This is a genomic window from Mycoplasma tracheobuteonis (assembly GCF_054456995.1).
This window is the reverse complement of the sequence record NZ_JBTKTG010000005.1, coordinates 1-57671: the sequence shown is the minus strand read 5'-3', so window position 1 is coordinate 57671 and position 57671 is coordinate 1. Positions and strand designations below refer to the sequence as shown.

Annotated in this window: 25 protein-coding genes and 4 tRNA genes (1 of these 29 running past the window's edge); 3 read left to right on the top strand and 26 right to left on the bottom strand. The window is 28.9% G+C overall.

What is annotated here, in order from left to right:
* From secA to ACX1M8_RS01680, 25 genes are all read right to left on the bottom strand, one after another.
* Positions 1-2344, bottom strand: partial view of a preprotein translocase subunit SecA gene (secA, locus tag ACX1M8_RS01800; RefSeq protein ID WP_458836676.1) — the 5' portion only. Its footprint begins 1229 nt before the window's first position; 2344 of the gene's 3573 nt are visible here — the first part of the coding sequence; it begins with the start codon at positions 2342-2344; its stop codon lies beyond the left edge, outside the window.
* 287 nt (positions 2345-2631) lie between these two features.
* Complete coding sequence (locus tag ACX1M8_RS01795) at positions 2632-3939, bottom strand: hypothetical protein (RefSeq protein WP_458836675.1); 1308 nt, start codon at positions 3937-3939, stop codon at positions 2632-2634.
* Positions 3929-6358: a S8 family serine peptidase gene (locus ACX1M8_RS01790; protein WP_458836674.1), complete on the bottom strand. Its 2430-nt coding sequence runs from the start codon at positions 6356-6358 to the stop codon at positions 3929-3931. Before ACX1M8_RS01790 ends, ACX1M8_RS01795 begins: the two co-directional genes overlap by 11 nt.
* A gap of 347 nt (positions 6359-6705) precedes the next feature.
* Complete coding sequence (gene hpt / locus ACX1M8_RS01785) at positions 6706-7290, bottom strand: hypoxanthine phosphoribosyltransferase (protein ID WP_458616363.1); 585 nt, start codon at positions 7288-7290, stop codon at positions 6706-6708.
* On the bottom strand, positions 7274-7936 hold the full coding sequence (locus tag ACX1M8_RS01780) for a deoxynucleoside kinase (protein WP_458836673.1): 663 nt from the start codon (positions 7934-7936) through the stop codon (positions 7274-7276). The genes hpt and ACX1M8_RS01780 overlap by 17 nt, the downstream gene beginning before the upstream one ends.
* 87 nt (positions 7937-8023) lie before the next feature.
* Complete coding sequence (locus ACX1M8_RS01775; protein ID WP_458616365.1) at positions 8024-8239, bottom strand: hypothetical protein; 216 nt, start codon at positions 8237-8239, stop codon at positions 8024-8026.
* Positions 8240-8764: 525 nt separating this feature from the next.
* Positions 8765-9262 (bottom strand): transcription elongation factor GreA, encoded by a 498-nt coding sequence (gene greA, locus ACX1M8_RS01770; RefSeq protein ID WP_458616366.1) that lies wholly within the window; start codon positions 9260-9262, stop codon positions 8765-8767.
* Between the two features lie 35 nt (positions 9263-9297).
* Positions 9298-9957, bottom strand: a complete 660-nt coding sequence (locus ACX1M8_RS01765; RefSeq protein ID WP_458836672.1) for a BC85_0335 family putative methyltransferase — start codon at positions 9955-9957, stop codon at positions 9298-9300.
* Positions 9957-10394, bottom strand: coding sequence for a Holliday junction resolvase RuvX (gene ruvX / locus ACX1M8_RS01760; protein ID WP_458616368.1), 438 nt, complete (start codon positions 10392-10394; stop codon positions 9957-9959). Before ruvX ends, ACX1M8_RS01765 begins: the two co-directional genes overlap by 1 nt.
* The gene (gene alaS / locus ACX1M8_RS01755; protein ID WP_458836671.1) at positions 10382-13006 is read right to left on the bottom strand and encodes an alanine--tRNA ligase; all 2625 of its coding nucleotides are present in this window, start codon (positions 13004-13006) and stop codon (positions 10382-10384) included. The genes ruvX and alaS overlap by 13 nt, the downstream gene beginning before the upstream one ends.
* Before the next feature lie 11 nt (positions 13007-13017).
* Positions 13018-14133 carry a tRNA 2-thiouridine(34) synthase MnmA gene (gene mnmA / locus ACX1M8_RS01750; RefSeq protein ID WP_458616370.1) on the bottom strand — a complete coding sequence of 372 codons (1116 nt, stop codon included), beginning with the start codon at positions 14131-14133 and terminating at the stop codon, positions 13018-13020.
* A gap of 168 nt (positions 14134-14301) precedes the next feature.
* Positions 14302-15444, bottom strand: coding sequence for a tRNA uracil 4-sulfurtransferase ThiI (gene thiI, locus ACX1M8_RS01745; protein ID WP_458836670.1), 1143 nt, complete (start codon positions 15442-15444; stop codon positions 14302-14304).
* A complete protein-coding gene (locus tag ACX1M8_RS01740; protein WP_458836669.1) occupies positions 15434-17026 on the bottom strand; it encodes a hypothetical protein in 1593 nt (530 codons plus the stop codon). The genes thiI and ACX1M8_RS01740 overlap by 11 nt, the downstream gene beginning before the upstream one ends.
* A gap of 115 nt (positions 17027-17141) precedes the next feature.
* Positions 17142-17215 (bottom strand) — tRNA-Gly (locus ACX1M8_RS01735).
* 82 nt (positions 17216-17297) lie between these two features.
* Positions 17298-17374 (bottom strand) — tRNA-Arg (locus tag ACX1M8_RS01730).
* Positions 17375-17379: 5 nt separating this feature from the next.
* Positions 17380-17454, bottom strand: a tRNA-Cys gene (locus ACX1M8_RS01725).
* 134 nt (positions 17455-17588) lie between these two features.
* A complete protein-coding gene (locus ACX1M8_RS01720) occupies positions 17589-18131 on the bottom strand; it encodes a hypothetical protein (protein ID WP_458836668.1) in 543 nt (180 codons plus the stop codon).
* 163 nt (positions 18132-18294) lie between these two features.
* On the bottom strand, positions 18295-20187 hold the full coding sequence (locus tag ACX1M8_RS01715) for an ABC transporter ATP-binding protein (RefSeq protein ID WP_458836667.1): 1893 nt from the start codon (positions 20185-20187) through the stop codon (positions 18295-18297).
* A 12-nt stretch (positions 20188-20199) separates the two neighbouring features.
* On the bottom strand, positions 20200-22047 hold the full coding sequence (locus tag ACX1M8_RS01710; protein ID WP_458836666.1) for an ABC transporter ATP-binding protein: 1848 nt from the start codon (positions 22045-22047) through the stop codon (positions 20200-20202).
* A 134-nt stretch (positions 22048-22181) separates the two neighbouring features.
* Positions 22182-22258: transfer RNA gene (locus ACX1M8_RS01705), tRNA-Arg, on the bottom strand.
* A 117-nt stretch (positions 22259-22375) separates the two neighbouring features.
* Entirely contained in the window at positions 22376-23764 is a 1389-nt protein-coding gene (gene gad, locus ACX1M8_RS01700; RefSeq protein WP_458836665.1) for a glutamate decarboxylase, read from the bottom strand.
* Between the two features lie 11 nt (positions 23765-23775).
* Positions 23776-24711, bottom strand: a complete 936-nt coding sequence (gene glsA, locus ACX1M8_RS01695) for a glutaminase A (protein WP_458836664.1) — start codon at positions 24709-24711, stop codon at positions 23776-23778.
* Between the two features lies 1 nt (position 24712).
* Positions 24713-26587: a glutamine/gamma-aminobutyrate antiporter GadC gene (gadC, locus tag ACX1M8_RS01690; RefSeq protein WP_458835450.1), complete on the bottom strand. Its 1875-nt coding sequence runs from the start codon at positions 26585-26587 to the stop codon at positions 24713-24715.
* A gap of 114 nt (positions 26588-26701) precedes the next feature.
* Positions 26702-27685, bottom strand: coding sequence for a LacI family DNA-binding transcriptional regulator (locus ACX1M8_RS01685; RefSeq protein ID WP_458616381.1), 984 nt, complete (start codon positions 27683-27685; stop codon positions 26702-26704).
* Between the two features lie 138 nt (positions 27686-27823).
* Positions 27824-29011 carry a phosphopentomutase gene (locus ACX1M8_RS01680; protein WP_416741663.1) on the bottom strand — a complete coding sequence of 396 codons (1188 nt, stop codon included), beginning with the start codon at positions 29009-29011 and terminating at the stop codon, positions 27824-27826.
* A 342-nt stretch (positions 29012-29353) separates the two neighbouring features.
* On the opposite strand from ACX1M8_RS01680, the gene ACX1M8_RS01675 reads away from it, so the two are divergent.
* The 3 genes from ACX1M8_RS01675 to ACX1M8_RS01665 all read left to right on the top strand — a co-directional run bounded on the left by ACX1M8_RS01675 (position 29354) and on the right by ACX1M8_RS01665 (position 50016).
* The gene (locus tag ACX1M8_RS01675) at positions 29354-35422 is read left to right on the top strand and encodes an MGA_1079 family surface serine endopeptidase (protein ID WP_458836663.1); all 6069 of its coding nucleotides are present in this window, start codon (positions 29354-29356) and stop codon (positions 35420-35422) included.
* A gap of 292 nt (positions 35423-35714) precedes the next feature.
* Entirely contained in the window at positions 35715-42635 is a 6921-nt protein-coding gene (locus tag ACX1M8_RS01670; protein ID WP_458836662.1) for a hypothetical protein, read from the top strand.
* A 370-nt stretch (positions 42636-43005) separates the two neighbouring features.
* Positions 43006-50016: a hypothetical protein gene (locus ACX1M8_RS01665; protein ID WP_458836661.1), complete on the top strand. Its 7011-nt coding sequence runs from the start codon at positions 43006-43008 to the stop codon at positions 50014-50016.
* 147 nt (positions 50017-50163) lie between these two features.
* Here ACX1M8_RS01665 and ACX1M8_RS01660 read toward each other — a convergent pair.
* The coding region (locus ACX1M8_RS01660; RefSeq protein ID WP_458836660.1) for a coiled-coil domain-containing protein at positions 50164-57671 on the bottom strand (7508 nt) is incomplete at its 5' end.

The following is a 57671-nucleotide window of genomic DNA, read 5'->3' as shown; positions in this document are numbered from 1 at the left end:
CTATTCTATTTGAGAAGATTCTAAGTAATACTCCATACGCTATATCATCTACCATCGCATCAAAGGCTTTAGTTCCTTCTTCAGTATAAATTTGATATGGGTTCTTTTGTGAATATTGTACTAAGTTAACATTTGAACGCAACTTGTCCATCTTATTAATATGAGCTTGTCATTTTTCATCTAATGTTTGTAGGATTGTTTCTTTTAACAATACTAAAATCTCGTCTTCACTAGCATTCTCAAAAGCATTTTCTTGTCATGTTTCATATACTGATAGCACTATGTTTGCGATATATTCAGGAAGATCGCTTTCATGTACTTTAGAAATTTCTCCTAAATCAAAATGGAACTTGATTAAACTTCCGATATTTTCGTTTAAGAATTTTACAAGTGCTGCATAGTTATAAGTATTATTATGTAATCTATATTCTCCTCTACGAACAATACTTCTAGCAGCTGAAGCAATCATTCTTTGCACAATAAAGACAATATCTCTACTATATAGAATTAAATCTCTTTGAGCATAAATTAAATCACGTTGTTGTCTAATAACATCATCATAGTTAAGAACTGACTTACGTGAGTCATAGTTGAATCCTTCGATTTTCTTTTGAGCATGATTAAATGCGAAACGAAGTTGTTTATTAGTTACTTCTTTACCTTTTGAATCTGCATAAGCTTCTTTAAAACTTTCATAGTTAGCGAATCTTTGCATTAATTGATCGTCAATTGAAACAAAGAATTTACTTGTCCCAACATCTCCTTGACGTCCTGAACGTCCTCTAAGCTGATTATCAATTCTTCTAGATTCAGCTTTGTCAGTCCCTAGCACATACAAACCACCACGTTCTAAAGCTTCTGCAGAAGGTTTAATGTCAGTTCCACGTCCAGCCATATTAGTTGCGATTGTTACTGAAGCAACTTCTCCTGCGTGAGAAATAATTTCAGCTTCAGAAGCATTTTGCTTAGCATTAAGCACTGTATGAGGAATGCCTTTATTTATTAGCATTTTATGCACAATTTCTGAGTCTTCTATTTGTGCAGTTCCGACTAAAACAGGTTGACCTTTTTTGTATAATTCAATAATTTTTTCAACAACAGCATTTCATTTATCTTCAGCAGTAGCAAAAATTGCATCAGGTTCATCAACTCTTGCAATAGGTTTATTTGTTGGAACAACATTTACTCTCATGTTGTAAATATCAATAAATTCTTGTTCTTCAGTTTTTCCAGTTCCAGTCATACCACAAAGCTTCTTAAACATTCTAAAGAAGTTTTGATATGTAATTGTTGCAAGCGTTTTAGTTTCTGGCTCAATTTCAACCATTTCTTTAGCTTGGATAGCTTGTTGAAGTCCTTCTGAATAACTACGTCCGTCCATTATACGACCTGTGAAAGCATCAACTAATTCGATTTTTCCCTCACGAACAATATACTCAACATCAATACGCATTATTTTGTGAGCTCTTAATGCATTTTGCACTAAATGAACTGTTTCAGAGTTTTCAATATTATAAAAATTAGGTGTGTGGTAAAACTTATTAGCTTTTTCAATCCCTGCATGTGTTAAAGTTACAGCTTTTGATTCTTCGTCAATTAAATAATCATTTTTATTTAATGTACGAACAAATTGGTCAGCTGCAAAATATAAAGTTGTATCTTCTGCATCCCCACCTGAAATAATTAAAGGTGTTTTCGCTTCGTCAATCAAAATAGAATCAACCTCATCGATTAAACAGAATTGCAATCCACGTTGAACTTTTTCACTGCCATCCTTCACCATATTATCTCTTAGATAGTCAAATCCGAGTTCTGAGTGTACTGAATAAGTAATATCAGCTGCATATGCTTTACGCTTATCATAAGGATTCATTTGTGCTTTATTAATTCCTACGCTTAATCCTAGGAAGTTAAATACTTGACCCATCTCCAAGGCATCCCGTTCTGATAGGTATTCGTTAACTGTCGAAACAATAGCTCCTTTTCCTAAAAGAGCATTTAGGTAAACTGGAGCAATTGATGTAATGGTTTTACCTTCACCAGTTTTCATTTCAGCAACAGATCCTAAATCTAGAAGTAATCCACCTAGAATTTGCACATCGTAAGGACGTTTGCCTAAAACTCTTTTAGTAGCTTCACGAGCTACGGCAAAAGCATCATTTCTTATATCATCCAAGGTGTAACCGTGTGCTAATAAATCCTTAAAAAACTGTGTTTTTTCTTTTAACTCTTCATCAGAGAATTTCGCAACAATAGATTCCAACTGATTGATCTTTTTAAGAGATTTTTCAGCGATTCTCATTTCTGTTGTTTTTAAATCGAAAAATTTATTTAAATTACTCATAATGTTTAAATTATACTGACTTTTTTACATAACAAGAGAATTAAACACATCGGCAGAGCAGAATTTTCTGCCTATTTTTAGGTGAATATTTATTTAAATAAAGATTTTTTGATATATTTTCTTGATTTTTATAAATTCAAATTGAGAACACTTATGCCATAGGTTTAAAAGTTATTATACAATTAAAATTTTTTAGCACTTTTCAATATGATAGTTTGAGAAAAAAAGCTAGCATAAATTTTTATGCCAACTTCTTTGCCTATGTCATAGTTTTAAATGTATTGAATTTATCTTAATATTTCTAAATCCTTTTCTAGATTTTTAATTAATGTATCTAATAACTCTTTGCTCATTAAAACTTGATTTTCTCTTTCTTTTGCCTCAAAGTCACGTTTATAATTTACATTAAATGTGGCAATTAAAGGTGTTTTTAAGGATAAAGAAGAATTTATTATTTTCAACTCACTAATTAAATAATTAATAATATTAATAATCGTGTTTTTAAAACCATAAGAAGTAATTAGTTTATCGAAGAACGCTTGGTTGTATTTTTTAATTTCGTTATCGAAATTTTGATCTTTATTTTTAGTGTTATTAGAAGTTATATAGTATGGTTTTGATATTAAAGCATAGTATCTTATTAGTGGGATTATCAATTTAATAAAGTTATCATCTATAAGATTGAGATTATTCTCATTTTTTATACCATTTATGATGAAGTTTTTTAATTCTAAACTTCTTTCTTGTAAAGGAATATATTTATACGAATCTTCTGGTGTTAATCTTGTTAGTAATTCTGTAGCAGGTATCTTAAAATAATATCCATCTTCTTTCAATATTCCATCTAGAGATTGATAGAAGGCTTCAGTTATATCTATATAATCTGGATTATTATCCAGCTTAAAAGTCTGCAATATTAAATAAGAAGCTTGTATGTTAATCATTAATTTATCAAATATCAATTTATCTAAATTTACATTGGGATTTTCAAATTCTTTTTGGAATTGTGTACCAAATTCACCTTTTAAATAATTAAGTCAATTATTTTCAAAGTTTCTCTTATTATTATATAGATCATCAAATCTTAATGACTTTTGTAATCAGAAGGCATCTCCGGTATTATCTTGTGAGTGTTTGAAATCTTTTACCAATTTATCATTAATCACGAATAATAGTTTATCTTTATTAAAGTTTTCTTTGCTAAGATTAAAGTTTTCTTCTTTATTAAATTCTAATATTGGTTCTTTTGTATTCAGGCTATTGTTTATGTTTTTAAGTTCATTTAATGAAGATGTCAAGATAGAAATATTCGGTTCGGATTTTTTTATCTCTATTGAAAACTTTTCTAGCTCATCATTAAATTTATTTACTTTTTCTATTGTTTTGCTTATTTCACTATTAGATTTTGCTAAATTAGTTTGATTTAATAGATGTTTATAAACATTTAGATTAAAATCATCTATTTGTTTTCCAGTATTAGTTATAAGCTCATTTATTTTATCATTCGAAGATGTAGTATTGTTGCATGATACAACAAGCGAAATTGGTAAAGCAATTGTTGTTAATGGAATAAATTTTACTATTTTATATTTCATGGTTTCTTCCTATAGCTAATGTTAAATCAAGATTTGATAATAATAATCTTAAAAATTCCGATCTCAACTCCTTGAATTTTAAATAATCTTTAGCGGACAATTCATTAAATTGATTTGGTAGACTAGAAGCTTTAAATTTAATAACTAAATCAAAATTGTATTCAGACTTCACATCAGTGAATATTGTATTCCTGTTGAGTAATATCATCTCGCTACTTGTATTTTTTCCATTAGAATGTAATGTTAATGGATTTCATTCATTATACCCATCACTATAATTTGTATCTAAATCTATTAGATCCATTATATCCTCAAATGCATTTTCAATCAATGATTCTTCGCTCGTTTTATATTTGTCTTGTGAAAATAATTGACTAATTTCATCCATTATTTTCTTAATCATCGGATTTTCTCATGATAAGGATAATCTATATGAAATACCATTTTCTACTTTGTCTTTTATTTTGACACTACCAATGTTTATTTCAATATCTTCATCAGCATTTACCGATGATTGGATTTCCTTAATTAGATTTTCATCAAATTTTAATTTAAATAGACTTTTTGAATTTTCACTACTAAAATTAAGCTTATATGTATTTGTACCATTTAAAAATAGTGTTTTTGAATTATCAAAATATTGAGATAAAATCTTAAAATCAGGTGTCCCGTAACCTAAAATGACATGCGAGTTTGCTTTATGCAATAAATAACCTTCAGCATCATTGGAATTCATTCAATCAGATTTAAAATTAAAATAATCATCATTTCAAGCTTTGTACTTTGAAGAAGACATCAATGCTGACTTAATCTCTGAAATTGTCAAATTTTTATTTTGATTGTTTAATTTCGTTTCTATGAGTGCTATTCCTCCAGCTATACTTGGAGCTGCATAGCTTGTTCCTACAATTCAGCTAAATAAACTAGCTACATATGGATTTTTAAAATATTCTGGATTAATTTTTAGCTCATCAAATTTCATTTCACCGTATGATGATACGAACGGATAATCATCTCTATCATAATCACCTTGTGTAGAAAATATAGAATGATTACCGAGTGTATCTGTTGAACCAACATAAATAGCATTTTTAGCGCTTTTGTTTATTTGGATTGAGTCTAGATTATAATAATTAATAGGATAATAATCTTGTAATGAATTTGATTTGTTTTCTTTATTTATTAATCTCAATAAAAATAAATCTTCTTCATCATTTCCTGCTGATATAACAAATTTCATTCCATAATTTCTTGAATATTCATCAATTAGTTTTGATTTGAAATCACCATAATATACTTTTTTCTCAGCATCATCTTTAATTAATGCTTGTAATTTTTGTCAAGAAAATTCGCTAAACTTTTGTTCATAAACTGATGCTCATAAATACTTTTTTAAAAATATTTGTTCAAATTTATTAAGAAATTTTTTTGCATATGTTTTGTATTCTTTTTTAACTAATTCTTTTTCACCTTCATTTTCTAGTAATCGTGTTAAATCTCCAGCTACATATTCTGAAATTTTTCTATCATAACCGAAAAAGTCACGTCACATTTGATTTACTATATTTAAATTCTTGCTTGATTTATTGTCTATATATGAAAAAATCATATTAAAATATATTTTTGTTATTAAATCATCCTCGTTTTCAAACTTGAGATCTAAGTCTTTCATAAATGAAATTTTATTTTCGTCGCTTTTATAAAAATCTCGAATTGTGTCGAATGATATTCTTCCTTGAAAATGTGTTTGTTTTCTATAAAATTTAAATAGTGATTCTGAAAATGAACTAAAATGAATAGATATAAACCTTCTAAAATAAGAACGATCACCAAGACTCATATTTATAATTTTTACATTATTTTGTCTAAATGATTCTAATATTTTATTAAAATGAGCTTCGTTTTCTCATTCTTTATCATTAATTTTAGCTGAATAAACATCAGATTTACTAGTAACACCATATTTTCCTGCTAATATATTAGCTATAGTCGTAGAATGTCTCTGACTCTTTCTTGCATTATGGTTATAATTTTTTAAATCAGTATAATTAAATTTTTCTTCAATTGGTTCGTAATAAAATTTATTATCACCATTTTTTTTGATGGTGTTTTTACTGGTAATTGTGTACAATTTTTCATCTTTATCTCTTATAAATAAAAATGGATCTACTGTATCTCCGTCAATAATTCCTACATTTACGCCTTTAATATTTTGAACTTCATTTTTTAAATAGTTAACATTTAAATTATTTCAATATTTTTCAAAAACATCTTGAGTATTGTTTACAAAATTTTTTTCAAAATATTCACCGGCATAATTTTTTGAGTCCTTATTAGTGTTTGCACTAATAGTTGGTATTGATATTGTTGATACTCCTATAATAGTACCTAAACTAAATAAAATTTTTTTATATTTCATTGATAATCCCTTTCATTTTTTGATATATAAAAATTATCTTATAATTACAATGAAATTATTTGAAATAAAAAAAGTTTCCACATTTTTTCTTTTGAGACAATGAAATAGTTATAAATGTGGAAATTTAGTAAATTATTCTAGGCAAAATACATACTAAATTACTAATTTAATTTACATCGACAACTAAATTAAATTTTAATTCACAATAAAAACATTATTTTTTAATCACAAATCAAAAAATACCCAGAATTTCGTCCAGGCATTTTATCTAAATTTATTTTTAAATCCAAAGTACTTTTTTAACTCATTTTTAAAGATTATAAAGCTCTAAATTCTAAACTTATTATTTATTCATTCTTTTCTATAAAACTTTCATCGAACACGCCAATGTAAGGCAAGTTTCTTAATTTTTCATCATAGTCAAGACCAAATCCTACTAAAAATTCATCAGGTACAATAAATCCATAATGATCAGCTTGAAAATCAACCTTACGATTATATGGTTTATCCATTAATGTAAGTACTTTTAAACTACGTGGATGTCTTTCTTTAAGCATTGAACATACTTTTTGTAAAGTTATACCACTATCAATAATATCTTCTACAATTAAGACATCTTTTCCTTCGATATCATTAGCTAAATCCATTATGATTTTTACACTTCCACTACTTGCATGTGAGCCTGCATATGTACTTACAGTCATGAAATCTAATTTATGATCTACTTCAACACTTTTGATTAACTGTGCTAAAAATGGAATAGACCCTTTAAGCAATCCTACAATAATTAAATCATTAGAATCTTTATATTCGTTATTAACTCATTGAGCACATTCTAAAATGTGCTTTTCAATATATGTTTGATCAAAAAGAACTTTTTTTACCATTGGGTGGATTTTTGTTTGTTTATTTTTATTAAAAAATGGAATCATGTTTTGCATACCCCTTGATTAGATTAATTGCTTGAGCAAAAACTTCATCTTCTGTTAAATTATTTGTATCAATAATTGCATACTTAATGTTGTAGTTATTAGCTATTTTTATAAAAGTTTCTTTGTATACCTTGTGTAACTCTTTGAAATAAGCTTTATTAGCTTCATAATTATCAATTTCAACTTTTCTTCCACGAGCAAAAAGTCTCTTTTCAAAATTTTCGTAGCTTACATCTAAAAAGATGGCAAATTCAGGTAACTCATTTTCGCTAACTAAAGCCTTAAATAAGGCATCGTAAGCTTTCATTACTTTAGGAGATAATTTTTTGAGGTTAACAAGTGCAAAAACATAATGTTCAGCACTAAATCGATCTAAAAATAAATAGTCTTTATTAGCATCAAGATTAAGCTTATTAAATTTAGCTATAGCTTTATCTACATTTGCTAAATGATTTTCAACGACATAAGCTTGAAAAGATAAATCCAAATTAGGTTTCTTTTCATAAAATCAATTAAGCATAGTTGTAAATACTTCATCATTTTCAGAGTATTCTTCTAATAATAAAGAAGTTGGATAATAACTTAATAATTTTGATGTTAACGTGCTTTTTCCACTACTAATCATTCCAGAGATACCCATTAACATATCACCCCCTAAATTGCTCAGCAATTTTTATTTGCTCTATTATAAAGGAAATTAATTAAGTAAATATAAAAAACTAAAAATACTTAATTAGTATTTTAATTCTTTTCACTTTTGTTCCAATGTAGTAGTTCTTATCCATTTTAAAAATGGAAATAAAGCTATAGAAATTGCTTCTAATGCAGCTCATTCCACAACCATATTGATTCAAATTAAGCTAAATCAAGCATAAGCATTTCCTATATTTAAATCAACATATTTAATTGTAATTATTACTGAAGTTGATACAAGCATAGTGTTTAACATAAAGATACTAAAGGCATAAAGAGCAACACTTCAAAAATTAAATTTTCACACTTTAAATAATAGGTAATATATACCACATAATAATATTCCTAAAATAACCCTAGGTACTAGGGAAATATAAACTAAATTAAATAAGGGGAATTGTAAGATAATTGAACCTAAAAAAGATCATAATCCGAAGTTAAAAGTTGTTCACAATATTCCAATATATCCTAGATGAATTGATGCGACTAATATTATTAATGGGATAGTGGTTATAGATACTATTCCTATTGTTATATATCCAGTGTAAGGCACAAATGTAAAAATAATTATAAGAGCTAGGTATAGTGCTAAAAATACAATTGTTTCTATATTTAACCTTTTATTATTGCTATTTTCCATTGAATTATTATATTTAAAAAATTTACAATTTCAACATTTAGTTTTATCGCTTGCAAACTATGATAAAAGTTGTTATTAAAGCTAAATTTTATGCAAACTTATAACTTTTAGCTCTTGGTGCTAAAGCAATAAAAAATTTAGCTATACGCTAAATTCTACATTTTCAATTTTAACATTGTATTTTGTTGCTGTGTCAACTTCAACAATATCACCAACTTTTTGACCTAGCATAGCTACTGCAAGAGGACTTTTGTTTGAAATTTTTCCATCAAATGGATCTGCATCGTGCACACCCATGATTGTAACTGATTTCTTTTCACCTGTAGCAAGAACTGTAAATTCTACTGTTGAACCAATTGTTACAACTTCTTGACTTTGAGCTTTTTCATTTCCTTCAATTAGAACTGCATTATCAAGAATTTGTTCTAATTCAGAAATACGACCTTCAATAGCTCCTTGTTTATCTCTAGCTGCATCATATTCAGCGTTTTCCGACAAGTCACCTTGGGCTCTAGCTTCTTTTAAGGCAGCTTGTACAGCTGGTCTTTCTACATTAATTAAATGTTCGTATTCTTTTTTGTATTTATCTAATGTTTCTTGTGATAAATATACTTTTCCTTGTTGTTCTGTATTTTGCATAACATCCTCTTTCTAATTTATTATATTTTACCCTATTATTTTTTAACTATAAATAGATATTTTGAACTAATATATGAGATTTCATAAGGTATATCAGTCATTTTTAAATAAGAAATCATTCTTTTAATTTCGCTTTTTGGATTGCTGAATGAAATGAGTACCATTCCTTTTTTAAGTTTCTTAATGAATGCATCATAAATATCATTTATATCGCCTTTAGCATTCATAACAATTAGACAATCTACTTCTTCATTATCATAAACTTTGATTTCGTTAGGGAAGTGATCTGGAAATTTTAATCTTAAGTCTTCTAATTTTGAATAATCTACTTCTTTTGCATATACATAAGTTTGAGCACTAACTTTTCCTGCAATAGCTGCTATAGGAAATAAATCTTTTTCATTAACAATTACAACATTCTTGTAATCATTTCTAAAAATAGTATTAATAATGCCTTCAATGTCAATATCATTAGCATTAGATTTTAAATAATCTTTAAGTTCATAAGGCAATTCACCAATATCATTTCTCAATGCTTGAATTTGAATCATGGCTTCATCTTGTGATTTTTTAAGTACTTTATTACGCATTTTTTTAGCTAGCACTTGCATAACTATGTAGAAAGCGATTCCAAGTACAGCTATAACAACTGCCGAAATGCCTAAACCTAGTTTAGCTTCATAGGACATATTCATTATTTACCTCACTTGTTTCTGTAGTATTCTAAATAATCTTGCAAAATGATTAAGGCAGCTAATTGATCTTTTTTAGCTTTACGTTTTTGTTGTGTTAATCCTGCAGCCATCATTGCTTCATTAGCTCTTTTTGTAGAGTATTGTTCATTAACCAGAAGCACAGGAAGATTAAATCTAGTTATTAATTTTTCTTTAAATTCTTCTACCATATAGGTACGTTCACTTTTATCACCACTTATTTTTAATGGATAACCAAGCACTATACCATCTATTTTATTTTTATATTGACTTAATCAGTATTCAACTCTGTTTAAAGCTTGCTCGAAGTCATTTTCAGGAAACATAAAGTTTTCTAGTCCACTAGCAATTATTTCACTTTCGTCTGTCACTGCAAATCCACAGCTTTTGATCCCTAAGTCTAATCCTAATTTTCTCATACTAATTCTTCTTGCATGTAGGCTAATAAGTCGTTTGTATCAGCAACTTTACCCATTGATAAAATAGCATTTCCTCCACCACGACCATTTAATTTTTTAAATAATTGTTGAGCAATTGCATTTGAATTATATGTTTTAGAAGCAACCACAAGCATTGGATTTGCATCTGAAGATGTAAGCACTACTAAAATATCACTATGTTTTTCTCTTAAAGTTGAAGCAACTGTTTTTATATTTGCTTTATCAACATCTTGATTTACATAAACTTTATGTCCTTTAATTTCGATTAATTCGATATTGTCATAGTCGAATTCAAAATTACTTGCAAGTTCTTTTTGAATTTTCTTATTGTCTTCTTTAAGTACTTCTAAAGTATTTTGTAAGTATTCAATTGCTTCTTCTTTATCTTCAGGAATATTTAATTCATAAGTGTAATCTTTATTTAATTTAACATTCTTTTCAAGCATTTTTTCTACTTCAGAAAGTCATTTATTCATTTCTTCTTCTAAGTACTCGTTTACTAATGCGTTTGAAGAAATAGCTCTAATTCTATAAACTCCAGCAGCTTTTTTATCAACATTTGTGATTTTGAAGTTTTCTAGTTTAGCAGTATTAGATAAGTGAGTTCCACCACATAAATCAGCTGTAATTCCATCAAATTTAACAATACGAACATTTAAAGGATTCATATATTCAGATTCCTCTAATGTCATAATTGCACCAATTTCTTTAGCTTGTTCTGTAGTCATATTTAAATAATCACGTTTTGCATCTTTAGCAATATAACTACGTACAAGTTTTTCAACAGCTTTAATTTGTTCATCAGTAGGTTTACTATCTGCAGGTAAGTCGAATGTTAAACGTTCTTCGTTGTTATCTGACCCAAGTTGTTTGATTTGGTTTCCTAATACATTTCTTAAAGCGCAGAACATTAAGTGTGTTCCTGAGTGGTTTCTTTCAAGTCCTAAACGAATTGTTTCATCAACAAAACATTCTACTGGAAGATTTTTAGAAATTTTGCCTTCTACTTTATGTATATGGTTTCCAAATTTATCTTTAAATACATCTAGGATTAAGATTTTTTCATTTCCTTGTTGCATGTAACCACGATCGTGTTTTTGTCCACCACTAGTAGCGTAAAATGGAGTTTCTTTTAGAACAACATAAGCAACACCATTTTCATTATCAACTTCTTTTTCTGTATCTAATAAATATAAGATTTCACTTACATTGTGAGTTGTTTCATATCCTACAAACTTATCAACTTTAGATTTTAAAATTGTAAGTGAGTTGATAACTTTATCCATTCCAGATAATTTAGCATTTCTAGAAGCATCTGCATGTTCTTTTTTAGCTTTTTCATAACCTTCATAGTCTATTTTAATGTTCTTTTGCTCTAAAATTTCAGCTGTTAATTCTACAGGGAAACCATATGTTTCAAATAATTTAAAAGCAACATCCCCAGGGAAAATAACAACATCATCATTTAGATAATTATTTAATAAGTTTTTACCATTTTCAATGGTACGCGAGAATGTTAGTTCTTCATCTTTAATTATTTGTTTAATAGGATCAACATCATATTCAAAAGGTAAAGTAGCTTTAACTACATCAACTAATTTATAAAGAAATGGTTCATAAATTTTAAGTTGCATTGCTTTATAAACACTTCTTCTTATCAATCTTCTTAAAATGTAACCTCTACCAACATTTGAAGGTTTTGCACCATCAGCAATCGCATTAGTAACTGTACGCATATGATCAGCAATAACTTTAAAACATGAGTTTACAAACATTTGTTCAGGTTCTTTTGTGAAGTAGTTATTAACATCGTATCTAAATTCAGTAAATTTTTCAATTTCATGAATAATAGGTAAGAATAAATCTGTATCAAAGTTAGTTGGAGCATCTTGCATAATTGAAACAATTCTTTCAAGTCCAGCACCAGTATCGATATTCTTTTGTTTTAATTCAGTATATTCACCTTCACCATTTGAGTTATATGTTGAAAATACAATGTTTCAAATTTCGATATAACGATCATTTTCAAGGTCTTCTTTTAATAATTCAATTCCTCTAGCATCGTACTTTTCACCTCTGTCATAGAATATTTCTGTATTAGGTCCACAAGGTCCTGAACCCACTTCTCAAAAGTTAGTATCTTTACTTCCTGGAATCATATGGTCTTCAGCAAAGCCATGAGACATTCATTCATTTTTAGTTTCTAAATCTTCGTAATAGTATGTAAAGTAAAGTTTTTCTTTATCTAGTTTAAGCACATCAAGTAAAAATTCACTTGCAAAGGCAATAGCTTCTTTTTTAAAGTAATCTCCGATTGAGAAGTTTCCAAGCATTTCAAAAAATGTATGGTGACGTGCTGTAATGCCTACATTTTCAATATCATTTGTTCTAATAGCCTTTTGTGAGTTAGTTAATCTTTTAGCTGGAGCGACTTTTTTACCTGCAAAATAGTCTTTTAAAGTAGCTACCCCACTATTGATTCATAAAAGTGAAGGGTCATTATGTGGCACTAAACTTTTTGAAGGCACTATAAAGTGACCTTTTGATTCAAAAAATGATAATCATTTTTCTCTAATTTCTTTTGAATTCATAAAAACCTCTTTTAAATGTAATCTTTCTTAATATTATTCATATATATTTCGTCAATAATTGCTCCACCAATGCATTTATCACCATCATAAAGGACAACTTGTTGGCCTGGTGTTACTGCTGATGATGTTTCTGGATAAAACACTTTGATTTTACGATCTGGTAGAAATTCTACAGAAACTTTAATATCTTTTTGTCTATATCTAAATTTTGCAGATAAATTATTAGGATCAAAATCTTCATTATTTAGTGTTAGATTGCTTGCAAGCAAGCTATCTGATATTAAGTATTCAGGTCTTGAGTTAGGTGCAACATATAAAATATTTTGTTTTACATCATGTCCACATACATAATATGGTTCGCTCATTCCACCTAAATTAAGTCCTTTTCTTTGCCCGATTGTGTAATAGAAGCATCCTACATGTCTTCCAAGTTTTTTACCTGTAGTGATATCTACAATATCACCTTCTTGAGCCGGGATGTAGTTTTGTAGAAATTGTCCAAAATTTCTTTCTCCAATAAAACAAATTCCTGTTGAATCTTTTTTAGTTGCTGTAACTAAATCGAGTTTTTTAGCTATCTCTCTAATTTTTGGTTTAGTTAGCTTAGCTAATGGCATAATAACCTTTTCAAGTTGTTCGTGTGTTAATTGAGCTAAAAAGTATGTTTGATCTTTATCTTGATCAGCTGCACGATATAAATGACCATTTTCGACATTAGCATAATGCCCCATTGCAATGTAATCAGCTTTTAATTCATTAAAAGCGTATTTTGCGAAGGCATTAAATTTAATGTACTTGTTACATAAGATATCTGGATTAGGTGTTCTACCTTTTCTATATTCTTCAATAAAATTCTCAAAAACATTATCTCAATATTCTTTAACAAAATCCACACGGAATAAAGGAATATCTAATGCTTTTGCTACTGCTAGAGCATCTTGGTAATCTTTTTCTTGAGGACAAACATCTTGTGAAATATCAGCATTTCCTAAAATATCATTATTAACAATGCTATCTCAATTACGCATAAATAATCCAACAACATCGTATCCTTGTTGTTTAAGAATATAAGCTGCTACCGATGAATCAACTCCTCCAGACATTCCAATTACTACTCTTTTCGCCATAAATATTCCTCCTTAACATATTGTTATTAAATTTATAAATAAATTTTATAACAATATCACATTTTTATCAATTATATAAGCCTAAATCCAAGAAATTTTTAGCACTATGATAAAGGCATAAAAATATATCACACAATAAATTGCGTGATATAAATATTTTTTAGAATACTAATCATTTAATTTAATTTTCTTAATTTCAACTTTGTTTTGAATTAAATCTTCTTCTAATTCAAAAATTCTATTTAACTCAGTTTCTAATTTCACAGCTTCTGAAACATTAGGTTTTGTAACTGGTTCTTTAGGTGCAAATAATTCACAAGTTTCATTAGCTTGAATAATTGAAATATCATATGTACCTATTTGTTTAGCAATATTGATGATCTCATTTTTATCATAAGTAAGTAAAGGACGTAAAATTTGCATATTTGTTGCATTTCCTATGGTTGAAAGAGATTCTAAAGTTTGAGATGCTACTTGCCCTAAATTATCACCATTTGAAATTGCTAGTTGTCCGTATTTGTTACAGATTGCTTCAGCAATACGATAGAAACTTCTACGCATTAATGTGATTTTGTATGATTCTTTTGAAACAAAAGAAATATAGTTCATTAAGTTTGCATAGTTTGCAATTAATAAGTTAGATGTTACTTGATATTGGTTTAAAACTTTTACTAAGTTAGTTATCTTTTCAATAGTTCTTTCATCTGTTTGAGGTGGTGTAATAAATGTTAAGAAATCTACCTTTATCCCACGCTTCATCATTTTGAAAGCTGCAATAGGTGAATCAAATCCTCCTGAAATAAAGTGAAGGACTTTTCCAGAAACACCTACAGGTAAGCCTCCAAGACCATCATAGTATTCTGAAAACATATATGTTCTACCATTTCTAACTTCAACATAAAATGTTTGATCAGGATTATGTACATCAACTTTTAAGTTTGTATTTTTTAAAATTTCACCACCTAATATATGGTTAATTTGATCTGAAGAATATTCAAATTTCTTGTAATTTCTTCTTGCTGAAATTTTAAATGTTTTAGCATCTGATTTAACTAATTTTAAAGCTGTTGATTTAAATACCTCAATATCATTATCAACAACTGCAACAGGAGAAAATGAACTAATTCCAAAAACATAGTTTAATTTTTCCATATTGTGCTCTGAGTAAGTTAAATACATTCTATCAAATTCAACTTGTGGTGCTTCACCAACAATATGTTTGATGTTGTTTGCTAATGTATTAATAAAGGTTTTACGGTTCTTTTTCTTTAGAACTAGTTCACCATATCTAATTAAAATTTTACTGTACATATCTCTCCTTAATCAAGAATCTTTTTACAGCTTGATAAGACTCTTTATAGTTATTGTTTTGTTGTATTTGAATTCTAGTTTGATTAATTAATTCTTTATATGCATTTACTTTTTCAGAATTAATTAAGAATTTCTCGTTACTTGCGACTTCTAAACAAATTGCATCATACATTTCATGGTATTTTTCATTTATCGCTATGTCTTGGACTAATAAGGATAAATTATGGATGAAACTATCTCAAATAGTTTCATGTTTTGCTCAAGTTTTATATCTTTTGATATTACTTTCAAATTGAGATTTTAATTCGTTTTTAGCTTGAATAACTTTTTCATTTTGTGTAAGATGTTCGTTTTCAACTACACTAAAATAAGTTTCAACAGCAATCGCTAAATCTTGCTCTCTTTGAAGCTTCATACCATTTATATGATAAGTTTCTAATTTGTAATTTAAATAAGCACTATCAAATTCTTTTAAAGCTTTAAGGTAGCCGTTAACGTATTTTACACTAAAACTAATATTTTTATTTGTGTTAATCACTTCTACCTTGCTCATCACATTATTAAAAGCTTTATTTAACTTTGTAGTAGACTTAGAAACTTCTAGGTAAATCTTTTGTCTAGATCCTAGCAATCTAGCTAAATCTTTTTTAACGCACTCGTTGAATTTTTCGATTTTCCCACTTAAAATTGAGGCACTATAAATGGTTCAATACCCATTATAAATAAGCTTAATTTGTTGAGCTAATTTCTCTGTGTCATAGGTATATCATTTCTGTGATAACACATCTAAGAGATCATTAAGCTTTTTATAATGTACTTGTAGCTTATCGTTAGTTTCTTTTTTTATTGCTTTCGATAAGTATTCAGGCAAGCACTCAAAGATATAGTATTCAATCTTGCTTGCTGATACAATTAAATTATTTAAGTCATTTAATCTTATCCTTAAATCATCAATTTTTTTATCAGCAACTGAAAATTCACCCTTATATTTAGAATTATCTAATTCACTAAGTCTTTTAGCCATCTTTTGCACTTTATCGATTAAAATTGCATTAGTATTGCTTGTGATAATTTTATTCTTATTCAATACATCTTTATAGTAATCCACTATTTCCAGATAATTAGTAAAAACATCATCAATTAATTTTCAATCTATATTAAACTCTTCAGCAATATGATCAAAAGCATTGCATTTTTCTTTATAGCTTGCATATAGCTTTTTTAGTGATTTTCTAACTTTAGCAACTTGGAAAAATCTTCTTTCATCAATTACACTTTGCAAGTTACCTATATTTTGTAATATAACATCTTTCTTCTTGCCTATATCTAAGTTAGTATTTTTTAAACTATCGCATATTGGTTCGAATTTTTTCTCATTTTTTGCAAGTATCGCACACTTTTGAATTGAATCTTTATTCTTGGTATGATCTCTTTGCAAAGTTATTCTTAAGTCTACAATATAGGCTTTAGATTTCTTAAAATAAACATTTCGCACTAAAACAATAGTAAGAAACAAAATCAATAATACAGCAATGACTACAAATGCTATAAATATTCCTAAAACAGTTGAATCGCCCTTCATTTGTTCCTTCCTTTGCATAGTTTCTTTTTAATAATTAAAGTTTATCAAAGTTTTATTTTTATAACCATAAATAAAGAAAAAACTCCATTGAGGAGTTTAGGTCACTAAAGTGATATGGAGCGAGTGAAGGGAATCGAACCCTCATAGTCAGCTTGGAAGGCTGAAGTTCTGCCATTAAACTACACTCGCATTTGTTATTTGCGTTAATATTATAGCACGAATAACAATCTTTGGAAATAAATTTTTTATTTTTTTACACAAAGCAAGTCATTGGCGCGCCCGGCAGGAGTCGAACCCGCAACCTTTAGGGCCGTAACCTAACACTCTGTCCAGTTGAGCTACGGGCGCATTAATGGAGGCACCAACGGGATTCGAACCCGTAATCAAAGTTTTGCAGACTCATGCCTTGGCCATTTGGCTATGGTGCCTTGTGCTTTATTATTATAATATAAAATTGATTTTAAATAAACTTTTTTTGATTTTTTTTACATATGCGCGCTAGCTATTTTCTTCTATTATTTAAGTAATAAAAAATCAATACACACTAAATATGTATTGAAAATTATATATCTAAAGGTTTTGCAGTTTTACGTACATTAATATCTATTAAAAGTGAAACATAGAAATATGCTTGAACAAATACAAATGCAAAAACATAAACTATAAACATCGCTAAACTACCTGCTGAAAAAAGAAATTCCTTAAAGAAGAACCCAGTATGCACTCCTACAGCAAGTAAGCTAAATGAAGAAAGCACTAGCATTGCTAGATTTAATCCACTAGTTCTAAATTCATTTATTTTGATCTCTTTTCTAAAGATGAATGGTAATAAAGCTACTTTGATTGAGTTTTTGCTTCTTAAAAGAATATAAAGTATAAATAAATAATTTAGAAAGAGCACAAAAATAAATAGCAAGTAATCAATAATAAATTCAGCTGATTTAACTACATGAACTTCTTGTCCACTAGCATTTACGACTGCAGACATTGTTTTTTGTCCTACAACTACATTAAGAAATATAGGTAAATAAATTGCTAGAGATATAAATAGAAATATGTAGTTAGCTAGTAAAAAATTGCTAATAAGTTTTTTATTTAATGTCATATTATCTCCAGAACAATTATAGAACTTTTACAATATTTATTTAAAGATACCTGAAGTTATTATTGTAATCTGTTGTGACTTATATCGCTATAGCATAAGGCTATTGATATTTTGATTTGCTTATTTAAAGCAAACAAAAAAGCAAGCATTTACTTGTGCTTGCCTATTTATCGAATTGAGAGCTATATAAGTTGTAGTAGAATCCTTGTTTTTTAAGAAGTGATTCATGTGTTCCTTGTTCAATAATGAATCCGTTATCAACAACAATAATTACATCAGCATTTTTAATCGTACTTAATCTATGTGCGATAACAAATGTAGTTTTATTTTCCATCAATTTAAGCATAGCTTGTTGAACAATTTGTTCAGTACTCGAATCGATATTAGATGTTGCTTCATCAAGGATTAAAAGGTTTTTATTACTTAAAATAGCTCTTGTAAGTGAAAGTAATTGTTTTTGACCTTGAGAAAGGTTTGCTCCATTATTTTCTATAACTGTATCATATCCATTAGCCATATTCATAATAAAGTGGTGAGCATGTGTTAATTTTGCTGCTTCTTGCACTTCTTCTAAAGTAGCATTTGGATTAGTCATTTTTAAGTTATCTAAGATTGATTCATTAAACAAGAATGAATCTTGAAGAACAATGGTCATATTATCTCTTAGTGAAGATGTAACAATGTGTTTAAGTTCATTTCCATCTAATTTGATTGAGCCTTTGTCATAGTCATAATATTTTGAAAGTAAACTGATAATAGTTGTTTTACCAGCCCCTGTAGGTCCGACTATAGCAATCTTTTGACCAGGTTGTGCTGTAAATGTAGCAGCTTTAAGTTGATATTCTAAAGCTTTAGGGTTGTATTTAAAGTAGACATCATTAAATTCAACTTTTCCAACGATTTTATCAATCTTAATAACTTCGTGTTCTTTACTTGGCACTTGTACTTGTAGTAATTTAAAGATACGAGATGTTGAAGCAACCCCGACTTGAGCATTAAAGGTACTTGCAAGAATACTTTGAAATGGTCCCATAAAGTTTCAATTAAGCATTATGTATAACATAATAAGTCCGGCTGTTGGTGAACCATCCTCATTAGTCATAAATCCAAATGCACTTCAAATGTTTATTTTTTGTAAGTAGAATACTGCACCAATGGCTGAAATTGCTAAGATAATAAGGTTTGAAATAAGTCCATAAAGGGTATCAAATGATTTAGCTATTACATCCCCTTTATAAGCTGAATTTCTAATGTTTTTTGTAATAACTTCTAATTGTGAGTAAATGTAGTCTTGTCTGTCAAATGAATTTGTTACTTTTGTGTTAACAAGCATTTCTTCTACAAAGGCATTTAATGATCCGAAAGCATTTTGCACACTAATGAAGTATGGTTGTGATTTCTTAATAAGCAAGAACACTAATGCAAACATTATAAGTGATATAGGTATAACGATTAATGTTAGCATTGAAGAAGCTAAAAACATAACTACAATTGAAATTAAAATATTGAATGTGCTTGTAGCTGCTTGAACCATCATTTGGAATAATGAGTTAGCTACGTTATTAATATCTACAACTAATGTTGATATTAAGTTACCTGTTTTATTTTTATCATAGAAGCTGATAGGTGAACGGAATAATTTGCCCATTAATTCACCACGTAATTTAGCCCCGGCATTAAAACAAAGTTTAATATAAACTCTTTGTTCCATATATCTGAATGTACCATAAAGGATGAATGATAAAGCAAGTACCACTAAAGCAATGATAAAAGTTGTGTTATTAAAATCATTTATATTATGCGTTAGTTGTCCATTTTTAGTTTCGACATAAGGCGAGAAGAACAATTGAACTATTAGCCCTATCATAAAGCTTCCTACGATATAACATACAGAGTTAACGAAACTAAATATTAAAGCAATAGTTAATGATTTTTTATCTTTTGTTATATAAGAAAGAAGAGTTTTGAATGTTTGAAATACATTAACATCAGATTTCATTTTCTTGTATTTATTAAGTTCTTTACTTATTTCACGACCATCATAAATATTATCCATAACTCCTCCTTCCTATTGTTCTAATTGATTTGTATTAATATCTCTATATCATGGACAATTTGCAACTAACTCATCATGAGTTCCTTGTGCAATAATTTGACCTCTATCCATAACAAGAATTTTGTCAGCATGCTTAATTGAATTAATTTTTTGTGAAATGATAACTGTAGTACAGTCATAATCTTCTTTAATGTTTTTGATTAAGGCTTTTGTTGTAATGTTATCAAGCGCTGATGTTGAATCATCTAAAATTAAAATTTTAGGATCGATAATTAAACTACGAGCAATTGATAAACGTTGTTTTTGACCACCACTTAGGTTCTTTCCTCTTTGAACAACTGGATGTTGTATTCTTTCAGGGAAAGTCATTATAAAGTTATTTGAACAAGATGCTTTAAGTGCTTTATTAATTTCTGCTTCAGTTGCATCAGCCTTACCAAATGTTAAATTAGAAAGCACTGTTCCTGAATAAAGAAGAGCTTCTTGATATACAATACCAACATTATTATGTAAATCAGTTGTATCAATATCTCTTACTTCTTTACCATTAATTAAAACATTACCTTCTGTATATTTCATATTATTTACAATGAGGTTTGCTATTGTACTTTTACCAGAACCAGTAGGTCCTATAATTCCTAAAGTTTGACCACCTTCAATTCTAAAGTTAATATTTTGAATTGAGTAGTCTTGAGATGTTTCAAAATACTTATAATTTACATTTACAAATTCAATTGAGTAGTCTTTTGAGATATTATCTTTACTATCGGAAATTTTTAGACCATTAGCAACATATAAATCATCATATGTTTTATCAAGTACTTCAACAATTCTTCCTGCAGAGATTTTAGCTCTAAAGAATGAACCTAAGAATTGAGAAAACATAATAACACCTTGTGCTATAAGAACCTCATATTCAATAAACACATTTAATTTAGCAATCAATTGAGGACCAGCATCTGTTGCAAGTAAATTTGATGCACTTAAATCAAATAAACGATCTTTACCTATTGCATAAATAATAACAATAATGGTATTGATAATAACGAAGAATGCAGGCATACCGATTGAGAAGTATTTATAAATATTCTTTTCAGTACCTAATCAAGTTGTATTTGCTTTATTAAATTTAGCATATTGTTTTTGTTGTAAGTTATTTGCTTTTATAAATCTTGCTCCGTTGATTGATTCATCAACTTCTTTTGTAATTCAGTCAAGATTTTTTCTATTCTTCTTAATTAAAGGATTTACTTTTACAAACATATAAGTTATAACTACTATTAAAAGTGGAATAACTGCAATAATTGAAAATGTTAGTGGAACATCTGTTAAAAATGCAAAAATCAATCCAACAACTATATATAATGGAGCTTTAATTAAAGATATAGAAGCACCAATTAAGAAGTCTCAGAACACAGCAACATCATCGTTGATCCGTGTTATTAAACTTTCATTTGTTAATTGTGCTATATCTTTTAAGCTTAATTTTTGATATTTTTTAAATAATGTATTTCTATAGAAATTGGATGCTTTTTCACCAGCTCAAATAATAATCAAGACATATCCAAATGATGTTGAAGCAGCAAAAAACAGTGTTAACACAAAGGCGATAATTAGCGTAGTGAAAACTTGTTTTCATTCGCCCGTCATCACAACTCATTGGAATAGTTCAAGCTTAGGCAATTGTGGTTCTTTTCCTGCAGCAATAGCTTCATTTGGATTATACATCAGCAAGGGAAGGAATTGAGAAAGCAAGATAGGTAACATCATTGTTAAAGCAACATTGATGATAACAATAAAAATCCCAATACCAAATTGAGCTTTAATTCTACGTGGTAAAATTTTGAACATTTTTAGCATCTTGTACCTCCTTTTTTAATTTGTTAAAGTATAACATTTTTTATAAAAAAATGTTATACAGCAAAAATGAGATATAAAGAAATAATTTTAATGATTTTTTGAATATGAAATACCTTAAAAAGGGTATAAAAAAATGGCGATCACGAGAGGATTCGAACCTCCGACCACAAGCTTAGAAGGCTCGTGCTCTATCCAGCTGAGCTACGCGACCACGCTAAATATATTGTACACTAGTTTTGAAAAAAATGACGTTATTTATTTTTTTATTTTTTAATTCTTATTTTTAGTATTAAAAAGTTCCAGCATCTAGCCAGAACTTTTTAAATAACTATGTATGTTTGAATCCACCTGATTTTTCATCTAGTGAAACTGTTGGTTTATGAACTTTTAATTCTTCAATAGCTTTTTTAATATCGTTGATTAAGATTGAAGCCATATCTCTACTAAATCCTTGACGAACTAGCACTCTTTGAACTATTACATCTTGAGCATTTGCAGGCATTGAATATGCAGGAACTTGTCATCCTCTAACTCTTAACTTATCAGCCAAGTCATAAAGATTAAATCCTAGATCAACACCTTTCTTAAATCTTCAAGTTGTAGCTGGTATTCCGTGTTTTGGATCGCCATCATTAATTAATTCAAAGTAGCCTGTATTTACAATTTCTTTTGCGATGTATTGTGCTGTGTCATAGCAATTTTGGTGTATTTTTCTGTAACCTTCTTTTCCTAATCTTAAGAATAAGTAGTATTGAGAAATGATTTGACCAGCAGGACGTGAGAAGTTAATTTGGAATACCGGCATATCTCCACCTAAATAATTTACGTGGAAGATAAGTTTTTCTGGAAGATATTTTTTATCTCTCCATACAACTCAACCTGCTCCTAAAGGTGCTAAACCAAATTTATGTCCTGAAGCTGATATTGATTTAACTCTAGGAACTCTAAAGTCTCAAACAATTTCAGGTGCTACAAATGGTGCTAGGAATCCTCCACTAGCAGCATCTATGTGCATATCAACATCTAATCCTGTATCTTTTTGAAGTTTATCTAAAGCTTCAGAAAGTTCGAAAATTGGTTCATATGCACCTGTGAAGGTTAATCCAAATGTAGAAACTACCCCAATAGTGTTTTCGTCAATGTATTTAACCATACTTTCTGCATCCATATAGAATCTATCTTCTTCCATTGGAACTTGACGAATTTCTATATCTCAGTAGCGACAGAATTTTTCTCAAACCACTTGTACTGGTCCACATACTAAGTTTGGCTTATCAATTGGTTTTCCTTGAGCAATGCGTTTTTCTTTTCAACGTTGTAATAAAGCCATTCCTCCTAACATACAAGCTTCAGAAGAACCAATTCCTGATGTTCCTATAGGTTCTTCTTTAGTAGATGCATTCCATAAATCAGCAATAATTGATACACAACGTTGTTCAATTTCTGCTGTTTGTGGATATTCATCTTTATCAATTAAGTTTTTATTAATTGATAAATCCATTAATTCATGAACTTGTTTTTCTTCATAGGTTTGACAAAATGTTGCTAAATTTTGTCTTGCATTACCATCAAGAAAAAGTTCATCTTTAACAACTTCTAACACTACGTCTGGGTCAGATTCTTTTTCAGGCATTTTGTATTTAGGTAATTCAACGCCTGCTAATCTTGATCCAAAAATACTGTCATTTGAGTTATTTTTAACCTTGTGTAATGGCATGCTATACTCCTTTAATCATTTGTATATAAATTAAATTTCATTTTATGGCAGAAATCTTTGATAATCTTAAATCCACGGACACTATTTCCGTAAGGATCTAATGGTGGACTAAATACAGCTATAGCTAATTTTCCAGGTACTACAGCTATTAATCCTCCTCCAACGCCACTTTTTCCAGGCAATCCTACCATATAGGCAAATTCACCTGATTTATCATATAACCCTTCCATCGTCATTTCTGCTAAGATGTGCGGAATATTTTGTGGTGAAAGAACTTGTTCTTTTGTAATCGGGTTAGTTCCCTTATTTGCAAGTGTTGCTCCTAAAGTTGCTAAATCCTTACTTGTTACAAGTGTAGAGCATTGTCTTGTGTATACTTCACAAGCTTCCATAGGATCTGAATACATATTACCAGCAGAATAAAGAAGTCATGAAATAGCACGATTATGGAAATTAGTTGTTTGTTCTGATTCATTTACTTCATCAGATAAAACAACATCTTTAGACATTAATCTTTGCTGTATATCTAAAATTTTATTTCATCTATCTTCTTTATCCTTAGCAGTAATTAAACTAGTTGTTGCAATTGCTCCAGCATTTACTAGAGGCGATAATGGTTTATCTTTGTGTAATTCTAAAGCCATTACAGAGTTGAAAGGCAATCCTGTAGGACTTGTTCCTATTTTTTCTCTAACAGCAGTAGCACCATGTTCTTCCATTGCTAGAGCTAGGGTACAAACTTTAGAAATTGATTCAATAGCAAATCCATATGAATCATCACCAAAACTAATTACATCGCCATCCACAGTCACTACAGTAACACCACATAGTTCTGAAGGTACCTTTGCTAGATAAGGAATATAACTAGCATTCTTACCTTCCTTGAGATCTTTGTGTTTTTTATAAGATTCTTCAAGTGTAGTAGAAATTAATTTTGTATCTAACATATTAATTACTAGTCCCTTGAGTTGTATTTGACTGTGGTGTAGTTTCATTAGTATTTGGATTATCTTTATTTAAATCCAAAATTTTAACGATTGAATCGTGCTCTTTAGAAACTGTTTGTAAAGTTTTATCACTGTGTCTTTGTATTTCTTTAATAATTTTGTCTTCTGATCTTTGATAACTAATAGTATCTTTTTGAAGATGTGCTAGTAGATGTGCTTCACGTTTTGTAATGTATTCTTCTAATTCTTTGATTTTCTTTTGAACATCATTATTAAAGACGTTAATTTCGTGATTTATTTTGTTTTCAAAGTATGCTTTAGCTACATCACCACTATCTGTTGAAGAGTGATTAATTAATCCTGGGTGTGTTCCTTCTACTTCTCAAGTGAAAGGAGCAAAATCAGAATTAGGATCTGCTCAGTGTGGTTTTTTGAAGGCATAAATTACAAAAGGAATAATACAGAAGATAACAGAAACTATAACTAAAATAGCGACATATGTAATAGGACTTCCGACTTCAATTTGGTTTGGTGGAGCAAAACTTACAATAAGAGCTAGCATTGAACCAATAAGTCCTAATCCTGCAAAGATTCACATTCCTATGTTTTTAGGGCCAGGTATCTTATATGGTCTAGGTCGATTTGGTTGTGAATAACGTAGATATATCGCTGACGCAAACATTAATATATACATTATTAAATATAGGATTACGGTAAGTTGACTTAAAATTTGGTAAGCAGCTTGCACTGAAGGCAATACTACGAATAATACTGATAAAACAGTTACAAGTAGCCCTTGTATAAGAAGTAAATGAGTTGGGATTCCATTTTTGTTAGTTTTTTGGAATCATCTAGGTAAATAACCTGCTTTTGCAACTGTAAGCATACCTGAACTTGGTCCTGATACTCAAGTTACAATTCCAGCAAGAACCCCTATTGCAAGCATCATAGCAAGTACTGGTCCTAATCAAGGAACTCCAGCTCAAGCAAATGCTTTAATATAAGTTACTAATAACCCTTGTGTTATGTTGATTTCATCTTTAGGAAGTAAAAATGAAATTGCTAATGTCCCTAGGACGAAGATAAGAACAGTAACAAGTGAAGAAATTAAAATCGCAATAGGATAATTTCTCTTAGGATTATTAATTTCTGTTACGTGGATCGCATTCATTTCCATACCAGCATAGAATAGGAAAACACTAGCAGCAAGTACTAAAGAGTCAAATCCTTTAAATGCAGGTAATAAATCATGAGGATCCATTGTGGTTTGAGATGGATTACCAGCAATGATGTATCCAAATCCAAATCCGATTAAGATTAATACAGGTATAATGGTTCCAATTATACCTCCTCATTTAGCAACTTTAGCAAATACTTTAGTTCCAAATGAAGATAAAATAGTTGCAATTCAATAAATAGCAAGAACTATAACAAGAACAAATATCTTATTGCTTGCTATCGTTTTTGCTATAGCAGTGTCAGGAGCTATATAAGCCAATGCCACAGCCCCAAAAGTTAGAGCTGTAGGGAATCAGATCGTAACTTCTGACCATAACAAGAACATAGAAAGGAAGGCAAGTCTAGGTCCAAAGGCTTCCCCTACCCATCTAAATACCCCACCTTTTTGAGTATAAGTTGAGGCAAGTTCTGCAGCCACAATAGCTACAGGTATCAAGAAGAAGATTGCAGCAAATATGTAGTAGAATATTGAACCAAGTCCATATTCTGCCTCAGCAGGTAATCCTCTAAGACTAACAACAGCCACAATATTCATAAGCACAAGACTTAATAAACTTAATGCTTTTGTCGACTTTTGTTTAGGTGTCGCATTAGCACTGCTTACTGTTTGTGCAGTATTTTTTTTGCTTTTAAACATATGCTAATCCTTTACTTGTTTTTTGTCAAATATCTTGACACTTATATTATATATTTTTATAAGTGACAACTAAAAAATGTGGAATATACCACATTTTCAAATCTTTTATATTATTTAATTCTTTTTATAGTCTGAAATAAGCTTTAAACTAATTTCACGTTGTTGTTTATCTTTAGTCTCTTTTTGATCAGCTATCATTTTTTCAATCTCTAACCCGATTAATGGATAATCTACAAAAATTTTGCTTTTGTAAACGTTTAAATTATCATAAATTGATTGATATCCAATGTCTGTTAGTCTAAATGTATTATTTGCTAAAGCAATTAACGAAATAAATGAGTCGTGTGTTGAACAAACAATGTTTGAAAAATTGTGTTTTTTAGCAAACTTAACAAGATCCTTAATTTCACTTTCTTGTTTTCTTGTACTAATTTCGTACTTAGAGTGTTCAATTCCATATTCTTGACAAGCTTGAAGAAATCCTTCATATCTCTTGTCTTTTTGTTGTTTTAATAATTTCTTGTCTTCTAAAAATAAAATCTTATTATCATCTTTAGGTAATTGTTTATAAAGATCTGATGTAACATCGTAGAAACCTTGGATTTCATTAGGAACGATTCAACTTAAACCATCAATTTGGTATCCGTATACAACTACAGCAATGCCTTCGATAGATTTTAAGTATGCAAATAAAACTTCGTCGTATTCAGGAACAAAAATTACTAATGAAGTAGGTCTTCAAGATAAAATATATTTAATAGTTTCAATATATTCTTGTGTTGAAGGATTTGTATAAGTTGTAATAACTCTCTTGTTGCTTCTAGAGCAAGCAGCTATAACCCCATTAATAATGTGTTGATATATATTACTTCCAAAGATAGGTGCAATTACAAAGATAGAATGATCTTTGCCTCTGATCATACGTGCACCATGGTTTGGAATGTATTCATATTCTTTTACGACTGAAGCAATTTTACGCTTAGTTTTAGCAGAAACATATCCCCCGTTATAATATCTACTAATTGTTGAAATTGATACGTTAGCTATAGTTGAAATATCTTTATAAGATATTTGCTTATTTTTCTTTGTTTCATTCATATGGTAATTATATCATTTTGTGGAAATTTTGTTCCACATTTACCGTTATGCCCTTTTTTATAACCACATAGGAGCAAAAGTATAAAAAATATCACATCACTTTGCATTATTTGTGATGTGAAATAAAATACTTTTAAATTATACTAATTCTTCAAATACATCGTCACCTGTTTCAGTAATGATGTCTGCACCGAAGTTTCTTGCTACGATGTTTCCAAGTGTTCCTAAACCTGTGAAGTTAGGTAATACTCTAGGTGATTTGAATGATTTTGAATAAATTGTAGCTGGTAAGAATTCTCTTGTGTGGTTGAATCCTGGATATAATGGATCGTTTCCGTGGTCACTTGTCATGATTAATAAGTCATCTTCACGCATTGCGTTGATTAATTTACCAAGTTTAACGTCTAAATCAGAAATGTTTTGTGCATATCCGTGAACATCTCTTCTGTGTCCGTAGTGTGAGTCGAATTGAACTAAGTTTGTGAAGATAAATTGGTTTTCTCCATCTTGTTCTGCTAATTCGATTGTAATGTCAAGACCTTTAGCATCTGAACCACTTGGGTAGTGTTTTGTGATACCTTGTCCTACGAAAATGTCGTTAATTTTTCCTACAGAAATAACTTCAACACCTTTAGCTTGTAATTCGTTTAAAATCATTTCTCTTGGTTTGTTTGCGTAATCATGTCTGTTGAATGTTCTTGTGTATTCTCCGTTATCACCAACGAATGGACGAGCAATAATTCTTCCTACGTTTCATTCTGGACGTGATGAACAAATTTCACGAGCAGCTTTAGCATATCTGTATAAGTTATCTAATCCAACTCATTCTTCGTGAGCAGCGATTTGTAAAACAGAGTCCATTGATGTATAAACAATGATTCCACCATTTTCTTTTTGTTCTTGAGCATATTCAGAGATCATTTCTGTTCCTGATCCTGATTTGTTTGCAAGGATTTTTCTTCCATCAAAAGCTTTAGATAATTCATCTACTAAATCTTGTGGAAATCCTGTTTCTGTAAATGTTGGGAAAGGTACTAATGTTTTAATTCCCATCATTTCTCAGTGTCCTGCTAATGTATCTTTAGCATTTGACACTTCTTGAACTTTAGCCATGTAAGCCATTGGTTGTTTAACATGGTAATTTCCATTTAAGTTTGTAATGTTACCAATTCCAAGTTTCTTTCATGTATCAATTTTGAATTCTTCTACCATTGAAGCAGATCTAATTGTGTTAGCACCATCGTCACCAAAACGTTTTTGGTCTTTATCTGGTCCGATTCCTAGACCATCTGTAACGATCATGAACACACGTCTAAATTTAGCCATATTTTCTCCTTTTTAAGTGGACGTTATTTCAATAATAACATCGCTTATATTTTAAAACTTTTTTTATTTATTTTAAAACTAATATTAAGGAAAAAAATTCTCAAAAATGCGAAATATATTCCACATTTTTGGTTTTTTTCTTTAAAGTAAAAACCACTAGCTAAATTAGCTTTACATGGGCTAAAAAAATATCAAAAGAAAAAATCAAGGAGATAAGGAATTTACATCTATAATTTAAATATAAATTTAGTAAAAAACTTATAAAAGCTAGAAATTTGTAAAAAAATACTAGCATTTTAATGTTTTTTATTGCAAAATACAAAAAATCTATAGTAGGTACTTATGAAAAAGAAAACATTACTTAAAAACATATTTTTATTAACTGGAGCATCATCCTTTGCTCTACTAGCTTCAAGCTGTAATGATGATAATGCAGTTACACAAACTAACCAATATGATAAGAAAATACAAGAACTAAAGCAAAATATTCAAGCAGAGATTAATGCTAATAATTTTTTTGTGCAAAATAATTTAGTTAGTGTTGTTGATTTAAATAAACTTATTAGTCAATTAGATAATCAACTTGCACAAAAAAATATTTCTCAAGAACAATATCAAAAGCTTGAATCAACTGCTAATACATTGTTGCAAAACTTTCAAAATGCTTGTTTAGAAGCTAAAACACAACTTGTAAACAGTGTTAAACAACTAGTAAGCAAATTAGGAACTCAAACCCCTGATACTGTTGGAGTTGAATTATTTAATCAAATTAGATTACTTTCACAACAAACAGTTACAGATATAGAAGAAAATAATCTTCAAGCTTTATTACAAGATAAAAATCAACTAAGCAATCTTTGAAATCAAGTATTACAAGTAAACAGTTCTAATACACATGTTTTAATTAATTCTTTAATTGATCAAATTAGTAATGCACTAGAAGCTAAAAAATCTTATATCTTAAATAATTTAGTTAGTTCAAATGGTTTAGAAGGACTTAAAAACCAATTAAATAGTCTGCTACAAAATGCTGATATTTCAGAGCAAGAAGTAACATTACAGACTCAAACAGTTAATCGAGCTATCGCAAACTTTAATCAAGAATGTCAAAATGCCTTAAACACTGTAATAGAAAATGTTAAAGTATTAGTTAATAAGCTTTCTTCAGCTGATTTAAGTAATGTATCTCAAGATTTAACTTCACAAATTTCTTCAGCAGTTGCTAAAGCTAAAGAAAATATTCAATCTCAAAATATAAATGCACTTGTAGAAAGCAAAAATGCTTTAAGTAATTTAGCTCAAAAACTTAGTGCAAATCAAAATAGTGTTTTAACGAAAGAGTACCAAAACTTAGTTTCAAGTTTAAACAATCTACTTAGTGAAAATCAAGTTTATACAACTAATAAATTAGTTAGTCCTCAACCAATTAATACAATTATTTTTCAATTAACAAGCACTTTAAACAGCAATAGCATTTCTCAAGATAGTTTTAACCAAATCAAACAAGAAAGTCAACAAGCTGTTACAAGCTTTACACAAGCCTGCCAAACTGCTTTAAATAATACAATTTCTAACCTACAAGATAAAATAGGATTATTCACCGAACAAATAATTAATAAAAGTAAAAAGTCTACTAAAGAACAAATTAATTCAGCTATAGCAAAGGCAAAAAGGGATATTCAAAGTCAGGATCTATCTGCAATACTTTCTGATTTAGCGCAACTTAATTCACTTTATACACAGGCACTTCAAGAAGGTAAAGATTCACAAACTCAAATTAACCTTTTAAGACAAGAAATAAATAATTTCAAACTAAAAGTAGCAAATTATAAAACTCAATATCAAGCTTATCCTGATTTAGTTTTATTGCTAGAAAAGAATACAAACATACCTGAAGAAATTACTCAAAATAACTTAGAGCAAGTTACAAAAGCATTCCAAAAAGCTCAAAGTAATTTAGCAGCTTGAATTAATGAAGCTAATATCATAGATTATGATTCTAACTTTAAAACATGAATTAAAACTCATTCTAACCTTAGTGATAATCTTTTACAGTTTGCTAATGCCATTATTAGTTCGTTTGAAAACAATTTTAAGCAAGGATTCATTCTTTCGAGTGATCAAATAAATGAAATTAAACAATCATTTGATTTAAATGTTGCTGAATTTTATAAACAATATGAACAAGAAATTAATAACAACTATAGTACTTTATATACACAAGTATCAAGATTAATTAATCGTTTATTAGCACTTCCTTCTACAAAAACTGATGCAATTAAGTATCAAACTAAATTACTAGTTACTCCTGAAGCATATAATAAATTAAATGGACAAAATAAAACCAAAGCTCAAAATTCACTTACAAAATTACATGAAGAGATTTTGCTAGCTTATCCACTTAATGTTATTCAACTTAAAGAAGATGGGCAAAGAGCTATTAATTTACAATTAAATCCTAAGACAACTGCAATAGCTAATGGATATGACTTAAATGTAAATAGTGCTTCTATTAATGCAAGCAACTTTGATTTATATTTACAAGAAACTAATCAAAACAAATCAATTAGCATCTTATCTAAGGATTTCACTCTTAATCCAGACAATTTTGACTTGCTACAAGTCAAATACAACTTAACATCTCAAGATGTATCAACTTATATTCTTAAAAATGTAACTTTTGATTTTAAATTATCTACTCGTATTAATCAAATTAATTATTCAAATATTGAAGACTTATACAATGTAAATTACGGAGCTTTAAGTAACTGATATGAAGAAGACTTTACAAAAAATCTAAACAAAAACTTTTTATCACTGCTTAGTCCTAAATATAAAAATTTAGAACAATACTTTACCTATGAACTAGTAAATAATAGTATTCAATTATCACAAGACAAATTTAGCTTAAGTGTAGTTGTAAAACATAAAAATTTAACTATTAAAACACTTAATTTAACAAGCAAGCAAGCTGTTAAATTCAAAAGTCCACTTAACAAAAAAGTTCGTGTTTCACTTAATGGTGCATTAACGAATAACCCTTATTTCAAGAATAATAGCAGTAATAATTTACTTTATGCTATTGCTCAACTATTTAAAAATCAAATTTATAAACAAGATCCTAACTCAACAACTGGGTTTAATGCTAATGATTGAATTTATGTTTCAAACTTAATGTCTACAGCTAATTTACCTGATAGATATTCTTCAGTTCATAATCCTCAAAAATTTAATTTATTACAAAAAGCCTTGCGTGTAGCTGTAAACCTTTCTTTAGAAGGTTATAACAATTGAGAATTAATTAACTACTCTAACGATAATATCTTCATTTACAACGATCAAACACATACAGCTACTTTTAAAGTTAAATTTACTGGTCAAAATAAAGAACCTTTTATATACAACCTAAACATTCAAACTGCTACAGGTCAACAATATTATGAAGCTAATAAAGAAGTTCTACAAACTTCTAATTATTTAAAGAAAACTAGAGAAATCTTACAACAAGCCATTGTTGTAAATCCTAAAGTTACTCACTCAAACTTTTATGCTGGTGAAGGTGTTAAAAAACTCAATGAACTTTATACACTACCTAAATTTGGAAAATATCAATTAATCTTTGATATAGATAATCCAAGTAACTATAGCATTAACAATGTGGAAGGTTATGTTGAATTAAAATTTGGTGTTACTCTAAATGGACAAATTGTTAACGATAATCGTTTAAAATCACCTAAATTTAGGCTAAATTACTTTAGACCATTAGTTTATACAGATATTAAACCAAGCAACAATAAAACATGATTTACTAGTGAAGATTTTGAAGCTGTAGGTTCAAATCAAGCTGTTAAAGATAAAGTAGCCTTAATTAATTCACATAACTTTGAATATCGTACTTTATTCGGAAAAAGGGTATTTGATGCAGATACTTTAATGCAAGAGCAAGCCTTTGATAAATTAAATTACTTATTTAAATTTAAGGGTGAAAAAGCTCCTACAGAAAATAACGATCAGTTCAAAGATAAAGAATACGAAGAAAAAGATAAGGTACCTAGTGTGCCTACACCTGCTAATACCAATGATATTTCTAACCCAAGCGATCAACCTCATACCGTAGATCCTAATTCATTATTAGGTAGTTATTTTGTTTATTACTATGATGTAAATACTCAATTCAATCCTAGATATAGAATATCAACAATGACTTTTAAAGTTGGATTTATAAACAAATGAAATTGAAATGATCGGTACACAACAGGTGAAATTACACTAAGAAATCTAAAAAATGACTTTGCTGATGAATTTTTCCCAGATATTATTCTCAACAAGATAACAAAAGATCAAATAACATTTAGTGGTATCGAAAATATTACAGCATCTCAATTTGCTTCAGACATTAAATCTAACACACCTCATTATTGATCATTTAATGTTCGCCCCGCTTCATATAAGAAATATTTATTATACCCAGGACAATTTAATATCGAAGATGTGCACATGATCGATGATAAAAATGGGCGTGCAATGATTAGACTATCATACCAACAAAAACCACAATTTGGTAACCGTAAATATGTAGGTGATGTTTGATATGAAATATCAGGATTTATGCCAAATCCTAATGCAAGTGAAGTTTCTTACAGTAATGAAGAACTTTTAAAACTACCATTTAGTCAAAAAATGAAAAAAATCTTCCGTGCTAATGGAGATATTTTAAGACTTAGATCTAACGAAATTACTGCTAAAGATAACTACTGATTGCTCAATAAAAACACAGGAAAAGTTGAATACACATTAGATAATAAGTACTTTAAACCTATATTAGATCAAGAAAATAAAAATGCCACAATTAAGCTTCATTTAAATGCTAATATCAAATTTCTTGACTCTATTTCTTATGCTAGAGTATATAGCTATACAAATGGTAAACAAGGTGGAATTTGATTATCATTTAGTTATGATGAATTAAAAAGAAATGGAAGAGTAGTAATTAATCAAAGTACTGAAGCAGTTACTCCTCGTGGAAGTTCTCAATCAATAAAAATCGACTACACAATGACTGTTACTCTAACAGAACAAGGTATGCACTTTGAATTTGGACTTAAAAATCCACAATACAAAATCGTGCAAGATAACCCAGTTGGTTCACTTTACCAACCACCATTCTTCTTTGTTCCTAATAACTTACAAAATACCTTTAACCCTAATGAAGCTTTCTTCTTTGATTATTTTGCAGGTAATATTACTTATGAATATACAAATCAAATCGCTGATGAAGATTTCGGAAATGCTAACAGCACAAATGTAATCAGCTACAAAAACATGGATTATACTCAAGAAAATATGCCTATTGTGCTTTCTAATAAAGATTCTTTTGCTGATCCATTTAAATATAATCCTAATCAAATGTTAAGTTATAAACTTCAAGATGGATATAAGTTTAATAACGAATATCTTAATAAAGCTTATGTAGCAACCTCACCTGTAGCTCAAGATTTAATGTCTAGAACATTTGCAATGAACTTTGGTAGTGGTATGATGGTTGCTAAAGTAAATTCAGATCCTAATGATGGAAGATTTTATGCTTTAACTAATCACCATGTTATAAATAACGATAAGAATAATTTAACCCCAGAAAAAAGTACACTTAATGCAGGAACAGCTCCTACTGTTGCAGGATTGGACTTTGGCAATAATGTAGATGCTGGATTTAGCTATTGAAGTGGATTATATAATCAAGGAACTCATGTTCAAGTTGTATGATCTGGAATTAATCAAGTTGGATATAACTCGCATTTCGATCCACAAACTCAAATCTTTAAAACAGGTATTCTTAATACAAGCCAATTTTTAGATGTTACATTAATTATTTTTGATGTAAATGACTTAATTAAAAACCTTAAAGCCGAAGGTAAATACCAAACAGCTATGTGATATCAAAATTGATTTAATCTCAAGAATTTAAACTTCCTACCATTTCTTGAAAATCAATCGCCAAATCGAAACAAACAAACGCAACAAGGTTTATTTAATGGTTTCCCATATGGAAAACAATCGACCTACATAATTCACAGAGATGAACGTGGATTTGAAACAGTAAGCTTTAAAAAGCAAACGCCATATGAACCAACTTTCTATAATGCTGGTAACTCAGGAACTGGTGTTATAAATAACAATGGTGAATATGTAACCACGATTAACTCTGGTGGTCCGTTATGACTTTTAGTAGGTAAAAATGGTGCATATAACACAGGTAAAGATTCATTTAACTTCTATGGTGTAAACCAAGATGGACAAAATCCCCTTGACCTTATTAACTATCATTCAATGGCTCGTAATATGATGAGATTAAATGCTTTTAATCCTGATCTTTATGAACTACCTTGATTCTTTAAAAACTGAAAGAAATAAATTAGCGCTAGCCATAGCGCTTTTTTGTAAAAAGTTATTTATTTATGATTTTTTCGTGTAAATTCTTACTTAATAATTTTAGTTTTAGTTTTTAGTTGTTATTATTTTTTGAAACTTTAGCTATGCAAAAAATATGAATAATCCTATATTTAAGCATTATTCGTTTTTTACAATGATGAAACTTAAACATAACTATCAAGCTAGTTAGGCTGAATTTCACAATTTGATATTACTTAAATTAAAGTATATAATTAAAACATAAATATAAAAAAATAAAAGGATTAAATTAAAAATGAAAAAGAAAAATAAAATTTGATTAATGACTCAAGCAGGATTACTAGCTACTCCTCTTGCAGTTTTACCACTGGTTTCGGGTAGCGAAAACAGTGAAGCTGTGACAGATGAATCTATTCCACAGCCTTCTCCAGACTATATGAATAAGTTAGTTAGTGGTCAAGCTCAATATGCTAATAAGTATTTTAACGATACTAAAAATAATATTATGGCTAAGAATTATTCTGAAAACAAGAATAATAATTATGACCCTAAATCACATACAAAAGTTCAATTAAAACAAACTACTCCTCAAGACCAATTATCATTTATGAATGAAGCTGAACAAAGTTGAGAAGCAACATTCGATACCGGTCAAGATAATTTACCGGGTGTTGATACATTTGTTTTCGGATTAACTACATCAGCCGATATGGAGTTTATACCAGGATCATTTTATATAACAGTTCTTGATAACCAAGGTAACGTTATCCAAGAAAGAAGACCTATTGATGAATTAAAAACTGAAGCAGGATTTTTCGGTGTAGATAGTAAAGGTCAAAAAGTTAACTATGCTTACCCATATTCTAAAGATACAAAAGAAGGTGGGGTAGGACCTATTAAATATGGAACTGAAGCCGGATACTTAACAAATATAATTACTTCTAACTCTGCTGGTGATAACAACACTGGTGATGCATACAAATACTTTGTAAACCAAATTGAGAATTTCGGCGACACTGATGCTCTTCACAACTTTAACCACAACTTTTACACAATAGGTAGAGTAGTCGCATTTTATTCTAAAACTAATAAAACACCACAAGCACCTAAATTAAAAATAGAATACAAGACAAGAAAATATGCTTCAAAAGCTATGTCAGCCTTTCTATTTAATGAGGCTACAAGTGATTTATATCCTTCAAGTGATAGTGAAGCATTAGGACAATCATTTGTTGCAGGATTCTGAAATTCTACAGTGAAGGGTTCAAATGGTTATTGACCAAAATGATTTTTAGCTCAAACATTTTATAGAACAAAAGCTCAAAACTTTTATGTTAATGCAAATTTAAAATTTAATGTTTTAGATGGGGAAAGCATCCCTGAAACTGTTCAAAAACCTAAGTTCCAATATAAGTTTGCTTACAATGGAAATGGTGCAACACAAGCTTCATCAGCTACTATTGAATTTACAGATGCTCAAAAAGAGGACAAAACTAAAACTCTTGTTTTATCTTTTGATTCAAAACCTACTGGAAGTGAAAATACACCAACTGTACCATTTAACAAAGAAAGTGCTTCAAGTTCAATCTCTAAACAATACAATCCTTCTGCATTAGATGACTTCTTCGTTGAAAAGAACTTAACTTTAAACAAACCTATTTACACTTTTAACGATGATATTGTTATGTACTTTAGTAATGCTTGATATAAAGCTAAAGTTGAATTACTTGACAGCATCAAGAAAGTATCAAATTGATCTGATCAAGTTAAAAAACAAGCAATTGATTATTTAAATAAAAATGAAGCTTTAAAATTTAAAGCTAAAAACTGATCAGCTGGTGATATGCTAAAAACCGAAGCTGTTTTAAATGTTAATGAAAGTATTTTAGATACTAAATTACTTAAAGAAAGATTAGATAAGCACAATGAAGTAAAAACATCAGATGCTTATAGATATGCCTCAACTGCTTTACAAACTGCTTATGAAGATGCTATAACAAATGCTAAAGCAATCTTTTCTGACAATACATACTCAATGATTAATTCAACAGACTTCAATGCTAAAACTATTACAAGTACATATAATGCTTTAGTCGCTGCAATTAGTAATTTAAATGGTGAAACTAATTTAGAAAATGCAAAAAACACAATTAATGGATTAAGTAGTTTAACTCAAAGTTTAAAAGAAGAAATTACAAATAGTTTATTAAGTGATGACACCATTACAAATGGTGAAGCACTTGCTTCTAAAGTGCAAACATATGTAAACTTAAATTCTGCTGCTGCCACTGTTGCGCCACAAATGGCTAATTTCGAAAATAAAAAGACAAATCCTAAATATGCAAATGCTTCAAATAAATCAGTATATGATACACCACTTAATAAAGCGAATGAATACTTTAAAGATAATTTATTAAATAAATTAGCAGATTCAAGTTACATTACAAGTATTCCTACAACATTACAAGAAGCTTACGAACAATTAGATGGTAATGAACGTTTAGCAGAAGCTAAAGCAGAAGCTATAAAAAAATTAAACACATATACAAGTTTAAATGATGCACAGAAAAAAGCGATAACAGAACAAATTAATGGAAAGGGCTTAATTAGTGAAATAGATAACTCTTTTACAATAATTTCAGATATAAATGATGCAATGAAAGAGTTAAATGATGCTTATAGTTCTAGTTCAAACTTAAAAAATACACCTGACTATAAGTTCTCAGATTCAACAAAGCAAGGTAAATTTGACAATAAATTACAAGATGCTTCTAATGGTTTAAGTGGTGAAAGTCTAGATCCTGAAGAAATTAAATCATTAGCAGAAGAACTAACAAAAGCTAAAGATGCTTTAGATGGTCAAAATGTTCTTGATAATCAAATTAAAGCTATTAATGATTTAAGTGACTTAACACCTCAAGAAAAAGAAAACTTTATTAGCCAAGCAAATCAAGCAGCCAATGCCACAGTCCTTCAAGATGTTGTAGACAAAGCTACTGCAGCAAATACAAAAGCTAAAGAGCTTAAAGCTAAGAAAGAAGAATTAAAAACTCAATTAGAAAACCTAACCAATTTAACGCCTGAACAAATTGCTACTGCAAAATCAAATATTGATAAAGCTAATGATATAGCAGCTGCTCAACAAGCATTTGATAATGCAAAAACTCTTGATACTTCTATGAAAGAATTAAAAGAATTGGTAAAAGAAGCACCAACTGTTAAAGCATCTTCAAATTATTTAAATGCAACAAATGCTAGTTCATATGATAATGCAATTTCAAACGCAAGTACAGCACTTAAAAATGCTAATTTAACACAAGAAGAAGTAACTCAACAAATCAGTGCAATTAAACAAGCTAAAGAAGCACTTAACGGTGACCAAGCTCTAAATGATCAAAGAGAAGCTGCAAATACTGCGCTAAAAAATGCTACTCATCTAAATGAAGCACAAAAACAAGAATTACAAAACTTTATTAATAGTTCAACTTCTGCTAGTGATTTAAAGAATAAAATCAATGATATCCAATCATTAGACAATAAAATGGCTGAATTACAAGAAGCAATTACTAATGCTACAGCAGCTAAGGAAACTCCAAACTATAAAAATGCTACTGCAGAAAAATCAACAGCATTAAATGAAGCTCTTCAAAACGCAAATAATGATAAGACAAATAACTTAACTCCTAGTCAAATTGATGATTTAGTTTCATCTTTAAATAATGCTGTTAAAGATTTAGATGGTAAGGCTATCTTAGATAAAGCTATAGAAAAAGCAATTGCTGATGTTGATAAATTTACATACCTTTCTCCAGCACAAAAACAATCATTAAAAGAAAGAATTAGCAATAGTAATGATGTTTCAGGAATAAATGGACTTCTTCAACTTGGGCAAGCAGTAAATGATGCTATGAAGTCATTTAGCGAAGCTCTTGAAAACAATGCTCAAACTTCACAATCAAATAAATATAAATATGCTGATCCTGCTAAAAAATCTGCATTCGATGATGCATATTCATTAGCTAACGAAAAAGCGTCAGTTCCTAATGGTGTTACTTCATTTAATAATCAAGAAATCATTCGTTGAACTAATGCATTAAATAACTCAGCTAACGCATTAGATGGTGATACTAACCTTAAAAATGCTAACGATACTATTAGTGCACTACAAAACTTAAGTGAAGCTCAAAAATCTGACTTTAAACAACAACTATTAGCAAAAGATAGTAAAGCAGGATTAGATGAAGTTGTTAAAGCAGCTCAAGATTTAGATGCTAAAATCTTAAAAGATGCTCAAGATAGTGCTATAGAAGAAATCAATAAATTAACAAGCTTAACAGATAATCAAAAGAATGAAGCTATCAAGCAAGTTCAACAAGCTAATAATGTAACTACTGTTAAAGAAGCTGTTAAAAATGCAACTGATCTCAATACAGAAATGAAAGCATTAAGAGACTTAATTACCGAAGCTCCAGAAATTAAACAATCAATAAGTTACACTGGTGATCCTGCACACCAAGGTGCTTACGATGACTCTATTAGTAATGCTGAAACTGCACTAAAAGACACTGCTGAAGCTCCTTTATCAATTCAAAAAGCAAAAGAATTAATCAATGCTATTACTACAGCTAAAGAAGCTTTAGATGGTGATAAAAAACTTAAAGAAGAAAAAGAAAATGCTTTAAGAAACTTAGAAAAATTAACAAACTTAACACCAGAACAAAAATCACAAATTGTTGAAAAAATCAAAGCTGCAACTTCAAGTGAAAAACTACAAAAAGAAGTTGAAAATGCAAATGTTTTAAACACTGCAATGCAAAATTACAATAATGCTGTTAATGCAGTAAACAAAGAAGATGCAAATTACAAATTAGCTGGTCAAGACAAACAAGAAGCTGTAAATAACGCATTAAATAACAATGTTAATAATATTATTGACCCAGTTACAATTACTCAAGCAGCTCAAGCTATTAATCAAGCACAAGGTGATCTAAATGGAAATGCTAATAAAGAAAATGCTTTAGGAGAAATTGCAAAATTAGCTAACCTTTCACAAGGTCAAAAAGATAACCTTACAACTCAAGTTTCTAGCGCAGCTAATTTAGAAGATTTAAACAAGATTGTCGCTAATGCTAAAGAAGCAGATGCAACTTTAGGTCAAGTTAAAACAGATCTACAAGCTGCTAAAGCACTTCAAGCACAACTTACAAATACAAATAATGTTGCAGTAAGCACACAAGACAATGAAAAATTCCAAAAAGGATTAAACGATTTAACTGAATCTATTAATCAAATGGAATCTTCAGCTAGTGCAAACATTACTCCAGAACAATTAAAAGATATTCAAGCTAAACAAACAGCATTAAATAATCTAGTTAAAGCTGATCAAGCTACTTATGTAGTTCCTACAATGGAACAATTACAAAGCGCATTAGATGCTGCTTCTCAAGTAAATCCTTCTTCTGAAGCACTTAATGCTCTAAAAACACAAGCTCAACAAGAACTAGATAAAAAAGTTGTAGATCAAAGTCAAAATGTTTCATATCCAAATAATGTTTATGATACATTGAAACTTATTAACGATCTTAATGTAGCATCATTACGTGATAAAATCAACAATGCAATTAATGCTCTTCCAGAGACATTAAAAGCATCTGAAGCATTCAAAAAAGAAGTATTAAACAATGTTAATGCTACAGTAAGCAATCCTGATGCTACTCTTGAACAACTTCAAAATGCCTTAGATTCATTAAATAATGTTGAAGCAAAAGAACCTTTATATAATGCATTAGATCAAGCAAATGAAGTTGAAAAACAAGGTGATGCACTTAAAAAAGCTATTAAACAAGCTCAAGAAACTTTAACAGCACCAGAAAATGCTTCAAAAGATAATGCATTCTTCCAAGATGCTGCTAATAACTTATTAAAAGCAATTGCTCAAAATAACTTAAAGAATACTTTAGAAGATGCAAACAATGTTGAAGAACCTTCAAATACATTAACTAGTGCAATTTCAAATGCTAACGATGTAATTAATAATCCAGATTCAACTGCTGAACAAATTACAGCTGCTAACGATGCTTTAGCACAAGCACTTAAAGATGAAACATTAAATAAAGCTAAACAAGCATTATCTGGTTTTGAAAACATGAATCAAAACAAAATTGCTAACGCTCCTGCAGCATTACAAAACAACTTTAAAGATACTCTTCAAAAAGCTAAAGATGCTTTAGCTGCAATAGCAAACCCAGCTACACCTGAACAAGTTGAAAGCTTAGTAAATGCTGTAAATGCACTTAAAGCAAACGCTGATGAAATTGATAATTTCCCAGATACAAGTTATGGAACTCCTGAAGCTCCTAAAACATATGTAGATGAAGAATTAAGCAAATTATCATACTTAAGTGATGAGGCAAAAGCTTCTATTAAGGAAAACTTCAATAAAGCTACAACATATCAACAAGCTCAAGACATCCTTGAAAACGCTAAAAAGCAAGATCAAGCAAACCAAACAAGCATTAATAACATATTAAATAATTTATCTAATGCTGTTTCAAATAATAGTCAAGCATCATTAAATGCTGCTAAACAAGATTTAAACAATCTTCAAAATGTACCTGCAAACATAACAACTGAGTTAAATAATCAAAGTGAATTTGTCTCACAATACCTAAATGCATTTGATAAAAACAATGTTTTATCTAATACAAATGCAACAAATGTAGATAATGTTAACGAAGCTAAAAATAATCTTGTTGCTGCTGTTAATGCAATGCAACCAGTAACTTCAACAATGGATTTAACTGCTCAATTATCAAACCAAATTGCAAGTGCAGAAAACTTATTAAGATCTAATTCAAATTACTTAACAGATTTAATTAATGCAATACAAAGCAAGGATAAAGATAGATTAACTCAACTTGCTGAAACTGATAAGAATAACATAAATCCTAAATATGTTGAATTTGCAAAAGAAGTATTAAATAAAAACTATCTTGATATTATCTCTAAAGACCCTAACAAAATTACAAAACAAGATGCAAATTCTATTTCAGAATTATTATCATCACAAGCATTCAAAGAAGCTCCTGAAGTTTTAAGAAGCTTAATTAAGAATGATGTTAAAGAACACTCTTCATTCCCATGATGAGCTTACATTGTAATAGTTTCTGGAATCTTATTTATCTTAGGAACAACAATCGCTGTATTTAAAAAATAGATAAATCTTATATATAATTAAACTGATATCTACATCTACTTTAGGGTGTAGATATTTTTAATACTATGGCATAGGTTTATAAAGTATTGGAATTATCTAATCACTAATATTGTCCTATTAGATTAATTGAAAAACCTAAAAAAGTTAATCTATTAATCATTTGAAAAAGTGCTGATTATAAGAACTAATTTTTAGAGATTTTTGAGTAGTATATATTTTTAATATTTCCCTCTTAAAACATAAAGCTTATATTACTCAAAATTCATAAAAAGTTTAAAAACGAGCTCTTTTTAAGCGAAAAAATAATTTTTTAAAAAATTTCAAATTTATGTTAAAATATGTTTTTCTAATGAAAAGAGGGAGGATTATTATGAAAAAAAATAAAAAACTTTTAATTAAGGCATTATCTTTATCAACTGCAGCTATAACTGCTCCAGTTATTATATTCTCAGCTACTAGTGAAACTAGCACTAACACTAATGAAGCTTTAGAAGCTAAGAAAAATGAACTAAAGCAATATTTAGAACAACATAAATTCCAATTTGGTGTTGGGGGGTTCAGAAACAGAGATATACCAGAAATTAACGAAAGAATTGATAAAGCTAAAAATGAAAAAGATTTAGAATCAATGAAGTCATGAATTGATGAATATTATGGTTATTTAGTTAAGTGATATTTAGCATTCCAAGGGCTTGCACTCGGTGATCCATTTTATTTCAAAAACCCTAACTTTAGTCAATATCTTAAACGTGGTGAGACATATTATCATGGTGATAACTGAGGCTGATCTAGACCTTGAGCTAAAGTTCAAGATAAATCTATAGAAGCTAACAGAAATAGTTTTACTGATATAGTTGTCCATTACTTAAGATGATTCTATCCTGATTCACCTGATCCACTTTGACCAAATGCTAAAGAAAAACAATTTCAAGATAAATTTAATAACTATAGAAAAGATGCTATCGGTCCTAGAAATGCAAGATGACAATATAGCGAAATTATAAATCCTATATACAACTTCAATACTCGTTTGGACACACCAGATAAAAATGTTGATACGCAATACTACACTCACGTTGGGCCTATTGGGATTTTCTATCTTATGTATGTAGCAATGCAAGGAAATGCAAATGGAGCAAAAGGAATTAATACTGCCGGTCTAACCAACAAAGACAGAATTATATCTAATGTTACAAAATATAAAGAACTTTTCAAAAATCTTTTAGATGAAGCTGGTTCACTAGAAAATTATAAAGATTCAAATTTTTACAAAAATCTTATAGGTAACCAAAAAACAAATTTTGAAAATGTTCCTAATTATATAAAAAATATAATTAATCAAACAAAAAATATGGTGACAGTTAACGATGGTATTCATACAATTCAACAAGATGGACGTGGTCAAGTTACAAACTTAATTACAGTTCTTTTCGGTAAGGATGATGCAGAAGTTGATAGAAAACAATCTATATTATCTACAGCTAAAGAACAAGCTGCTGCAAACTATGCAGAAGCGCAAAAACAAGCATTAGATTCTTTAGCTAAATTAGAAGATGGTAAAGTTGATTCAGCATACATCGAAAGTGAAAAAGCTAAGATTAATGAAAACTCATACTCAAATGTTGAAGAACTTAATACAGCAAAAGATAATTATGAAAAACTTAATAGCCTTTGAACTGATATAAATTCTACTTATGACTCATACTCAACTAAAGCTGAAGAAAATAAATATTTAACAGCTTCTCCTGAAAAGCAAACAGCTTACAATGAAGCTTTAGAAAATTTCAAAACAAATCTTTTTACTCTTGTTGAAGATAAAAAACAATTAATTAATCAAGATCCTAAAGCTTTAGAAACACAGTTAGCTCAACTTAAAAAAACACTGCAAACTAAATATGAAGAATTAAATGGTCCTGATAATAAAAATAAGGCTATTGAAGTTATTACTTCACACTCATCAGCTCTATCACCAGAAGCTATTAATAAATTAAAAGAATCAGTTAATACTGCTGATGAATATAGTGATTTAGAAAAAATAATCAACAATCAAGAAACATTTAATTCAAATGCTAATGCTCTTTTACAAACGTTACAAGCAATTAAAAATGACCCTGCAGCTCAGGATTTAAATGATCTTATCCCTAATGAAGAAACTAGAAAAACTGTTGAAGATGCACTTAAAAATGCTGCCGAAGTAGTTACTTCAAATTCTGAAAAAGTAAATTCATTTGATTTTGATAAAGTTAAAGAACTTGCTGATAAGTTAAATGAAGCTAAAACAATTATCGATAACAATAAAAGAACTCCTGAAGAAGAAGAACTTTATCAACAATTATTAGCTAAAAAAGAACATATAGATGCTCTTTTACAAACTCCTGAATTTGCACCTTATCTAGGTGATAAAAAAACTGAGTTACAAGCCTTAATCGGCACCTTTAAAGATGATACTAAGAAAGCTAATGCAGATAAACTTAGAGAGTTAATTACTAAGTATGATAACGCTCTTACTGGTGCTAATAATACAGTTTATGATAATTTTAACAATAAATTAGATACACTTCCTCTAAGCGATTCACTAAGAACTACTTTTAAAGATCAAATTAAACACCGTGATATCGAAAAGATTTCAGAAGCATTAAATAATACTATAGGAAATGCAAAGCGTGTTTCAAGTGTTTATGAAAATGCATTAGGTATTAAAAAAAGACTTGAAGAAAAGAAATCTGAACCAACGTACAAGCTTTCACCAGATCCAGTTAAGCAAAATTACGATAATTTTATAACAAATGATCTTGATGAATTTATAAATAATATAACACCAGATACCCAACCATCTGATTTCACGCAACTTTGAAGACAAAGCTTTGATGTTATTGCTTCTCTTAGACAAGGAAAAACTGAATATGAGACTTTATTAGGTAATATAAATAGCCTTAAAGTTTCAGATACTATTAAAAATAATTTAAAAAATGAACTTAATAAATTAAATTCACAAAATGAAGCATTAACATTCGCAACTAAATTAGATCCATATTTCGATTTAGAAGTAAATCTTGAAAGATTGCAAAATCTAAATGAAACTCAAAAAGAAGCTATTTGAGAAAAATATAAATCACAAGATTCTTTAGAAGGTCTTCAACAAGTTGCTAATGATGCTGCAACTTTAGATGAAGCTGTTAAAAACTTTAAGGATGCTTTAAAAAATGCTAATGACTTAGATAAAAATCAAAAACCTTATAAATTTGCAAGCGATAGTAAAAAACAAGCTTTTGACACAGCATTATCTGATGCTCAAGCTAAAGATAATGACTTATCTGATTTATCAGCTGAACAAATTAATGCTCTTAAAGATACTTTAGTAAAAGCACAAAATGATTTAAATGGTGAAGCTAACTTTAATGGAGCTGTTGCTAAAGCACTTAACGCAATCAAAGAAGCAAATAAAGTAAATAATAATCCTGAATCTTCATTCCTTTCAGATACTTACTTAGAAAATATCAAAAATGAATTAAATGGTGCTGATAGTTTAGAAAAGATTAACGGAATCAAAGATAAATACCTTGATTTAATTAATAAAGTTTCAACAATCAAAAACACTATAGATAAAAATGAACCTTTTTCAGATGATAATTCTGCTATTAAAACAGCTTCATTAGAAAAAGGTAACTCTCAAGAAACATTAGATGCTATTACAGAATTAAATAATGAATACAATCCTAGCCAACTAGGTCAAACTCTTCCATTTAATGAGCTTGATCCCGAAAGCGTAAATCAAATGTACGATAAGGTTGTCGCATTAGAAAAGAAAGCTAGCGATGAACAAAATAACTTTAACAGTAAAAAAGAATACATCGATCAAATTAATGCTTTAGGAAATCTTTCTGAAGTTCAAAAATCAAAATTTATTAAAGACATTTTAGATGAAGATATAAATAATGTTCCTGCTTTACAAGGTATTGTTGCTAATGCTCAAGAACTTGAAAATGCTATGGAAACATTAGGCAGAGCTATTTATGATGCTAGAGGAATCAAAGATCAAAATCAATACCTTTATGCAAGTAAACAACCTAAAGATGCTTTTGATGCCTTAACTTCTGATGAAGCCTTTAATCAACTTGCTCGTGATACATTTTCTTCATTTGATAAAGCGCTTATTCTAGAAAAAGCTAAAGCACTTAATGAAGCAAGAAAGGCTTTAGATGGTGATTTACAATTCGCTAAAAGTAAAGCTACTCAAATTGATGGATTAGAAAATCTTTCTACTGCTCAAAAACAAACAATTAAAGATAATATTTCAAAAGCTAACACTGTACAAGAAGTTGAATCTATGCTTCAAAACGCTAATGACCTTAACACAAACATGGGTACATGAGCTAATACAGTAGTTCAAGCAAATGCAGTTAAACAAACAAACAAGTATACTCAAGCTTCAACTGAATCTAAAGAAGCTTTTGATGCACTTACAACAACAGATAAATTAAATAAAGAAAAAGTTACAACCATTGATCCAGCTCAAGTACTTAACACAAATAATGCACTTAAAGAAGCTATGGATGCTTTAGATGGTGATAGTAATTTTGAACAAGCTCAAAATGATTTAATCGATGCTATTAAGAAAGCTCCATTCTTATCAGAAGAAGCTAAAAACCAAAACATCGAATTAGTAAAAGCAACTACAAAACCTGAAGATCTTAAGAAATTACAAAATAACTTAAATGATTTAAGTGAAAAAATTGCTGCACTTAATAACACAATTCAAAAAGCAAATGAAGTTAAAAATACTCCTTCTTACTCAGAAGCTTCAACTGATAAAAAGAAACTGCTAGATGATAATAATGGTTGATCTACTGAATTACTTAACAGAATTCCAAAAGATAATGATTTACTATTAAATAAAACTGCTCTATATAGTAATAACTTAGAACAATACAATACAGATTTATCTAATGCTATTGAGGGATTAGATGGAACAAGCAATTTAAATCGTGCTAAAGAAGATGCTAACAGTGCTATTGATGGTTTAGAGCACTTATCAGATGAATATAAAGCAACTCTTAAAGCATTAGTTGATTCAAAAAACACTGTTGCCGATGTTAACGACGTCGTTACACAAGCAACTGAATTAAATAATTCAACAAAAGAAATGAAAGACTCACTTTCAAAACTTGAAGACATTACAAATCAACCTAAATATAAAGGCGTAAGTCAAGAAACAAAAGCAAAAGTTACTGAAGCTCTAAATCAAGCTAAAGGTTTATTAACAAATAACTTACTAAACAACAATGTAACTAAAGAATCAGTAGAAGAAGCTAATAAAGCTCTTAAAGAAGCTTTAGCTGCAGTTAATACTGAATTACTTGGAATTGATGAACTTAAAGATGATTTAGCTAAAGAAATTGATAAATTAGCTCACTTATCACAAGCTCAAAAAGATGCTCTAAAAGCAAAAGTTGCAGCTGTTCATGCAAAAGATGAAATTAATGGAATTAAGAAAACAGCTAATGAACTGGATACAGCTATGGATAATTTAGCTAAAACAGTTACAAAAGCTACTGATGTTAAGACAACTCCTAACTATGAACATGCTTCAAATGAGCCTAAACAAGCATTTGACCAAGTTGCTTCTGAAGAAAACCTTAACTCTTTAGCTAAAGATAGCCAAACAAGCATTGATCCTAATGAAATAAATGCTAAATCTCAAACTCTTAACGATGCAATTAATAACCTTGATGGTGATAAAAACATTAGCGATGCTAAGAAAACAGCTAGAGAAGCTATTTCTGCTAAAGAAAACTTAGAACCAAACCAAAAAGATGGTTTCCTTAGTGAATTAGATAATTTAAATACACCAGAAGATGTAAATAAAGTTGTTGAAAAAGCTACAGCTCTTGATAACGCTATTGCTGAACTTAAGAATACATTAAAGACAATTAACGAAAATAAAGAAATTGAGCCAGCTAAATACAACTACCTTAATGCTTCAGATGAAAAAATTAAAGCTCTTGAAGAAGCTATTTCTAAAGCTACAGAAGGTCTTAACGATGCTAAAGGTGTTACAAGCTCAGCTGCAGTTGATGAAATGGTTAATAAATTAGCTTCATTAAATAACGATCTTAAACAAGCTGACGCAAACATTGATGGAAATGCAAACCTTGCAAAGGCTAAAGAAGAAGCATTATCTAAATTAGGACAAATGGAAAACTTATCACCAGAACATAAAACTGATGATACAAATGCAATTAATAATCTTAACTCAGTAAGTGAAGTAAATGCTAAAATAGCCGAAATCAATAAACTTGATAAAGCTACTAAAACACTTACAGATAAGCTTACAGAAGCTCAAAATGTTAAAAATTCAGCTTACTTTAATAAAGCCTCAGACGAAAGTCAAAGTGCTTTAAATACAGCTATTCAAAATGCTATGAATGTACTTGAAGATAGCAAATTAAAAGCAGGTAACAATTCAGAAGAAGCAATTAATACTCTTACAGAGAAACTTGCTACTGCTTTAGAAAATATTCAAAACGATAGTGCTGAAATTAGCAAAGCTCAAGAAGAAGCTAAAAAAGCTATTGATGAATTAACAAACTTATCTAACGAACAAAAACAACAACTTAAAGATAAGGTTGATGCTTCAAATTCTAAAGATAAAATTAATGAAATCGTTAATAATGGTAAAGCAATTGATAACAACCTACAAGCTATGAAAGATTTATTAGCTCAAGTAAATGATGCTAAAAATACTAAGAATTACCTTCTAGCTGATCCTGATAAGCAAGAAAAAGTAAATAACTTAGCAAGCACTCTTGAAAATGCTATTAACGCAAACCAAAATGTTGATGAATTTTCATTAGAAAACAATTCAAAACTTGTTAACGACTTAACACAAGCCTTAAACGATCTAAATGGTTTAGCCAACTTAAATAATTCTAAAGCTAAACTAGGTCAATATGATAACTTAGATGCTAATATTATTAGTGATAAACAAGAAGCTTTAGATAAAGCAAATAGCTTAAATGAACTTAACCAAATTGTTCAAGACGCTAAACTTCTAGATGATCAAACAGCAGAAATGTTAAAAGCATACAGAAAACTAGCTCCATTTAATGAAACAGAACTTAACAAAACTTTATCTGATGAAGCTAAAGAAAAAGTTTCTCAAGCATTAAATAAAGCTAAAAATGTTTTAAGCTCAAATCAAAAACTTAACAAATCAGATGCTGATCTTGTTAAAATCACAAAAGAACTTAACGATGCTCTTACATTTGCAAAAGAAAATGGTAAAAAGAATAATCCATGATTATACTGAGTATTATTCTTAACTATGTCTGTTGTTTTATTCATCGGCGGAACAATTGCTTTAGTTAAATCTAAGAAATAATTTAATTTTGGAACGATACTTCGGTATCGTTTTTTCTATGTAATTTTGGGTGCAAAAAAAACGTATAACCCTAATTTTAAGAGTTATACGTTTTTAATATCAATTCATCTTGGAAAGCTTATTCCTAAGAATCGTGATGTATCTTAATTATTTCTTAGTTTTAATAAATATTGCTAGGGCTGCAAATCATATGATACTACTTGCGATAACAACATATGCTCATCATGGGAAGGCACTTGCTGTTTCCTTGATTTCTGTAAGTATTGTTGATTGTACAACAGGGAACATTTGTTTAAGTGCTGTTGAATTTAATATATTCTTAAGGTTTGCAACTTGTTCTTTAGAATATTGGCTGCTTGATAAGATTTCAAAGTATTTATTATTTGCTACAACTTGTTTGAATGAAGAATAAATATCATTATCTTTTGCTAATTGATCAATAGCGTTATTAAATTCAGTTTCATTATTCTTTTGAAGTGATTCAACAAGCTTAATTAAGTTATTTGCTGTATTTACAAGGTTTTGTGCTTTGCTATTTAAAGCATTAACTTCTATAGAAGGATCTTTAGCAACAACCGGTTTAAATTCACTAATTAAGTTAGTTAAATTATTTAATTTGTTTGAGTAATCACTATCTTTAACATTAGAATTTTCATAGTTCTTTAATGCGTTAAGAATTGGACTAAAGTCGCTTAATCCATTTATAGCATTATTAATATCTTCTAAATCTTTCGCAGGAACTTTATCTTTTAGTGAATTTGTATCATTGATAATACTGTTAATATCATTTTGATCTACTACAGGCAATTTATTAATTATGATATTAATGTTATTTTTAATTTGATTAATTTGGGAAGCAATTTGGTTATTTAAATCATTTGCAGTTTTTAAAGCATCCATAGCTTCTTTATATGTAAGTGCATTATTAAATTCTTTATTAGCTTTATTTTTATCATCATTTGATAAGTTAGTAAGCTTATTAAGGTAATCTGTAGCAAATGGTATTTGACTATCATCTTGCATGAATTTTTCATCGCTAAATTGAATAATTTCAGCAGCTAGATTTGTAAGCGTATCTATTTGAGCTTGAAGATTTGCTTTTATAGTATCATCAAGTTTATTTTCACTTTGAACTTTATTAACGATATCTTTAGCGACTTTTAAAGCTTGCTTAAAGTTAGAAATAATTTGAGTTGAACTATTAAAGGCGTGGTTAGTTTTTAAAAGTTTGTCTCAATCAGCAAGTTTAAGATTTGTGTCAGTAACAAGCTTATCTATTTCTTCTTTTAAGTTATGCTTATTAATTGCATTTTGGAGTGCATCTTCTAATTTTTGTGTTTCTGTTTTAATGATGTTTTCAGTTAAATTAGGTTGAGTTAATACATTTTCAGCATTATTAATTGCTGTTGTTAAATCTGAATCATTTAAGGTTTCGTTTTCTTTCTTAGCTTTAGCAATTTCTTTGCGTAATGGTTCAGTTAATAATGCTTTTTCAAGCTTATCTATAGCATCTTGATATTGTGGTTCTATGCTATCTTTAAGAGTTCCATCAGCATAAGTAATTGCTTCTTTAAGCTCATCAGTAGGTTCCATAACTTCTTTAGCTTTAGCATCTAATTTAGTTAATTTATCCCTTAAGATTGCTGTGTTGATTTTGTCTGCTAAAGTCTTTACTTCTTGCTCATTAGGCTGTGCATTTGATTTTAAGGTTGATGCAACAAACTCGTTAGCATTATTGATTGCAGTTGTTAAATCACTAATTTTATCTTGAATATCATTTGCATTATCAAATGCTTTATAGATAGGTTCTAATTTTAAGTTAATTCCTAAATTATTATCTATCTTAATAAAAGCATTAACGGTTGATTCTTTTACAGCTATATCACTTATTTCATCAGTTACTTTTTGTTTAAGATTTTTAAGAGTAGTTGATGAATTATTTGTAATTTGTGCAAGTTTTTCATCAATATAAGTCTTAATAGTTAGGATTTTAACAAGTGTAAGGTTGTTAGTAAGAGCTGATCTAGTTTCTCTACAATCTGGTTCGCTTATATTTTGAATATTAGCATCTTTTTCACTATATGGGCTAAATACAATTTGAGCTTTAGCATAGCTTTCCTTAAATTCTTTAACTTTTGGATCTAATGTATCTAATTTATTATAAGCATCTAAATGTTGATTAATAAATTCAGAAGCGTTTGTGTAAGCTGTTTTTAAGCTTGTCATGCTTAATATTAGAATGTTTATATCTTGAACTTTTTCGTTTAATGAAAGTATTAGTTGATCAGCTTGTGAAATATCATTTATGTTTGCAGGCGGAATATTTCCTAAAGCATTTTGTTGTGCTTGAACTAAGACAGTTGATGTCATAGCTGTTTTAATTGCATCAATAAATTTATTGTAAATTTGGTTAAATCTAGCTAAGTAATCAGCATTATTTGTAATGCGAGGTGCATTTACTAGTTCTAAAATATTGTTAAATACATCTTCACCAATGAAGTTTTTAATAATTTTAGTTGTTGCATTTAATTCAGTAAATATTGAAGCTAATGAAACGTTATATCCATTAAGTTTGTCATATTCTGCTTTAAGAGCATTATAAATGTCATCTATAGTATTTACGTTTCCTGATTCAATAACATTATAAGGAATAGCATTATTATAAGCTTTTATAAAATCTTTTCTGTTGGTTGCTAAACTTACAAAAACACTTTCATTAGGTTGGTTAATGTTTAAACTTGCTAAATAATTATCATAGAAGTCATGGATTGCCTTCATTGAATCGTTGATTTGGCTAAAAATATTAGGCTTATTTTGAATACTTGCATCATTATAAAGAATAGTTGTAAAGTCTTTAAATCCAGGTAAAATATCTTCTTTACTTAAAAGCTCATCAATTTTTACACTACTAAAAATATTTGCATCTGTAAAAATTTTGTTGTATAGAGAAAGTTGATATTCATTAAGATATTGATAAGTTGCACTTGGATTATTTAATATATTAGCTTTATAATTTTGGATTTGATTTGCTTCATATAAGGCAAGTTGTACTTGTTTTAATCATTTCAATTTATTAGGTGTTGCATCTAAACTATTGAATGTATTAAAGTTAATTGTACCTTGAGTGTATTTTAATAATTTCACAATACTGTTTTTTTCATCTTCATTTAAGTTTGCTAATGATTTAACATAACTAATAGCTTTATCACTAATAAATGCATTAATTTTGTCGTAGTATTTTGCATCAGCATTATTTTCAAAAGTAAAGTTTTCTAATGTGACATCATTAAGAAGATTATTTGCTTCAGCTAAATCAAATAAGGCAACTGGTTTATTAGTCTTAGCATCAAAATTAATTTGACTAAAGAAGTTTGTTAGTGCAAATTTTGGATAATCTTTTAAAGTGTCATATCTTCCATGCATATTATTAACTAAATTATTTATGGCATCATTAAGTTTATCTATAGTGCCATAAGAATAATTATATTCATGGACATTATTTTCTTTAGAATTACTTAAAATATCAGAATTAATAGTTGTGAATAGAAGTGCTGAAGGAAGATTATATTTAGATGCTGTAATAATTTTTGAATCAGGTGTAATGTTATCCATTGATGAAACTATAGTGTTGATATTGCTTTTATCAACTGCACTGCTTGTAATGCGTAATGCTGTTGAAAGTAAAGCAATTAATTTTCCTTGATCATCTGACATGTTATAAATATATGCATTTTTATCAGCTAATCATTTAGTTAAATTATTGTCATCATTACCATTTCCGTAGAATTGTCCATTAGTAAAGATTGTTTCTGGATTTTCATCGTCACCATTGCCGATAAGTACTTTAGCTAGTGTCTTGTTAAGCTTTTTATATGATTTTATTAAAAGATTAAAATCATTATCTAAAAAGTCTTGAATGCCCTTTTTGGTTTTTTCTGTTATAACACCATTTTGAATGTTATCTAATGAAAAGATTTTGTTATAAATCATTTCTGCATAGAACAATAAATCATTGTACGTTATTGCTTTATCATCGCTATCGCTTGAATTGATATTAGTATCTTCTTTAAGTTTATTACGGATTTTTTCATATGTAGTTACATAGTAATCAAAAAGCTTAGCATAAGAGTCGTAAATATTATTCAATTGGTCAGCAGTCAAATCACTATTTTTAATTAATGAACCATAATCTTTAAATAAGATATCAATGGTTTTGTATTTACTGCTTGTGATAGTTAGTAATTCATATGTGTTGCTTGGATATTTATAATCTTGATCATTAATGTATTTTTGACTATCATTTTGTCATCCGTAATTAGTTGAAGCTGAAATGGCATCAATATTAGGAATCACAAAAACCTTTATATCATTAATTGTTTTAAATGATTTTAGAGCTGGATGAGCATCAGGTGAAAACATAAATTTAACTGGATTATCAGTTGGAACAGTGTTTACTGGCATTGGAATTAATTTTGCTGAGCTAATACTATTTCTTCACTCTGGGAAAGAAATTAAAGGATTAGATAAAGTAGCAAATAGATTTGATGAATTACTTGCATAAGTAAGAACTTTATTCTTAAATTGAGCTTCAGCTAAGATTTTCGCAATTCCAGCTTCTCTTTGAGGATAAAACTCAATTTGTTTATTTTGATCACCTATTGTTGTGTTATTTTTAACTAAATTAAAAATATTTTGAACATATGCATCTCTTTGAGATTTTTCTAGTCCGGTTAAAGTATTAATAATATCTATTGCATTTAAGATATCACTTATTATTGATGAATATGAATTAGGTATTAATTGTGGGTTAAGGTTTTTATTATTTGTTGTAATTGCTTTGTAGGTAATTTGTTCTGGGTTAACTACAGTATTTTTGTAAGAAGCTAAAAATTCAATATCTTCTTTTGCTTTCTTCATTGTATTTACAAATGTTACATATGTTTTAGAATTTTTGCCTTCGGTTATTTGAATGCTGTGGTATTTTGCATTTCCACCATCAGCAACCGGAAGAGCTTCTTTATACTTATTATATGTAGTTTTTAATTCTGATTCTTTGCCTTGAAGAGCTAATAAAGCATTTACATATTGAATGATATGCTCACGTGAAGTTTGTCTTAAAACTTGATTTTTAAATGCTGTTTTATATTCATCTGAATATAAAGTTGTTGAATCTATTAATTCAAAAGCTTTATTGATCACTTCGTCGCTAGTTGCGTTTGTAACATCATCAAATCCATTTCCGGTGTAATTTTCTACATTGCTAAAAGCATCATTATATGTTGTAACTAAATTATTTAGCTTATTAATAGCATCGTTAGTATCTACGATTGGCCCGTGGAATTCTTTTGATATTTTATATGAAGGAACTGACTTAGAAATTCAATTTTCTAAATCTGTATGTGCAGTAGGGATTTTATTTCTTAAATCTGTTGGAACTAAAAGGAAACGCATAAAGTTTTCAAGAAGTTTTCTTTTTTCTGGATCTTGAGAATTTCAATTTTCTATAGTAAGTAGCTCATTAGGATTTAATTCACCATCTTCATCCTCAACAATAAGTTTTTGAATCTTTTGAAATTCTGCTCATTTAGTGTCGTTAGCTAAAGTTGTTTGCACTTTATAAGACGCATATAATAATTGAGCAATTTGTTGATATCAAAAATTATTTTCAGAGTCATTAAAGTTATCTATATTTCAATCTGCAGTTATTCCTTCTATTAAAGCATTGATTTGATTATTAGTTAAAGACATTTTACTAATAATTTCATCAGCATTATCAACATTGTTTAACAAGTTTTTAAGAATGTTTACAACCATTGCAGGTTTTTTGTTTTCCTTAATTTGATTTAATAAGATAATTTTTAATTTATTACTTCAATTGAAATTTGAGAAAAATGAAATCGTATTATCTTTATCTAATGTAGGAAGTAGATAAGCGTGTGTTGGTAATTTATTTAGTGGTGGGATTTGATTATCATATAAAAATGGATTCATGAGAATGTATTCTGATCAATCATCAACATAAAAGAATCTGTCATATTGTATATTATCATCAAAATCTTGCGTTAATGTAAGCCTTCCATCTTGATAAAAATTTTCATAAGATTCAAGTGCTTCTTTAGGTCATTTTGATAAATCTGTATTAAATTTTAAGTCTATAGTGAATTTTTGAAGTTTTTTATTAAATGCATCTTGACGTGCTTTGTTTAATAAACTTGCTGGAATTTTAGCTATAACTTGTTCATTATATTTTAATGTATATCCTACACCGTTAGGAATAAAAACATCATTATCAGAATTACCATTTCTATAATCTGCTTGTTCAGTTATTTTTAAGTGCAGAGTTCTGTAATCGCTTCTTTTATATGTAAGAGAATGAGAAGCGACATAATTTCTATTGTGTGTTACGTGTTTAACTTGATATCCTCTGTATCAAGATAAAACAGCACTAATTCCAGAAGGTTTATCGCTTTCAGCATAAACGTATTTTCTGTCATTATTATTAATGTATATAGGGTTTTGACTTTCTACTGTTTCGAATTCCACCACAACAGTTGGATTATAATTGCTATCTCTATATCATTGATTTCCCGTAGTAACTTCACCTAAAAGGGCATATCCCATATTTGACATGTTTTTAGCAAGAGGTGAGTCAGGAGCTTGTTTTAACATAGAAACATACATGCTTCCCATTTTTGTAGGATCATTATTTTCAGCATCACCATTAACAAGGTTTGAAAGATAATCATCACCTAGTAGTGTCGCATTTATAGAACTTGCATATTTTAAATTATTAAGTAAAAATGGAGTGTTTGCAATTGTACTTTCAGAACTTGATGAAGATCCAAGCATGTCATATCATTTTTTAGGAAATACATTGTTTTGTATCAATTGTTGCTTATTTATATAATTACCATAGTAATATGCATTTTGGTCACCAAGAACTTGATTATTTTTTATAAAATCGTTTACATCTAATTCTTGTGTTATACCATTTGTTGGATCAAAGGTATTAGGGATTTCAACTGATGTGGCATTTTCATTGTTATTTAAACCATTAACAATATAGCTAAAATATCCCTTTTTATCTTCTACTGATATAGGGTTATAGTTTTTGTCTTTAGCAATAACTGATACTTTAACTGAATTTGTTACTAGTTGTAAATCGTGAGTAAGTACAATACCAAAATTCATATTTCCATATCCATCAGGTGTTCAACTGTTTTGGTTTTGTTCCGGCTTTACATCGGATGTAGGATCTTTAGGTGTAAAGTAGTTATTAAATGTTGCTCTTCATTTTCTAACACGTTTTGTTGATGAATAGAACAAATTATTATCTGGTGCAGAGATTTCTTCTAAGTAAACAACATTAGCCATGTTATTGTTGTTTATCTTTTTAACACTATCATCTAAAGGTGTAGTAGAAAAATAATTTCCTAAACTTTTATTATCCTCATCATATTGACGTACATCTCAAGCACTTTCTTTTTGGGTAAATTCCAGATGGTCTTTATTCATATCTGGTGCGATATTTCCGAAAAATGGATCTTGATTATCAGCTTCGTTTCTTGATAAATCTATATATGAATTAATTACATAATTAGGTAATAGACCAATTTTTGTGTAATCACTTCGGTCTTTTGTAGATATATTATAAA